Source organism: Pseudomonas sp. FP818, assembly GCF_030687335.1.
Lineage (GTDB): Bacteria > Pseudomonadota > Gammaproteobacteria > Pseudomonadales > Pseudomonadaceae > Aquipseudomonas > Aquipseudomonas shahriarae.
Genome location: NZ_CP117427.1, coordinates 691551 through 732500, shown reverse-complemented (window position 1 = coordinate 732500; position 40950 = coordinate 691551). Strand labels below are relative to the sequence as shown.

Here is a 40950-nt window from a genome sequence, read left to right as displayed (position 1 = left end):
AGGTTGAGCCCGGGGATTTCACATCCAACTTAACTAACCACCTACGCGCGCTTTACGCCCAGTAATTCCGATTAACGCTTGCACCCTCTGTATTACCGCGGCTGCTGGCACAGAGTTAGCCGGTGCTTATTCTGTCGGTAACGTCAAAATTGCAGAGTATTAATCTACAACCCTTCCTCCCAACTTAAAGTGCTTTACAATCCGAAGACCTTCTTCACACACGCGGCATGGCTGGATCAGGCTTTCGCCCATTGTCCAATATTCCCCACTGCTGCCTCCCGTAGGAGTCTGGACCGTGTCTCAGTTCCAGTGTGACTGATCATCCTCTCAGACCAGTTACGGATCGTCGCCTTGGTGAGCCATTACCCCACCAACTAGCTAATCCGACCTAGGCTCATCTGATAGCGCAAGGCCCGAAGGTCCCCTGCTTTCTCCCGTAGGACGTATGCGGTATTAGCGTCCGTTTCCGAACGTTATCCCCCACTACCAGGCAGATTCCTAGGCATTACTCACCCGTCCGCCGCTCTCAAGAGAAGCAAGCTTCTCTCTACCGCTCGACTTGCATGTGTTAGGCCTGCCGCCAGCGTTCAATCTGAGCCATGATCAAACTCTTCAGTTCAAACATCTTTGGGTTTTTAAGAAACCCTAAACTTGGCTCAGCAATCGTTGGTTACATCTTTGATTTCTCGCGGAGTAACTTGTGATGCTGATAATCTTGTTGACTATCAGTCTGACTCCACAAGCACCCACACGAATTGCTTGATTCAGTTGTTAAAGAGCGGTTGGTTAAGATCTTTCGTCTCAACCGAGGCGCGCATTCTACAGCAGCCTCATTTGCTGTCAAGTGATTATTTTCAGAAGTTTTCGAGGATTTCCTCAACAACTTCAACCACTTGCGCTTCCGATCTCTCGTTAGCGGGAGGCGAATTCTACAGCGTTACACGCTGCTGTCAACACCTCTTTTTCTCCGCTTTCGACCGAGAGGATCGAAACGTTAATAGAGCCAAACAACACTGCTCTACCAACTCCTTCTGGGCTTCGATGAACTGAAGCAACTCGCTGTCGAATTCTGCGTAACTCTTTGTTTACCAAGGAGTTTTCCGTTTCGACTGCGCCGGAAGTGGGGCGAATTATAGACTTCCAGAATCTGCCGTCAACCCCTATTTTCACAATTCTGTCATATCGGTCAAAAAAGCCCCGAAAACGCGAAAGCCGGCCCCCAAGGGCCGGCTTTCTATTAATGCAACCTTACAAACTAGGGAACGCGAACTGCGACGCTTCATGGCTAGCACGCTGCGGCCAACGCTGAGTGATCGCCTTGCGACGGGTATAGAACCGCACCCCATCCGGCCCGTAAGCGTGCAAGTCGCCAAACAGCGAACGCTTCCAGCCACCAAAGCTGTGATACGCCACCGGCACCGGCAATGGAACGTTGACCCCCACCATGCCCACTTCAATCTCGTCACAGAACAACCGCGCCGCTTCACCGTCACGGGTAAAGATGCAGGTGCCGTTGCCATATTCATGGTCATTGATCAGTTGCATCGCCGCTTCCAGGCTATTCACCCGGACGATGCACAGCACTGGGCCAAATATCGATCTCTTCTTTATAGATGCGCATTTCAGGCGTCACGCGATCAAACAGGCAGCCACCGAGGAAGAAACCGTCCTCATGACCACTGACGCTCAGGCCACGCCCATCGACCACCAGCTCAGCACCCGAAGACACACCGTCTTCTATATAGCCACTGACCTTGTCCCGCGCCTGCGCAGAAACCAGCGGCCCCATGTCCAGGCCACAGGAAGTACCCGCACCAATTTTCAGCGCCTTGACCTGCGGCACCAGCTTGGCGATCAGAGCATCCGCCACCTGGTCACCCACACACACTGCCACCGAGATCGCCATGCAACGCTCGCCGCAGGAACCGTAGGCTGCGCCCATCAAGGCACTGACCGCGTTATCCAGATCCGCATCCGGCATCAGCACCGCATGGTTCTTCGCCCCGCCCAGCGCCTGTACACGCTTGCCGCGCTTAGTCGCTTCGGAATAGATGTACTCGGCAATCGGTGTCGAACCGACAAAACTCAAGGCCTTGACCTCTGGCGCCTCGATCAGCGCATCCACCGCACCCTTGTCACCATGCACCACGCTCAGTACGCCTTTGGGCAAACCGGCTTCCTGCAGCAACTGGGCAATCAGCAACGTCGAGCTTGGGTCGCGCTCTGATGGCTTGAGGATGAAGCAGTTACCGCAGACGATGGCCAGCGGATACATCCACAGCGGCACCATGGCCGGGAAGTTGAACGGCGTAATACCTGCCACCACGCCCAACGGCTGGAAATCGGACCAGGCATCAATGTTCGGGCCGACGTTGCGGCTGTATTCGCCCTTGAGGATTTCCGGTGCCGAGCACGCGTACTCGACGTTCTCAATCCCGCGCTTCAGTTCGCCGGCAGCGTCTTCCAGGGTCTTGCCATGCTCTTCGCTGATCAACTGGGAGATGCGTGCTTCGTTCTGCTCCAGCAATTGCTTGAAACGAAACATCACCTGGGCACGCTTGGCCGGTGGTGTGTTGCGCCAGGCCGGGAACGCCGCCTTGGCCGAGTCGATGGCTTGTTGAATGGTTTCACGGCTGGCCAATGGCACCTGGTGAATCACCTGGCCGGTGGACGGGTTGTACACATCGGCACTACGACCGCTGTCGTTGACCAATTCGCCGTTGATCAAATGCTGGATAAGGCTCATGCAAGGCTCCTGAAAAGTTGTCCACAGGCGCGACACGTGTCGCGCCCGACAGTTGTTCTATATAGAAGAAGAAATCAGTCGATCTTGTTCAGCACTTCGCCGACCGCATCGAACAAGCGATCCAGGTCCTGCGGCTTGCTGTTGAAGGTTGGGCCGAACTGCAGGGTGTCGCCGCCAAAGCGCACATAGAACCCCGCCTTCCACAACGCCATGCCCGCCTCGAATGGACGCACGATGGCATCCCCATCACGCGGTGCAATCTGGATCGCACCGGCCAGGCCGTAGTTACGGATGTCGATCACGTTCTTGCTGCCCTTGAGGCCATGCAGCGCATTCTCAAAGTGCGGCGCGACTTCAGCCACGCTCTGCACCAGGTTTTCCTTCTGCAACAGATCCAATGCCGCCAGCCCCGCTGCGCACGCTACCGGGTGCGCCGAGTAGGTATAGCCGTGTGGGAATTCCACCGCATACTCAGGCGTCGCCTGGTTCATGAAGGTCTGATAAATCTCGCTGCTGGCAATCACTGCCCCCATCGGGATCGCACCGTTGGTGACTTGCTTGGCGATGCACATCAGGTCTGGGGTCACGCCGAAGCTGTCTGCGCCGAACATCGAGCCGGTACGACCAAAGCCGGTAATCACTTCGTCGAACACCAGCAGGATATTGTGCTGATCACAAATTTCACGCAGGCGCTTGAGATAACCCTGCGGCGGCACGAGCACGCCAGCGGAGCCCGCCATCGGCTCAACGAACACCGCAGCGATATTCGACGCATCATGCAACTCGATCAGCTTGAGCAACTCGTCAGCCAAGGCAATACCGCCCTGCTCCGGCATACCGCGGGAGAAGGCATTGCTCGCCAGCAGGGTGTGCGGCAGGTGATCGACATCCATCATCGCCTGGCCAAAAATCTTGCGGTTACCGTTGACGCCGCCCAGGCTGGTGCCGGCGATGTTTACCCCGTGATACCCACGGGCACGACCAATCATCTTGGTCTTGGTCGCCTGGCCCTTTAGGCGCCAGTACGCACGCACCATCTTCACCGCCGTATCGGCGCACTCGGAGCCGGAGTCGGTGAAGAACACGTGATTCAGGTTACCTGGGGTCAGGTCGGTAATCTTTTCTGCCAACTGGAAGGACAAAGGATGACCGTATTGGAAGCCCGGCGAGTAGTCCAGGGTGCCCAATTGCTTGGCGACCGCTTCCTGGATTTCCTTGCGCGTGTGCCCTGCGCCGCAGGTCCACAGGCCCGACAACGAGTCATAGACCCGGCGCCCCTTGTCATCGATCAACCAACTGCCTTCGGCCCCCACGATCAGGCGCGGGTCGCGCTGGAAGTTACGGTTGGCGGTGTAAGGCATCCAGTGGGCATCCAGTTTCAATTGGCTGGCCAGGGTGGATGGGGCGTTTTCGGGCATGTTCATCAGCAAAACCTCGCAGGGCAAAAGGCAGCGTCGGGATTGAAAAGCGTTGTTGCAGCTAAATTGCCACGGAGATAAAGTCTAAGAAATGCAACTCTTCTAACCTTCAGTCAGGCCTTTACTAAACTATGAGCAGCCGCCGACCCGATCCACTGGCACAAGTCAGCGACTTCGATATCCGTTTGCTGCGCATCTTCCGCAGCGTGGTGGAGTGCGGCGGCTTCTCGGCGGCAGAAACCGTGCTGGGCATCGGCCGTTCCGCCATCAGCCAGCAAATGAGCGACCTGGAACAACGCCTGGGCCTGCGCCTGTGCCAACGCGGGCGCGCCGGCTTCTCCCTGACGGAAGAAGGCCGCGAGGTCTACCAATCAGCACTGCAACTATTAAGCGCGCTGGAAAGTTTCCGCACCGAGGTCAACGGCCTGCACCAACACCTGCGCGGCGAACTGACCATCGGCCTGACCGATAACCTGGTGACCCTGCCCCATATGCGCATCACCCATGCATTGGCGCAGTTGAAAGAGCGCGGTCCCGACGTGCAGATCCAGATCCGCATGATCGCCCCCAACGAAGTGGAACAAGGCGTGCTCGACGGGCGCCTGCATGTCGGCGTGGTGCCCCAGGCCAGCGCGCTGTCGGGCCTGGAATACCAACCGCTGTATAGCGAGCGCTCGCTGCTCTACTGCGCGGTGGGTCATCCGCTGTTCTACGCCGAAAACAAACAACTGGACGACCTGCGCATCAATAGCCAGGACGCCATCGCGCCGACCTTCCGCCTGCCCGCCGATATCCAGGCCCACTATCAAGCGCTCAACTGCACCGCCAGCGCTTCCGACCGCGAAGGCATGGCCTTCCTGATCCTCACCGGGCGCTTCATCGGCTACCTGCCCGACCACTACGCCAGCCTATGGGTGCAACAAGGCCGACTACGCGCGCTGAAACCGGCTACACGCTTTTACGATTTAAGCCTGGCTTCGGTCACGCGCAAAGGCCGTCGCCCTCATTTGGTGCTGGAAAGCTTCCTCGAAAGCCTGGCAGCGACCCGCTGATACGGGCCCCATACAAAACCTGAGCAAGTGGACAGCTTTTTGCAAGGCACAGGGACCATGAACCGTCAGCCCTGAGTCCACATGCCATGCCACCAGAATCCTCCAGCGCCAGCGACCTGATCTACGGCCTCAACGACCGCCCCAAACCATTGCCCGCCCTGCTTGCCGCCCTGCAACATGTACTCGCCAGCTTCGTCGGCATCATCACCCCGCCGCTGATCATCGGTTCGACCCTGGGCCTGGCCGCCCACTTGCCCTACTTGATCAGCATGGCGCTGATGGTTTCCGGTGTCGGTACCTTCATCCAGGCCCGTAGGCCATTTGGGATTGGCGCAGGGATGATCTGCCTGCAAGGCACCAGCTTTGCCTTTCTCGGCGCGGTGTTGTCGGCGGGCTTCCTGGTCAAGCAGCGTGGCGGCAGCCCGGAAGACATTCTGGCAATGATCTTCGGCGTGTGTTTTTTCGGCGCGTTGGTGCAGGTCGTGTTGAGCCGGTTTATCGGCCAGTTACGCCGGGTCATCACGCCGCTGGTAACCGGGATTGTCATTACCCTGATTGGCATCAGCCTGATCAAGGTAGGTATCACCGACCTGGGCGGCGGCTTCAATGCGCCGGACTTTGGCGCGCCGACCAACCTGGCCCTGGGCCTGTTCGTGGTGCTGACGATTATCCTGCTCAACCGCTCGAACACGCCGTGGGTACGCCTGAGCGCGATCATCATCGGCCTGCTGCTGGGCAGCGTCGCCGCCTGGTTCAGCGGCAAGCTGGTGCCCCAGCCCCTGCCCGACCTGCCCTTGATCAGCCTGCCGACGCCATTCCATTTTGGTTTCAGTTTCGATTGGAGCGCCTTCCTACCGGTAGCGCTGATTTATCTGATCAGCAGTATCGAAACCGTAGGCGACCTCACTGCCAACTGCATGATCGCCCGCCAGCCCATCAGCGGCCCTTCCTATATAAGCCGGCTCAAGGGCGGCGTGCTCGGAGATGGCGTCAGTTGCATGATCGCTGCCACCTTCAGTGCCTTCCCCAACACCACCTTTGCCCAGAACAACGGGGTGATCCAGTTGACCGGCGTTGCCAGCCGCTATGTGGGCCTGTACATCGGCGTGGTGCTGTTCTGTCTCGGGTTGTTTCCACTGATTGGCGCAGTCTTGCAGCAAATCCCCAAACCCGTGCTGGGTGGCGCGACCCTGGTAATGTTCGGCAGTGTTGCCGCCGCCGGCGTGCGCATCCTGGCCCAGGCCCCGCTGGATCGGCGCAGCATGCTGATCATCGCCACCTCGTTCGGGGTCGGCCTGGGCATCGCGGCGCAACCGAACCTGTTGCACCTGATGCCAACCCTGGTGCAGAACCTGTTCGATTCGGCCATCACCAGCGGCGGGCTGACGGCAATCGTGTTGTGCCTGCTCCTGCCGGAATCCAAGGCCGCAACACCTGCCGCAAATCCAGCCCTGGAAAGCGATACGCTGGAACCGCTTTGACGCTTTTATCGTATCGGGACTTGTCTGAGGCTTGAGGGTGGGTTATCTGTGCAGCAATCGCATTCATCGATCTGCACGGAAACCTCCATGAGCCTCGAAGTTCCTGCCCACAACAGCCACGCCGGAAAACCCGCCAGCCGCATTCGGCAAAAGAATGAACAAGCGATCATCCAGGCCGCCGAAGACGAATTCGCCCGGCATGGCTACAAAGGCACCAGCATGAACACCATCGCCGCGAGCGCCGGGCTGCCGAAGGCCAACCTGCATTACTACTTCACCAATAAGCTGGGGCTGTATATCGCGGTACTGAGCAATATCCTCGAGCTGTGGGACAGCACCTTCAACACCCTGACCGCCGAGGATGATCCCGCCGAAGCACTGACCCGCTACATCCGCACCAAGATGGAATACTCGCGACGCCAGCCACAGGCCTCGCGGATCTTCGCCATGGAGATCATCAGCGGCGGCGAATGCCTTACCGAATATTTCAGCCAGGACTACCGCACCTGGTTCAGCGGCCGCGCCGCCGTGTTCCAGGCCTGGATAGATGCCGGCAAGATGGACCCTGTCGATCCGGTACACTTGATCTTCCTGCTGTGGGGCAGCACTCAGCATTACGCTGACTTTGCCACCCAGATCTGCCGCGTGACCGGCCGTACCAAGCTGACCAAGCAGGATATGGAAGACGCGGGTAACAACCTTATCCACATTATTCTCAAAGGCTGTGGCATCAAGCCGGCCCTCTGAACGAAGCGACTCAATGCCTTTCACCCTTACGGGCTTTTGCGAATTTCGCGAAGAAATCCGCAAAAGCCGCTTCATCACCTATGCCGCGCCGATTAGCAGCCCGCAAGACGCCCAGGGGTTTATCGAGCAGCACAGCGACCTCAACGCCACACATAACTGCTGGGCCTGGAAACTCGGTGGGCAATACCGCAGCAACGACGACGGCGAACCCGGCGGCACTGCTGGGCGACCGATCCTGGCTGCCATCGAGGCCCAGGGGTTCGATCAGGTCGTGTGGTGCTGGTGGTCCGCTGGTACGGCGGCATCCAACTGGGTACCGGCGGCCTGGCCCGGGCGTATGGCGGTGGCGCGAATAAATGCCTGCAAAACGCCGAGCGTATCGAGCTGATCAGCCGTGTGCCGTTGAGCTGCGCCTGCGGCTTTGCTGAACTGCCCCTGGTCAAGCTGCGTGTCGCCGAACTGGGCGGCCTGGTGGTAGAAGAAACCTTCACCGCCAATGGCGTGGAGCTACAACTGGCCCTCGGCGAAGCCCATATCGACACCTTGCAAACCCAGTTGGCCGACCTGAGCCGCGGACGAATCCTGCTGCAACGCTGAACCTGATAAGGTTGTTCACTGAACCTCGATGCCATAGGAAGCCTTCATGTCTACGCCAAAAACCGCATTGATCATCGGTGCCTCGCGCGGGCTGGGCCTTGGCCCTGGTCAAGCAATTGCTGGCTGACGGCTGGCAAGTCACCGCCACCGTGCGCAACCCGCAAAAAGCCGACGCCCTCAAAGCCCTCGGCCCGGTACAGATCGAGCAACTGGACATGGACGACCAACAGGCCGTCATCGCCTTGAACCAGCGCCTGAAAGCCCAGACCTTCGACCTGCTGTTCGTCAACGCCGGCGTCAAGGGCCCGGCCAACCAGACCCCGGGCCATGCCACCCAGGCCGAAGTCGGCCAACTGTTTTTCACCAATGCTGTGGCACCGATCAACCTGGCCCAGCGCTTTGCCCCGCAGATTCGCCAGGGCAGCGGCGTGCTGGCGTTCATGAGTTCGGTACTGGGCAGTGTGACCATGCCCGACGCGCCGGACCTTGCGCTGTACAAGGCCAGCAAGGCCGCGCTGAACTCCATGACCAACAGCTTCGTGACGCAACTGGGCGAGCAGAAGCTGACCGTATTGTCGCTGCATCCGGGCTGGGTCAAGACCGATATGGGCGGCGAAGGGGCCGACCTGGACGTGGAAACCAGCGTGCGCGGCCTGATCGCCCAAGTGAACGCCTACACCGGCAAGGGCGGCCATCACTTCGTCAACTACAAGGGCCAGACCATTCCCTGGTAAGCCAGCAGATAAGCGGTGGATAGACCCCACCGCTCACTCCACGTAAACTTCCCACCTCGCCCTTACCGGCGACCCTGGATCAGCAGACAGGGCAACACTGAGCTGGCAAACCTGAACCCATCATTCAGAGGAGCCGGCCAATGCCTGCGACCCGTATCTGGTTAAAAAAACCTCTCGCGATTTTCACTGCCAACACCCTGGACGCCCGTGGCGGCCTGGTGCTGCAAGACGGTGTGATCGTCGAAGTGCTCGCCCTCGGCCAGCAACCGAGCATCGCCTGCGAACAAACCTTCGACGCCCGCGAGCACGTGGTGCTTCCCGGCCTGATCAACACCCATCATCACTTCTACCAAACCCTGACCCGCGCCTGGGCGCCGGTGGTCAACCAGCCGTTGTTCCCCTGGCTGAAAACCCTGTACCCGGTGTGGGCGCGCCTGACCCCGGAAAAACTCGCGCTGGCCAGTAAAGTCGCCCTCGCCGAGCTGCTGCTCTCCGGCTGCACCACCGCGGCCGATCACCACTACCTGTTTCCCGATGGCCTGGAACAGGCGATCGACGTGCAAGTCGACAGCGTGCGCGAACTGGGCATGCGCGCCATGCTCACCCGCGGTTCCATGAGCCTGGGCGAAGCCGACGGCGGGCTGCCACCGCAGCAGACCGTGCAGCAGGGCGAAGTGATCCTTGAAGACAGCCAACGCCTGATCCAGCGCTACCACGAGCGCGGCGACGGTGCGCAGATCCAGATTGCCCTGGCGCCTTGCTCGCCATTTTCGGTCACCCCCGAAATCATGAGCGCCAGCGCCGAACTGGCCAACCAACTCGATGTGCGCCTGCACACCCACCTGGCCGAAACCCTCGACGAAGAAGACTTCTGCCTGCAGCGCTTCGGCCTGCGCACCGTGGACTACCTCGACAGCGTCGGCTGGCTCGGCCCCCGCACCTGGCTGGCCCATGGCATTCACTTCAACCCGGATGAAATCGCCCGCCTGGGCGCGGCCGGCACCGGTATCTGCCATTGCCCAAGCTCCAATATGCGCCTGGCCTCCGGCATCTGTCCGACCCTGGACCTGATCGCCGCCGGCGCGCCGATTGGCCTGGGCGTGGACGGTTCGGCCTCCAACGATGCGTCCAACATGATTCTCGAAGCGCGCCAGGCTTTGTACATCCAACGCCTGCGTTATGGCGCGGAAAAAATCACCCCTGAAGGCGTACTCGGCTGGGCCACCAAAGGCTCGGCCAAACTGCTGGGCCGCAGCGACATTGGCGAGCTGGCGGTGGGCAAACAGGCCGACCTGGCACTGTTCAAGCTCGATGAGCTGCGTTTCTCCGGCAGCCACGACCCACTGTCGGCCCTGCTGCTATGCGGCGCGGACCGGGCAGACCGGGTGATGGTGGGCGGCAAGTGGCGGGTGATCGACGGGCAAATCGAGGGCATGGACCTCAAGGCCTTGATCGCCGATCACAGCCAGGCGGCGCGGCAGTTGATCAACGCGTCCTAAGACGGGCCCGAGCTCGAATGCCAAAGCAGCGACCTGGGTCGCTGCTTTGGCACTTGCACAAAACGCAGGGAAAACAGCGCTCTGGTTACAGGTCTTTATGTTTAAGTTTGTCCGGCAACATAAACATCAGGATCAGGCACGCCAACAAGCTGGTGGCGCTGATCACATACAACGCGGGCGTCGCACTCCCCGTAAACTCGATGATCTGACTGACCATCAATGGGCTGACGATTCCACCGAACTGCCCCAACGTGTTGATCAATGCGATACCTCCCGCCGCGGCCGCTCCCGATAGAATCATCGGCGGCAATGCCCAGAATGCGGGGATGGAGGCAATCACGCCACCGCCCAATACGCCCAGGGCAATCACCAGCAACGTCGTATCGTCATCGAAAAAGCCCGCTAACAGAAATCCGATAGACGCCAGCAACAACAGGCCTGCCACGAATTTTCGGCGCTCGCCTGAACGGTCTGACAGGCGTCCAACGGTAATCATCGCAATTGCCCCACAGACGTAAGGCACCGCAGTCAAAAGCCCCAATGTGCCTGACGACTCCACCCCAGTGGAACGAATCAAATGCGGCGCCCAGAAATTAAGGCCATGGGACCCAAGCTGAATGAGAAAATAGAGAAACCCCAACAACAGAAGAATCGGCGATTTCAATGCGCTTCGAAAGGAGTGCTCTACAGAAGACGATTGGTTCTTTTCCGATATTTTTTGCGCCAGCCATGATTTTTCGGCCCGCGTCAGCCATTTAGCGTCCTCCACACGATCACAGAGTACATTCAAGACAACGATCCCCAGCACAACGCAGGGAACACCTCCGAATAGAAACAGCCAATGCCACCCGGGAAGACCAAGCACGTTATCCATATGCTCTAACAGGAGCCCCGCCAAGGGTGCGCCTATCAGTCCTGAAAATGCCGAAGCGAGGAACAAGTGCGACGTCGCTCGACCTCGAAATGCAGAAGGAAACCAAAGCGTCAGGTAAAATACGACCCCCGGCCCAAAACCCGCTTCCATTGCGCCGATCAGGAAGCGCAGCACATAAAACTGCCATTCGGTCTGGACAAAGACCATGGCACAAGTAGCAATCCCCCAGGACATCATGATCCTGGCAATCCACCTGCGCGCCCCCACCTTGTAGAGCATCAAGTTACTGGGCACTTCGAAAATCACATACCCGACAACAAATAAACTGGCCCCCAGCCCATACACCGAATTACCGAACCCTAACTCGCTTTCCAGCTGAAACTTTACAAAACTGATATTGATCCGATCAAAAAATGCAAAAAAAAAGCAAATTATAATTAATGGCATCAAGCGCCAGGTTATTTTTCTTATCAGTGCCTGGCCCTGAACATCATCCGAGACACTGTCTTGCGCCAACTCTGCCTTTGCAGCCTGCATACTTCCCCCCATTGAGAGATGTAAACCCTCTCAAATTATTATTTTTATTATTCAACGTTTCAAGCAAGACTAACCAGCCACTCATCAATCATTCCGGCCACTTGATTGCTGTTAGCATCCATCATCAACATATGACTGTTACCCGACACTCCGACCGTCGGCAACTCCAAGACCCGGGAATCTACCGATTTATTTTGCAGTTGCTCAAAGTACGCCTCACATCTGTGAAGGTAGCTCTCCCACATGACACTTTTATCGCGAATGAAATCCCCCCAAATGGCTAGATGCGGAGGAAGCGTCAGTACACTTTTGGATAGTTCGGGAACTGCCGATGGCTCGATAGCAACCACCCCTTTCACCGTTCCTGCAAACTCCTGCGCCAGTTGCAGGGCGTAGTAAGCGCCCTGGCTATGCCCGATCAATACACAAGGTCCAATTTTTTCCAGCAAGGCTCTATAGCCGGCAAGTGCCCGGTGATCGGTACCTGCCCAGCGAGGCACGAACTGTTGGCCAAAAACATCCAGGTGCTCCACCGGGAACTGCTGCCCAGGGTAAGCCTGCTCTCCACGGGCATCAGCGCAGTAACTGGACGCCGGACCGAAGCGAAAATGATGCCATACCGCATCCAGCGTCCGGTGTTCAGGCTTGCCTGCGAGGATCTCGGGATAGGCAGGCCAGGATGCACGTCCACGCTCAAACGCATCGCATAAGCAGGCGTCGTATCGGGCCTTCAGAAAAAACGTCAACCACCCCGGCCGGCCATCCGGTGTGTTTTCCCAACAGGCGCCCGTCAGGCCGCCGCCATGCAGGAAAACCAGTGGATAGGGGGAGCGCGGGTTGCTTTGTGTATACCGCTGGCAATACATCTGGCCAACCATGTGATGCCCATTCATGGACACCCGGATAGGCGCGGCGCCGGGAACCTTGGTCATCAGTTGTTCCGGAAAGCCGTCCATATACACGCGCTCTCCGCCAACATGAAAACCCTCGATAGACTTCAATGCAATGTCCTGGATCGTCATTGTGATTACCTCTGCTTTTTTTAATACACAGCTTGTTTAATCACTTGAGATTGATCCTACTCAGGCTATATTGGAAATACCGTTTTTTGATTGACCCATATATAAGATATATACCCCATGACAGGCTAACCCATGAAAAATGCCCGAAAGCTCGATATAGGCAGGCTCATTGCATTTGTGACTGTATGCGAAGAAGGCAGTGTGACGGCCGCATCGCGCAAACTGGGCATTGCACAACCTGCTCTTACTGTAACGTTGACCAAACTCGAACAAGCTATTGGTGTGCAATTGTTAACGAGAGATGCCAAAGGGGCTTCGCCGACTGCATTGGGCCAACGTTTTTTAAGCAGCGCTTATGAACTACTGGGCATGGCCGAAATGGCCTACAAAAAAATACATGAAGATTCTGATTTTCCCGAAGGAGAAGTCGTCATAGGCGTGCCCTACTCTTGCGCCAATGTATTGGTCGTCCCACTCCTGACCCGACTGGCAGCCGCCTACCCGGGAATCCGCTTGCGCGTCGTAGAGTCCCCGTCCGCTTATCTTTGGGATTGGCTGAGCGACGGGAAACTGGACATCGCGCTGCTGTTCGACCGCAAATCCTCCACCGAGGTGGTCTGCGAAGACTTCGCCCAGGAAGATCTCTACTTGGTGGGCAGTCACAGCCTGCTCAATCTGCAGGAGATCAACGTCAAAAGACTCTCGGAGTTTCCGCTGGTCATGGCCTCGCGCCTCAACCGTATTCGCACCCTGTTGGACAATCATTTGGCGGGCCACGACCTCACCCTCAATGTGAGCATTGAAATAGATTCCGGCGAATTCCAGGTGCGCTTGATAGAAACCGGCAACTGGTTCGGTATCCAGGCCGCCAGTTCCGTTGCGGAAAAACTACGCACCCGGCAATTGCAGGCCGCGCTGATAGTCCCTCGGGTTACTCGCACCATCTGCATCGCCCGCCACCGGGGAAAGTTGACGGACCCTTGCGTCGCACGTGTGATTACCGAGTTGAAACAGGAAAGCGAGAGGATGTTTGAAAACGGGCTCTGGCCCGCGCGCAAAATCACCTAGCCAGGCCTATACCCCCAGCAGCGACAGCATGATAAAGGTCGCAAACAATACAAAATGGGTCATCCCTTCGATGGCGTTGGTTTCGCCATCGTTGAGGTTGATCGCACTGACAATCAGCGTGATAAACACCATCACCGTTTGCACCGGGGTCATCGCCATCTGAAACGGCTGGCCGGTGTACAGCGCCATGGCTTCCATCACCGGCACCGTCAGAATCACCGTCGACAACGAAGCCCCCAGCGCGATATTGACCACCGACTGCATCCGGTTGGCCAAGGCTGCGCGCAAGGCGGTCAGAATCTCCGGGGCGGCGGAAATCGCCGCCACCAGGATCGCCGTGATCACCGGCGGCGCCCCCGTGCCCTCCAGGCCAAGGTCCAGGGTCTTGGACATCACCTCGGCCAATGCGCCAATCACCACCACACCAAACACCAGGGTCGCGATGGAGAACGTCAGGTTGACCGGCGAGGCGTGCTCTTGCGGCGATGGCTTGCGACGTTTTTCCGGATAGCTGTAGCTGAAGAAGTAGCTGTGTGGCCCCACCTGCATACGCAGGAACAAGGCATACAACACCACCATCGCACCGATGGTGAAGGCCGAGTAGATTTTCCAGTCGGCCTCGGGGATAAATTCCGGCACCACCATGGACACGCCCATGGCAGTCAAGATCATCACGCTGTAGGTCCGCGCCGAATCATCGTTGTAGGACTGCTCCCCATGCTTGATGCCGCCCATCAACGCAGCCAGGCCAAGGATGCCGTTGATATCCAGCATTACGGCTGAGTAGATCGTGTCACGCACCAGGGTCGGCGATGCCTCGTTGCTCATCATGATCGCCAGGATCACCACTTCCACCAGCACCGCCGCCAGGGTCAGGATCATGGTGCCGTAGGGGTCGCCGACCTTTTCGGCGAGCAGCTCGGCATGGTGGGCCACGCGCATCGAGGCCATGACAATAAAACCGATCAGCACCAGGCCGCCGAACAGGGCCGTCATCTGTCCGCTGTGCAACAGCCAGTGCTCCAGAGGGTAGGCTGCGAGGGCGGCGATCAGCGCCAGCCACATGTACTTTTCTTGCTTGAGGGATGTGAGCATTACGGGCCTTTTCGAGCGGCAAATCAGTCATTGATGGGGTACAGACTGCGGCGTATCGCTAACGTTTCGTTACACCTTAGTTCATTCGCCCATTGCCGCAGGCACGAACAATGCTTACCGCTCGGTCAGGTTTTACCGATTATTTGCGCCCTGGCCTGTAGAATGCCGCCATTGCACCTGATGAGAACGCCCCCATGTACGACTGGCTCAATGCCCTGCCCAAGGCCGAACTGCACCTGCACCTGGAGGGCTCGCTGGAGCCCGAGTTGCTGTTCGCCCTGGCCGAACGCAACAAAATCGCGCTGCCGTGGAACGACGTCGAAACCCTGCGCAAGGCCTACGCCTTCAATAACCTGCAGGAGTTTCTCGACCTCTACTACAAGGGCGCCGATGTATTGCGCACCTCCCAGGATTTCTACGACCTGACCTGGGCCTACCTGCTGCGTTGCAAGGCGCAGAACGTGATCCATACCGAACCGTTCTTCGACCCACAGACCCACACCGACCGGGGGATCCCGTTTGAAGTGGTGCTCAACGGCATCGCCAGCGCGCTCAAAGATGGCGAGCAGCAACTGGGCATCACCAGCGGCCTGATCCTCAGCTTCCTGCGCCACCTGAGCGAAGAGCAAGCGCAAAAAACCCTCGACCAGGCGCTGCCGTTCCGGGACGCGTTTGTCGCCGTAGGCCTGGACAGCTCGGAAATGGGCCACCCGCCAAGCAAGTTCCAGCGCGTATTCGATCGCGCCCGTGGCGAAGGTTTCCTGACCGTCGCCCATGCCGGTGAGGAAGGCCCGCCGGAGTACATCTGGGAAGCCCTCGACCTGCTGAAGATCCAGCGTATCGACCATGGTGTGCGCGCCATTGAAGACGAGCGCCTGATGCAGCGGATCATCGACGAGCAGATCCCGCTGACCGTGTGCCCGCTGTCCAACACCAAGCTGTGCGTGTTCGACGACATGGCCCAGCACAACATCCTCGACATGCTCGAGCGTGGGGTGAAGGTCACGGTGAACTCGGATGACCCGGCGTACTTCGGCGGTTATGTCACCGAGAACTTCCACGCGCTGCACACCTCGCTGGGCATGACCCAGGACCAGGCCCGCCGCCTGGCGCAAAACAGCCTGGATGCACGCCTGGTCAAGCCCTGACCAAACCCTGTAGGGGCCGGTTTTCCGGCTCCTACAAGGCCGCCATCCGGGCAATTTCAAGGCGCCCGGTCTCGGTGACCTGCAGTACGCTCGACTCATTGAGCACCGTCAGCCAGCGTGACTGCATGAACAACTGCAACAATCCCGCCCCCAATGCCCCGCCCAGGTGCGGTTGCTGCTCGCTCCAGTCAAAACAATCACAAGCCATCGTCGAGTAACTGTGTTGCGCCAGGGCCTGGGTGTAAATGCCACGCTCGGCCAATTGGCGTGCGCCCAACGGCGTCACGTGAAGCCGCTGTTCGAAGCGTTCAACCCACTTCGCCAGCACCATGCGTTGATAGAGTGCTGCCGCCATTTCACCCCCCAGATGGTCATGACAAAGCCGCGCCTGACGCAACGACGACGGTGCCAGCAAGGCCGCCACCGGCAGGCCGACTGCACTGCGCGCCACACTGGCCATGGTGGTACTGGCCAGCGCATCGACTGCCGCGCTCACATCGGCCGCCGCCATGCGAAAGAAGCGTTTGCGCCCCCGGGCTTCAATGCGCAGCAATCCACCCGCCGCCAATCGCGCCAGATGCGCATTGGCCGATGACGCGGATAACCCCGCCAGCATCGCCAGTTCTTCGGACGGCTTGGCCGAGCCGTCCATCAACGCCCAGATCATCGCGGCGCGTTTGGGGTCGGCCAGCAAGGTGGCGATCTGGCTGATGCAAGGTGCCTGTTCCATGTATTCACTCCCTGTAGATTCGTTGGTCTGCTCCATTTCGCGGAAAAGTATAAGTGTGTAAGCAGCAGATTCCGTGGCGTCTTACAGCCAAATCAGCGACAGCATTTGCCTGAAGTTTCCTGAATTCCCTGGGGTTATTACGTAGTCCCTTGCTGTTCAGGCAACTGCGCGCTCAACTTCCCACAACGTGCCACGAGCATTTCACGCAGGAGGTTGATCGGCTTACTCAACTGCGCGCGATGGGCGCACAGCAGATTGAGCGGTGTGCGCTCACCCTGCAGCTCCGGCAAGAGCAACCGCAGGCGGCCTGCCAGTACGTCGGCGCTGACATCCAGCCAGGACTTATAGGCAATCCCCACCCCGGCCACGGCCCAGCGCCGCACCACGTCGGCATCGTCACTGAAGCGGTCACCGGTAACCGTCAGACTGATTTCCCGTTTGCCATCCTGAAAGCGCCAATGGTCATGCACTCGGCTACCGAGCATGTACAGCAGGCAGTTGTGCTGGGCCAGTTCCTCCAGGTGGCGCGGCTCGCCATGCCGGGCCAGGTAGCTGGGCGCGGCGCACAGCACCCGGCGATTGTCCGGCGCGACCGGCAAGGCCACCAGGCTCGAATCCTCGGGTTCGCCATAGCGCAAGGCGATATCCACCGGCTGGCGGAACAGGTCGGCAATCCGGTCGCCCAGTAGCAGGCGCACACTTAATTGCGGGTGCTCGCGCTGAAATTCGTCCAGCCACGGCAACAGCAGGTTGCGGCCGAAGTCCGAAGGCGCCGACAGTTGCAAAACACCACTGACATGGTCCTGGCTGCTGGCCAGCAGGCGCCGGCCTTCATCCAGTTGGCTCAAGGCACCGCGGGCGTATTGCAAGAAACCCTCGCCCTCGGCAGTCAGGCGCAGGCTGCGAGTGGAGCGTGCCAGCAAGCGCGCGCCCAATTGTTGCTCAATGCGTTTCAACGCTGCGCTGGCCACCGCCGCCGACATATCCATGACCCGTGCGGCGGCCGACAAACTCCCCAAATCCGCCGCACGTACGAACAACTGCAAATCATCAAAACGCAGCATGACCACCGCCCCGAGGGATTATCAAAAAACCATTGAAAGAGACTGCTCTTTTAGCGGGTTTTATCTGCAAGAGAAATAGCTAATGATCTAACCATCCCATTCCGCCCTTCCTGGAACTTGCCATGAAAGCCATCGCCTACTACGCCGCATTGCCAATCAACGACCCCAAGTCCCTGCAGGATATCCAGTTGCCTGAGCCGGTGGCCGGTCCGCGCGACCTGCTGGTAGAAGTCAAAGCCATCTCGGTCAACCCGGTGGATACCAAGATCCGCCAGAACGTCACCCCGGAAAACGGCGCGGCCAAAGTGCTGGGCTGGGACGTGGCCGGTGTGGTCAAGGCCGTGGGCAGTGAAGTGACGCTCTTCAAGGCCGGCGACAAAGTGTTTTATGCGGGCTCCCTGACCCGCCCGGGTGGCAACAGCGAACTGCACACCGTCGATGAGCGCATCGTCGGCCATATGCCCAAGAGCCTGGGGTTTGCCGAAGCTGCCGCCCTGCCGCTGACTGCCATCACCGCCTGGGAACTGCTGTTCGAGCGCTTGCAAGTGCCTGAAGGCAAGACCGATCAAGGCCAGAGCCTGCTGATTGTCGGCGCTGCCGGTGGCGTAGGTTCGATCCTCACCCAATTGGCGGCGCAACTCACCGCACTCAAGGTGATCGGCAGCGCCTCGCGCCCGCAAACCCAGGCCTGGGCCAAGGACCTGGGCGCTGACCTGGTAGTCGACCACAGCCAGCCACTGAGCGAAGAGCTCAAGCGCGTAGGCCACCCACAGGTGACCCACGTCGCCAGCCTGACCCAGACCGACCAGCACCTGGACCAGTTGGTCGAAGCGCTCGCGCCCCAGGGCAAACTGGCACTGATTGATGACCCCAAGTCGCTGGATGTGCTCAAGCTCAAGCGCAAGAGCCTGTCGCTGCACTGGGAATTCATGTACACCCGCTCGATGTTCGAGACTGCCGACATGATCGAGCAACACAACCTGCTCAATCGAGTGGCCGAGCTGATCGATGCCGGCACCCTGAAAACCACGGTGGGCGAGCACTTCGGCGTGATCAACGCAGAGAACCTGCGCCGCGCCCATGCTTTGCTGGAAAGCGGCAAGGCCAAGGGCAAGATCGTGCTGGAAGGCTTCTAAGACGCGGGCTCTGTCAGTGTCGTCCGTTCCACCTGTGGGCAACGGACGGCACCGCTAGTCAGACACTTGATCCTTGTCATATTTTTGAGCGTCTTCGGGTTTATATTGGCCGCCTTTGCCACGCAATCTTTTACGTGAGGAAGTCAGCAATGAAGATCCTGATAAAAGCGTTAGCAAAATCCCAAGGCAACAAATGGCAGGTCCGCCTGGACCAGGACGCCTTTACCTTCCGCAGTGAAGCCGAGGCCCGCGCCTTCGCCAACACCCTGCAAAACCGGATCCAGGCGCCCCACCGGTTTCCCGAAAACCAGCAGCGCGCTACGGGCTGAAAAGACTGTCAGACCTGCGCTTGCAAGGCTCGCTGCCGCTGCAGGCGCTGGGTCCACATGGCCACCACTACCGCCAACACTCCGCACAGGCTGATGACGATCGACATCGGCATGGCCGTGCCGTCGTGCAATGCGCCGACCAACGATGCCGCACCCGCTGCCACACCAAACTGGATGCAGCCCAGCAGTGCCGAGGCGCTGCCGGCCCGCGCGCCCTGGCCGTTCATGGCGCACGCCGAGGTATTGGGCATGATGCAGCCCAGGCTGGCGATACACAGGAACAGCGGCACCAGCAGCGGCCACAGTGCTTCGGTATGCAAGGCACTGACGGCCAACAACGCCAGCGCTGCCGCGAGGTAAACCCATACCGTACGGGTCAGGAGAAAGGCCGGCCCGCGCTTGGACAGCAGCCGCGCATTGACCTGCGCCACCAGGATAAAGCCCGCGGCATTGGTGCCGAACAGCCAGCCATAATGCTCAGCCGGCACGCCGTACAGCTTGATAAAGACGAAAGGCGAACCGGCAATGTAGGCAAACATCCCGCCAATCGCGATGCCGCCGGTCACGGCATACCCCAGGTATACGCGGTCGGCCAGCAGGCGCCCGTACTGGCGCAACGCTCCGGACAGCGGCTGCCGAGGTTGATGGGCCGGAAAACTCTCCGGCAGACCGACAGCCACTGCCACACCCGCACCGACGCTGAACAGGGTCAACGCCAGGAAGATCGACTGCCAGCCCCACAGGCTGACCATCACCCCACCGAGCATCGGCGCCAGGATCGGCGCCAGCCCGACCACCAGCATCAACTGCGAAAAGACCTTGGCCGAACCCACCGCGTCGCACTTGTCGCTGACCACCGCTCGGGAAATCACCATGCCCGCACACCCGCCCAGAGCCTGGACGAAGCGCGCACCGATCAGCCACTCCAGGGACGGCGCATAGGCGCACGCCAGGGAGGCCAAGGTGAACAGGGTGACACCACTCAATAGCGGGATGCGCCGGCCAAAACGATCCGCCAGCGGCCCATAGATCAATTGACCGACCGCAAGCCCGGTGAAGTACACCGCCAGGGTCAACTGGATATGTTTTTCGTCGGTGCCGAACGCCACCGCCATGGCCGGGAAGCCCGGCAGATAAAAGTCGATGGCCAGCGGCGCAAATGCGCTCAAGGCCCCCAAAATGAGGAGTATGCGAAGGTTCATCAGGCACCCAAAAGAGTCGGCAGCCCGACAGTCTAGCCGCGCTTGGGTGCCTTGAACATTACGATAGCTCGCTAACTATTAAATAATCAGGCGAGCTTGGCGCTGTAGCCTTCATCGGTAATCACGCGGATCACTTCTTCCGGTAACAAACGACTTTCCACCCCCACTTCCTTGGCGCCCAGATCGACCTTCACACTGGCTGCCGGGTCCAGGGCCTGAACGGCTTGGGTGACGGCACGAACGCAGTGGCCGCAGGTCATTCCTTCAACGCTGAATATTTGCATGACATGACTCCTTAAGTGAGGTTGCACCCAGTTTCATCCTTGCCACGATGGCAAGGTCAAGCGCCGAAAACAACAGCCGGGCTGGTATTCCCTGGCGGCGTCGGCCAAGCTGCAACCATCCACGATTTGAAACCCGGAGAATTCACCATGCGCTGGTCGCTTTTTGGCCTTGTGAGCCTGTTGAGCCTGTTCGCCGCCGCCCCCCAGGCCAGCGCGGCCGAGGATTATGCGGTGCTGATCATTTCCAGGGAGCGCCTGGAAGTCCCCACCAATTGCGAGATTGGCCTGTACGTCAATGACCAGTTGGCCGGGCGGCTGTTCCAGGAGCAATCCACCTCGTTCAACTTCCCCGCAGGCCCGGTCTCACTGCGCCTCAAGCTACTGCCAGGCCAAGCCCCAGGCTGCCTGCCAGGATTGCTGGCGCCCAAGGCACAACACATCGAGTTGAAGGCAGGCGATGTGCGCAAACTGCGCATTGCCCAGGGTGCGGACGGCATGTACCTCAAGGCGGCAAAGCTGGGCTATTAATCTACGGCAGGCAAACAATGGAGCTTGACCTTCCCCTAAGGTCAAGGTTGATCCTACCGCTAACATTTCCCGGAAGACTGCCGCAAAGCGCAACCGCCGGCCGCGAGATCTGCGCAAAATTGGGCAGCATCCATTCGGGGCTGTTGTGTCCAACTGGTTCGGCCTGCTCGACCCGCTACGGCCCCTGTCCAGCGCGGGCGTGGTGAGCAATGCGCTGCTGTTGAAACCTGGAAACCCAAGGATATGGAGGATCACCGCCCATGAACATCGGTCTGGCAGCCCGGCAAAGCGGCTTGAGCGCCAAGATGATTCGCTATTACGAATCCATCAACCTGCTTAAACCGGCCAATCGCAGCGACAGCGGCTATCGCCTATATGGCCACGACGACCTGCACACCCTGGCATTCATCAAGCGTTCGAGGGATCTGGGGTTTTCCCTGGAGGAGGTCGGCAAGTTGCTGGAACTGTGGCAGGACCGGCAACGGGCCAGTGCCGACGTCAAGGCGTTGGCTCGCCAGCATATCGAAGAGTTGAACCACAAGATCCGCGAGTTGGGGCAGCTGCGCGATACATTGCAGGACCTGATGGAGCACTGCCAGGGCGATCACCGGCCGGACTGCCCGATTCTCAAGGAGTTGGCAGCGGGCGGTTGTTGCAAGTGACGGGGTATCACTGACCGCCCACAAAACCCAATGTGGGAGCCAGCTTGTATGGTTAGACTTGTAGGGGTGGTGGGACTAAAAGCCAGCATCTGACTCTAGCCAGTACAGACCGTGGGAGACTTCGTCCCACCCCTTCACCAAAGCGCCGATAAGGAATGCATCGGCCATGACCGACGATAGAAGCAAGCCAGCGCAACGGTGAAGCCCCGACAAGCCCGTAAACCCTAACCCGGAGCTTTTCTCATGGCAATGACTGTCTCGCAATCAATCATTGGAGTGGATGTCGCTAAAGCCGAAGTAGTTGTTTATCAAAGTGAAACTGCTGAAACAAAGATCGTATCGAACAAGAAAAGCGAGCTGAAGGCATGGCTGAAGTCTTTGCCTGCGGGCAGCGCCATCGCAATTGAAGCCACCAATATCTATCACGTGGATACCGTCAACTTGGCTCATTCGATGGGCCATATCGTTTACGTGATTGATGGATATCGCCTTAGCCATTACCGCAAAGGCACAGGTGGTCGCGCTAAAACAGACTTCAGTGATGCGCAGTTGCTGGCTCGCTACTTGAAGAATGAACAGGCTGATTTACGCGCCTGGAATCCGCCGCCGAAGATTTATACCAAGCTTCAAAGCTTGCTGCGTCGACGCGCAGCGCTGGTGAAAATGCGTGTTGCACTGAATCAGAGCTGGGCGGGCGAGCCATCACTCAAGGCCTCGTCCAAGAGCATTTCAGCGTGTCTTGATAGGCATGAGGGGCTCATTGAGAAAAGGATATTAGATGCTGTTACTGAGGCGGGGCTTTTGCATCAGGTCAAGCGCTGCCAAGCCGTCGAGGGCATTGGGTTTCTGACAGCAGTTGCCCTGGTAATGGCGTTTCAGCGAGGAGAATTTGAAAGTGCTGACGCTTACATCGCGTTCTTGGGAATGGACTTGAGAGTATCCGATTCTGGGCAAATGAGCGGACGCCGCTCATTGAGCAAGAAGGGAGATTCAGAGATACGCAGATTGCTGCATAACGCGGCGTCAGCAGGTATCAGGTCAGAAGCCTGGAAACCTTTATACGAGGGTTATCTGGCCAGGGGCCTGAAAACGACTCAAGCCCTGGTCATCATTGGCCGCAAGCTGGCGCGCATCGCCTTTTCGCTCATGAAAAACCTGAGCGAATACCAGTCAAAAGCGGTTTGGGGGGCTTCCCCAAAACCATAGAATCTCCCACATTTACATTGCCAGTGACCTGAAGATCACTGCATCCAAGGCGGTGGCGGTTCTTCCGCCGGTTTGCCCGGTGGCGCATCATCCGCCGCACGGATCGCCTGGCGCCGCTCTTCGTCGAGCCGTGCCGCTTCGATCTCGCGCATCACGCCGCCCACATCCGCCAACTCTTCCGGCTCGTCGAACTCGCCGGTCAGCACGCTGGCCGGGTGCAAGGTGCCGGCTTCGTACAGCGCCCACATTTCCTTGGCGTACTTGGTGGTCTTCAATTCCGGGGCAAAGCGCCCGAAATACGAAGCCATGTTGCCCACGTCCCGCTCCAGCATGGTGAATGCGTGGTTGTTACCCGCCGCATCCACCGCTTGCGGCAGGTCGATAATGACGGGGCCGGTCGGCGTCAACAGCACGTTGAACTCCGAAAGGTCACCGTGCACCAGGCCGGTACACAGCATCAGCACGATCTGCGAGATCAGGAAGGCGTGATATTCACGGGCCTGATCCGGTTCCAGGACCACGTCGTTCAGACGTGGCGCCGCGTCACCGTATTCATCGGCCACCAGCTCCATCAGCAACACGCCTTCGAGGAAGTCGTAGGGCTGGGGCACACGAACGCCCGCACCGGCCAGGCGAAACAGCGCCGCTACTTCGGCGTTCTGCCACGCGTCTTCGGTTTCTTTCTTGCCGAACTTGGAGCCCTTGGCCATGGCCCGGGCCTGTCGGCTGTTGCGGACCTTGCGGCCTTCCTGGTATTCGGCCGCCTGACGAAAACTTCGTTTATTCGCCTCCTTGTAAACCTTGGCGCAACGTAACTCGTTGCCGCAGCGCACCACATAAACAGCTGCTTCTTTACCACTCATAAGTGGGCGCAGCACTTCGTCGACCAGACCGTCCTCGATCAGGGGTTCAATGCGTTTAGGAGTCTTCATCAGCTTTTATTGTGGGTCCTTTATTACCAAACACGCGTATGGCACTCGTTATACGGCAATCCTCGCACAGCGGGGAGAGGGTAACGAGCTTTGATCTGCTAAAGAATGCATCCAATATGCCAGATTAATCCGACAAAGCCGTTATTGCCCAAGGCGTTCGGATGATAGCCGAGATCAGCGCTCAATGATCGCTGTCACACCCTGCCCGCCCGCCGCGCAGATCGAGATCAGCCCGCGCCCCTTGCCCGCCGCATCCAGCAGCTTGGCCAAGTTGGCGACGATACGCCCACCGGTGGCGGCAAACGGGTGCCCGGCCGCCAGGGAGCTGCCCTTGACGTTAAGGCGGCTGCGGTCGATGGCGCCCAACGGCGCGTCCAGGCCCAGGAGGGTCTTGCAGTAATCGGCATCTTCCCAGGCCTTGAGTGTGCACAACACCTGGGCGGCGAAGGCCTCGTGAATTTCGTAGTAATCAAAATCCTGCAGTGTCAGGCCATTTCTCGCCAGCAGGCGTGGCACGGCATACACCGGCGCCATCAACAGCCCTTCGGCGCCGTTGACGAAATCCACCGCCGCCGCCTCGCCATCGCGCAGGTAGGCGAGGATCGGTAGGCCACGCTCCTTGGCCCAGGCTTCGCTGCCCAACAACACCAGGGACGCGCCATCGGTCAGGGGGGTGGAGTTGCCGGCGGTGAGGGTACCCTTTTCGCTGCGTTCAAAAGCCGGTTTGAGGCTGGCGAGTTTTTCCAGGGTCAGGTCCGGGCGCAGGTTATTGTCGCGGGTCAGGCCGAGAAACGGTGTGAGCAAATCGTTGTGCCAGCCCTCGGCGTAGGACGCGGCCATCTTCTGGTGGCTTTCCAGGGCCAGTTGGTCCTGTTCGGCGCGGGGAATCTGCCAGGTCTGCGCCATCAACTCGCAGTGCTGGCCCATGGACAGGCCGGTACGCGGCTCGCCATTGCGCGGCAGTTCCGGCTTGAGGTGTTGCGGACGAAGTTGTAACAGGACTTTTAATTTATCCGCCATGGATTTGCTGCGGTTGGCTTGCAGCAGGATCTTGCGCAACCCCTCATTGACGCCAATGGGCGCGTCGGAGGTGGTGTCGACGCCGCCGGCAATCCCGCATTCGATCTGCCCCAGGGCAATCTTGTTGGCCACCAGCAGCGCCGCTTCCAGCCCGGTGCCACAGGCCTGTTGAATGTCATAGGCCGGGGTTTGTGGCGACAGGCGCGAGCCCAGCACGCATTCGCGGGTCAGGTTGAAATCCCGCGAGTGCTTGAGCACTGCACCTGCGGCTACCTCGCCCATGCGCAGGCCGTGCAGGTTGTAGCGCTCGATCAAACCTTCCAGGGCGGCGGTCAACATGGCCTGGTTGCTCGCTGTGGCGTAGGGGCCATTGGAACGAGCGAAGGGGATACGATTACCGCCAATGATCGCGACGCGGCGCAACTGAGTCATGTAAAGCTCCCTGAAGGTGGTAGGTGCAATCCTGAGCCTAGACTAGGAACGACTGTCACCGATTGATGGTCCACCCTTTGAACCCCAGCAGCCGGAGAGCGTTCCATGTCTGACCGTTATATCGACTTCGCCAACTCAAGCCTCGGCCACCGCCTGGTCTCGGCCATTGGCCTGCCGTCCCCGGTACGCCTGGAGCGCTGGCAAGCCGGGCGCCTGCGCCCGGTGGACGGCGCCCTGCTGTTGGGCGGCGGCCCGCTCGCGGCCCAGGTACACGGGTTTGCCAATAAACTCACCGAGGCCATCTACAGCTACGGCCCCGAACCGCTGCAGGCCACGCCGTGGATTCCCGGGCATGGTCCCAAGCTCAAGGCGGTGCTGTTCGACGCCAGCCACTTGCAGCACACCGACCAACTCAAGCAACTGCGCGAATTCTTTCAGCCGCTGCTGAAAAATCTCGACCACAGCGCACACCTGGTGATTCTCGGCCGCGCCCCGGAAAGCCTCGACGAGCCGTTTGCCGCCAGCGCCCAGCGCGCCCTCGAAGGCTTCAGCCGGTCCCTGGCCAAGGAGCTGCGCAACGGCGGCACCCTGCAACTGCTGTATGTCGCAGAAGGCGCCGAGGATCAGTTGGAAGGTGCGCTGCGGTTTTTCCTCTCGCCGAAAAGTGCCTATATCAGCGGCCAAGTGCTACGCCTCAGCGCCTGCCCGACCCAGGTGCACGACTGGACGCGCCCGCTGGCCGGGCGCAAGGCCCTGGTGACCGGAGCTGCCCGTGGCATCGGCGCGTCGATTGCCGAAACCCTGGCGCGCGACGGTGCCGAAATTGTGTTGCTGGATGTGCCGCAAGCCAAGGCCGATCTCGACGCCCTCGCCGCACGGTTGGGCGGGCGTGGCATTGCCCTGGATATCTGCGCCGATGACGCGGCCACGCAATTGATCGAGCAATTGCCGGACGGCATCGACATTGTGGTGCACAACGCTGGCATCACCCGCGACAAGACCCTAGCCAATATGACCCCGGAATACTGGGACGCGGTGCTGGCGGTCAATCTCAACGCCCCGCAAGTGTTGACCAAGGCCCTGCTCGACAGCGGCACCCTGCACGACAATGGCCGCGTGGTATTGCTCGCGTCCATCAGCGGCATCGCTGGCAATCGCGGGCAAACCAACTACGCCGCGAGCAAGGCCGGGCTGATCGGCCTGGCCCAAGCCTGGGCGCCGTTGCTGGCGCAACGCGGCATCAGCATCAACGCGGTGGCACCGGGCTTTATCGAGACCCAGATGACTGCGCATATTCCCTTCGCCTTGCGTGAAGCCGGGCGACGCATGAGCTCCCTGGGCCAGGGCGGCCTGCCGCAGGACGTTGCAGAAGCAGTGGCCTGGCTAGGCCAGCCAGGCTCGGGGGCGGTCAGTGGTCAGGCGTTGCGGGTGTGCGGGCAAAGCCTGCTGGGAGCATAACGATGCTGTGGCACACATTACCCAGCAGCCCGGCGCTGCCACCGTTGTACTGGCGCGCCGCACTCAAGCGCAAAATCACCGGCACCACCCTGCCCGACTTTGGGCTGCACTGCCGGGTGCAGGTCAATCCCGAGGCAGTGGCGGCCTATCGCAAGGTCTGCGGGTTTGCCGACAGCCCAATGCTGCCGGCGACCTATCCGCACATCCTGGCGTTCGGCCTGCAGTTGCAGTTGCTGACAGCCCGGGAATTTCCTTTCCCACTGTTGGGGCTGGTGCATCTGAGCAACCGTATCCGCGTATTCCGCCCCATGGGCGGGGTCAGCGAGGTGCGGGTCAGTGTGCATACGCGCAACCTGCAACCCCATGCCAAGGGTGCGACCTTTGACTTGATCACCACCGTCGAGGATTCCCTGGGATTGCTGTGGGAAGGCGAAAGTCGAATGCTCTGTCGTGGGGTGAAACTCGAGGGGGAGACGCCGGAGCAATCCCTGCCAACACCCAATACCGTCAGCGAACTGACCCGCTGGCAGGCGCCGTCCGACATCGGTCGGCGGTACGCCCGGGTATCCGGCGACTACAACCCGATCCACTTGAGCGCCCTCACTGCCAAGCTGTTCGGCTTCCCCCAGGCGATCGCCCACGGGCTGTGGAACAAGGCACGCACCGTCGCCGCCCTGCATGAACATCTGCCGGCGGCGAATATCGAGATCTACGTTGAGTTCAAGAAACCTGTGCGGCTGCCTGGACAGGTCATCTTGTTAAGCAGTGCCTCTGGCTCCAGCGGCGAGTTGCAACTCAAGGGCAATGGCGACATCGAACATATGCTCGGGAAGTGGCAGCCGATTGCCTGAAAGCGGGGTAATTTGCTGATTAATTGTATATATACACCCTAAGTTATAGCGGGCCATTGGTAGCCCGCTAACTTATTTAACTTATTGATCTAGAACACATAACCACAAATAAAAAACCGCCTTATATACCTTTGGCATTAATCATCAGGACGAGTAAGTCTGCCTGTATATAAATCGTTAATACCAAGTTGAGCATTGCGATAAAGAGTACCGAGGACTGTTATAGCCACAACGGACGCATGTATTGCTCGCTGAAGAACGGGCGAACTAGCGAAACCAACAAAGGCTGTACCAGGTGCTAAGGAACTCATCATGAAAACTCAAGTCGTGTTGTGGAAGGCAAGTACTGCATTGGCCCTTATTCTGGCGATGAGCCTGGGAGGCTGCAGCAGTGGTGGTGGCGGCCATAAGAGCAGCGTCGCATCCTCCTCCCCGGATGCCGGTACCGACGGTGGTACAGGTGGTGGTGACGGTGGCGGCACTGGTGGCGGTACCGGCGGCGGCACTGGTGGCGGTACCGGCGGCGGCACTGGTGGCGGTACCGGCGGTGGCACTGGTGGCGGTACCGGCGGTGGCACTGGCGGCGGCACTGGCGGCGGCACTGGCGGCGGTACCGGCGGTGGCACTGGCGGCGGCACAGGCTCGACCACCAGCCCCTTGGTCACTGGGCAGATTGCAGCCAACCTGGGCGACACGCTCGGCAATGTCGGCACAGCCATTGGTGGCATCGGCACAACCGTTGGCGGTGTTCCAGTAGTCGGCACTACGGCAGGTGGCCTGGTGACCAGCGTGGGCACCGCGGTCGGCAGCATCGGCACTGGCGTCGGCGATGGCCTGGGTTCCCTGGGCACTAACAGCAACTCCCTGGGCGTTACCGTGGCCGGCGTGGCCAACGGCGTCGCCGACCTGGGCACCGGGGTTTCGAACACCGGTAAAACCCTGTCGACCACCTTGGGCGGTATCCCAGTAGTCGGCGGCCTTACTGGCGGCGTCGGTGGGGCCGCCGGTGGCCTGGTGGATAAAGTCGGCCAGGCGGTCACCATGCTCGGCGATACCTTGAGCACTGCCAGCACCACCGGTCCCCTGGGATCGGTCACCAACACCCTGGGCGGCAAAGTGCTGGTGCCTGTGGTCTCGCTGGTGGAAAACACCACGGGCAATCTGGGCAAAGCCACTGGCCTGGGCAACCCGGTCAACGGCCTGCTGGATAAAGTCGGCTCTACCGCCACCGGCCTCGGCACCCAGGTGGCAGGCGCAGGTGGCACAGGCAACCCGGTGACCGGTGCCCTGGGCACGGTACTCGGCGGTGTCGGTGCGGTAGCAGGCACTGCAGGTGGTTATGTCGCACCGTCTGCCGGAACCGGCAGTGGCAGCGCCCCAGCCTCCGGTCTGCCTGAACTGGTGGGCGGCCTGGTGGCCAACGTCGGTAACGGCCTGAATGCGGGCAACACCAACGGTACCGTCAGTGCGGGCGGTGTGGCAGGTGGCGCATTGGGCAACACGGTGGCTTCGCTCGGCACAGTGATCGGTGGCAACGGCGTCGCCAACACGGCGGCAACCGCACCGGTCGCAGGTCTTGCGAACAATGTGGGCGCGGCGCTGAACCCTGTGACTTCGGGGGTCAGCAGCCTGACCCAAAACATCGGCACCTCTACCGGCATCGGTGCACCGGTTAATGGCCTGGTGACTCAAGTAGGCGGCGCAGTCAGCGGCCTCGGTGGCAACATCACCGCAGCCAATGCCAACCCGATCACCAACACCGTGGGCCAGACCGTCAACGCAGTCGGTGGAGCGGTCTCCTCAGTGGGTGGTCTGGTCACCGGCGGCACCAGCGGCAGTGGCGGTGGCCTGCTCGGCGGCCTGAACATCAACGCCAACGCCACGGCGTCTGGATCGGCCACTGCAAACACCGGCGTAGGCGGCCTGCTCAAGGGCCTGACCGGTCAATAGAAAAATTGCACCTGGCCCATTAGACGGCCTCCCCTACAGCGCCTACGCTTGGTTGAGACGAGAGATTCCAATGGGTCTCTCGTCTTTTTTATTGGACTCCCAACCGCGTCCAAGAGCCCGGTGGGAACCTGCGAAATGCCGCTGCAGTTTTGACCATGGAGTGTCCTATGCGCGCCTTGACCCCGTTGTTATTGCTCACCCTCAGCGCCTACGTCCACGCCGAGACCCTACCCAGCTTCCTCAACAGCAACGACACCATTCGCAATCTCCCGGTCCCCAACCTGCCGGCCGACGCCTACCGCCCGGTGACGCCGCAGACCCAGCTACCCGAGACCCCGGCCGCACAAGCGCAACCGCTGCTGATGGACACCAAAGTCACCATCCGCAAGCTGCAGATCGAAGGCGGCACGGTGTACCCGCTCAAGGACGTTGCACAGGTGTTCGAGCCGTTGATTGGCCGTGAAACCAACCTCGCGCAACTGATCGAAGCGACCCGCAGCATCACTCGCCGCTACCAGCAGGATGGCTACTTGTTGTCCTACGCCTTTCTGCCCGACCAGCGCTTCGAACAGGGCCTGGTGCGCGTGGTGCTGGTCGAGGGCTATATCAAGGACTACCAGGTACAAGGCGACATTGGTTCGGTCTCGGCCTACGTCGACAAACTGGCGCAAAAACTCCAGGCCGAACGCCCGCTGACCCGCAAGACCTTTGAGCGCTATACCACCTTGATGGGGCGCATTCCGGGCGTCACGCTGCAAGCGCAAGTACCGCCACCGGGCACCACCGATGGTGCCGCGCACATGAACATCCAGGCCAGCCGCAAACCCTTTACCAGCAGCATGAACATGACCGACGACAGCCGTGGCGGCCTACAAGCCTTGATCGCCGGCACCAGCAATTCCCACACGGCAATGGGCGAACAAGTGAGCCTCAGCGGCCTGTTCCCGCCGGGTGAAGACAAAGAGCATTACTACCGGCTCGACTACAGCCAATTCATCAACGCCGAAGGCACACAACTGAGCTTGTATGGCGCGCGCTATCGCAGCGATCCGAGCACCCATATCCGCCTGAACGGCGGCTTCTCGCTCAAGCCACACCGCGAGAACGACCGCTTCTCCATCGGCCTGAGCCACCCATTGATCGCCTCGCCCAGCGAGTCCCTGACCCTCGGCACCCGCTTCTACGGGGTGAACGACAGGACTCGCTATCAACTGGTGGGTTACCCGCAACGCTTTGACGTAGAAACCGACTTGCGTGCGCTGGCCTTTGAAGGGGATTGGCGCAAGGCCGACAATCGCCAACTGCGCATCCTAAGCGCCGGCCTGTACCAGGGCATCGACGGACTGGGAGCCCACACGCGCAGTGACCTTGAGGGGATAAAGTCGGACCTGGACTTCTTCCGCCTGCGCCTGTCCGGGGTGCAGAGCGACAAGTTCTTCGACAACTGGCAAGGCGTGCTCTCGGCAGCGCTGTACTGGAGCGACGACACCTTGCCCGACAGCGAACGTGCGGTGTTCGGTGGGCAAAATTTCGGCCGAGGCTACCCGGATGACCAGGGCTCGGGCGACAAGGGTTGGGGGGTGGCCTACGAGGTGAACTACAGCTACAACCGCGCCGGCGACTGGGTAAGAATCGTGCAGCCCTACGTCGTGCTCGACCGCGCCAAGGCCTGGTTCAACAACCTGCCGGTCAAGGACAGCGACATGTCATCCGCCGCCGTTGGCGTGCGCTTTGGCGATGCCAAGTACTACAACATCGCGCTGGAGGCGGCCAAGCCGATGTCCGATATGGCAATGGATAGCTTTAACCGGCGGCCGCGCTATACATTGAGTTTTAGCTATCAGCTATAGGAACCGGCTTGCCGGCGATGCGGCGACCCGACAAGCCAGCTCCCACAGGGAACACAGCTTCGCCCTCTGACTCTGCGGTTGCCGTGCTCTGCTTTTGATCTGGCTGTTGCTGTGGCTCTGCTTTTGATCTGGCTTTTGATCTTGATCTCAGGCGCCCCGTTAAACCACGATGGCCGCAGGCAGGTATTGCGCAGTGGGCACCCCGGCATGGATGCCGGGGTAGCCGCGACACGGCCATGGATGGCCGATCGCGGCGGGCCCACGGAGCAATGCCTGACTGCGGGCATGCCGAGCCTAGGCGAGGCACCGAGTGGTGGGGCATGTACGGGACAACCACATAGGTTACAAAAAAGTGCATTCACATAGGTGACACTTTGATTGAAACATACCCGTTCTTTGCGTCTCTAGCATCGACACGGCCTAGGATCACAGGCCCGAAGATCACCTCCCAGACATCATCTCGAATTAGCTCCATTCCAATGGTCTGATGCTTGAGCAGATTGCCTATGTAGATCCTAAGACCTGCTCGATTGATGATTCCATTACTATCAGCCAGGTAACACTCCACGTGGCTCGCATACCCCATTTCAGGCAGCTTTTCCGGGTAAGCGCGGGGTGAGGGCAAATAACATGAGGCTGGTGTTTTCTGGCCAAGCGCCTCGTGCCCTCGCTCATGATTATAGTGCTGCATAAAGCGATCAAAGTGTTTCTGCTGAGCTTCCCAAGCAATCGCCGCTGGTTGGGGCAAAGTGCTTTTCAGGGTTCGGTGCATCCTTTCATGGCGCCCATTCTGATCTGGGCGGCCGGGCTCAATTCGCTCAGGGATAATCCCCAACCGCAGCCACCAGATCGACAGCTGTGATAACCCTGCACGGCCCGTGCTGGCAAACGGTATGCCGTTGTCGGTCCGAATACGTTCAGGCAAGCCATACTCGCGAAAAACACGCTCGAAGGTTTGTTGGGTTTCTTTGAAGTTGGTATTGCGCATGCCCTGGCAGGCCAGTAGAAAGCGGCTGGCATGGTCCATGATCGTCAGCGGATAACACCACACTCCGGCCCCTGTCAGAAACTGCCCCTTGTAGTCAGCGCTAAAGAGCTGATTTGGGGTCTCTGCCTTGCACAGGGGCTTTGGATAGACAGCCACGCGCTGACGCACACGTCGAGGTGCAATCAGATCAGCGGCCTTGAGGATGTTGTAAATGGTTGTTTTCGAGGGTGGATCCTGCCCGGGAAAACGCTGGCGCAAGTCGTTCTGAATCTTCTTCGGCCCGGGAATAGTCTCCCCGATAGAACGAAGCTCGATAATTGCTTGCCTGATAGCAAGCACAACATAGGTTTGATTGTGCCGGCACCGGCTACGTTCTTCGAGCCCTCTGGGTCCTTCAGCCTCGTACCGTTCGACCCATTTGTAGCCAGTCTTTCGACTGACCTGGTAGTCGCGGCACAGCTGGCTAAAGGTATCTCTTTCAGCCAAATAGGCGGCGATGAACATCACTTTGAGGTCCATAGGTTTCAGCTCTTCCCAGGGCATGGTCAGATCCTCACAAAATCGACCCTGCCAGTTAATAACTGTTACCTATGTGCGTGAACTGATTTGTAACCCATGTGGGTGAGTCATACCGGCAAGAGCGTTTTGCTTACTTTGGCGCTTCTCCAAAGTGAGCCGCCGTAAGGGCGGAACCCTAAGTGGCCGTGACCGCAGCAACGGATATGTACACAAACCCAGTGTAGATACCTATGGCCATCGCACTCAGGTCAACGCATCCCCCACCTTGCCAAAAAACGCCTCAATCTGCGGCCCCAGCAACCTCCCAGCCGCCAACACCACCAACGCAATCACCACAATCAAAATCACATACTCGATAGCCGTCGCACCGTCCCGCCGGCGCCAGAACAGCATCGACCACGCATACATCCTCAGCAGCAGGGCAAGCAACATAGGGCATCTCCTCAGCTGGGCGCTACGGACAGGCCAACTGTTCCCTACGCCCGGGGAAACAGATTGTTCAGAGTGTCGATCAACCGAACCAGATAGATCGGTTTGCGAAACAGGTCCAGGACCTGCAACCGCAACATGTCACTGACATCATCCATTTCGGCATGACCGGACATGACAATCACGGGCAAGTGCTGGCGTGAGGTGTGCTCACGCAAGCGCTTGATCAGGGAAATGCCGCTTTCTTCAGGCATGCGCAGGTCGGTAATGACCAGCGCAATATCAGGATGCAGTGTCAGTTCCTGCAATGCGTCCGTGACGGAGTTGGCGCAGAAACAAACGAAGCCCTCGTCTCCCAGCGATTCCGCCAGTTCAACGAGGGCATCTTCTTCGTCATCCACCAACAGGATCTGCTGGCGGTTCGCAACAACAGCGTTCATGAGCAATACCTTCCAAGACAATCACTGATGGGCTTGCTCAAGGCTCTATTGCCAATCAGGTCAAGGCATCCCCGATTCTTTCGAACATGTCCGCGATCTGAGGCCCAAGCAGTTGCCCGGCCGCCAGCACGACCAGCGCAATAACCGCGACAAGAATCACGTACTCAATCGCCGTCGCCCCCTCTTTGCGATGAAAGAACAGTTGGAGTTGAACGTAGAGTTTCATCATGAAGGTAAGGAACATATGACTTCTCCTTTGCGCTTGCTTGCGCTGATATCGCAGTGCTGCACGGTGATTGCCGCGTGCCACTAGAGCATTGTCAACAAAACCCACCTCAACAACTGTAAGAACGGATTAATCACAAAGTATTAGCCGCCATTCTGGCGCCATAACCCTGTGCGTTTAAGGCAATGCGCGAGGGTTCCAAAATAAATCGTGGTGGCTAATGGCATTTTGTCTTAGCTCGGCTACCGTCAAATAGCGAAATCGTTAGATGTTCATAGCTGCCTGGTTGCGAAATCAACTCGTTAGGAAAAACGGGCCCATAGTGCAACAGGATAGGGAGAGCCTTCATGAACAGTCGTGTCAGCATGATCCTGGCCGGGTTGTTATTAATCGGTGCGCTGTTTGCAGGCTATTGGGGGCTGGTACTTAGCCGTCCGCCTGAGCCAACTGCAGAGCCATCGCCCTCTGGTGTTTCCATAGAAAAAACCGTCGCCGCCGTTGAAGACCAGACCCGCCAATCGGTGGTGGTGCTGGCCCATGATGTGCCGCCCTATGTGGCGCTCACCGCCACCGACCTGACCCTGGAAAAGCTGCGCACCGCACCGGCCGGCAGCTTGACCAGCCTCGACCAGGCCATCGGCCGCACGCCCTTGAGAGCCCTGAGCGCTGGCACTTGGCTGGACGATTCCAGCTTCAATGCCGGTGGCCCACTGGCCCGCATGATCCGCCCTGACGAACGCGCCCTGGCGGTGGCCGTCGATGAAGTCATCGGTGCCGCAGGCCAGTTGAGCCCTGGGGATTATGTGGATGTGCTGCTGTTCCTGCGCCCGGAAGGCACTAATCCGGAGCCCACCTCGCAGATCATCGTGCCGGCCCTGCGCCTGCTCAGTGTGGGCGATAACCTGGGCCCCACCAACGATGGCAAGCCCGCCGTTGCGCCGCCCACCACCGATGAAGAAAAAGCCCGCCAGGCACAACGTCAGGCAAGTCCACCGCGGACGGTGGTGCTGGCGGTGCCGCAACAGTTGATGAGCCGCTTGATGCTGGCCACCAGCGTCGGCGCCTTGCGCCTGGCGGTGCGCAGTGCCGATGAACAATTGCTGAGCCAGTACTGGGCCGGGGACAACGAGGCCTTCGCCAAACTGCAAAGCGCCAATCGCGAGCTGTACCAGTTCACTCAACTGGCCATGCTCGGCGCGCCGAAAAGACTCGCCCAGGCCGGGGGTGCCAGCGAATTCCGGCGCTCCGGCATTGAGGTCATACGCGGTAACCAAGCGACCCAACACAATCCCTGATTGAACAAGGATGCCTTGCATGCGCCAACATCTCGCACCTGCGCTCACACAAATGGCCTGGGCCCTGATGCTGTCCAGCCTGCCTGTGGGCCTGGCGTTCGCCGCCGCTGACAGCTGCAGCAACCTGGGCGCCTTGCCGGCCGTGGTCGAGGTCGGTGAAGGCCTGCAACAAACCCTGCAATCGCCCATGCCTATTACCCGCCTGGCCATCGGCGACCCGAAAATCGCCGACGTACACCTCAACGGCGATCGTGCGTTCCTGCTCACCGGCGTGGCCTCTGGCGCCACCAGCCTGATGGTCTGGACCCGTTGCTCCAACGCGCCGCGCCAGAGCATGGTGTTCGTCAAGGGCAAGGCCACCTCGACCCTGACCAGCCTGGCCCTGTCGCCCTCCGACGACCCGTTCCTGCCGAGCCAGGTGCAGACCGATATCCGCTTTGTCGAAGTCAGCCGCACCAAGCTCAAGGAGGCCAGTACGTCGATCTTTGGCGGCACCCGCAACTTCCTGTTCGGCAGCCCGCGCACAGCCGGGGGGGGCCTGCCGCTGGACAACGAGAGCTTTAACATCGGCATCGGCGGCGGGCGCTTTTCGGCGATGATCAACGCCCTGGAGCGCAGCGGTTTTGCCTATACCCTGGCACGCCCGAGCCTGGTTGCCATGAGCGGGCACAGCGCGACCTTTCTTGCCGGCGGTGAAGTGCCGATCCCGGTGCCAAGTGCCGGCAGCGACACGATCTCTATCGAGTACAAAGAGTTCGGTATCCGCCTGACCCTGACCCCCACCGTGATCGACCGCACGCGGATTTCCCTCAAGGTCGCACCGGAAGTCAGCGAGCTGGATTACGCCAACGCCTTGGAGTTAGAAGGCATCCAGGTGCCGGCCCTGACCGTGCGCCGCACCGACACCACGGTCTCCCTGGCCGATGGCGAAAGTTTTGTGATCAGCGGCCTGATCAGCAATAACAACCGCTCCACCGTCAGCAAGTTTCCTGGCCTGGGCGATATCCCGATCCTTGGCGCGTTTTTCCGTGACAGCAACGTCAGCCGCGAGGAAAAAGAACTGCTGATGATCGTCACCCCGCACCTGGTCCAACCCCTGGCCGCCAACGCCCGCCTGCCGTCCCTGCCCGGTGAAAAGCTGCGCAACTACGACCCCAACTGGTATCGCCTGTACTTCCTGGAAAATGGCAACTTCGACCGACGCACAGGACTTTCCCAATGAGCGATAGCCTGAGCCAGACGTTCCTCGCAATTACCCGCAACACCACCGACCTGGAATGGCTGCAAGGGGCCCTGGCGCCCCTGGGCCAAGTGGTCAGTGCCGGTGGCGGCAGCCTCGACGAGCTGCTGGCCCTGGTGGACGTAACCTTCGCCAACCTGGTATTCGTCGGCCTGGACCGCGAGCATGTGGTCGCCCAGAGCGCCTTGATCGAGGGTGCCCTGGAAGCCAAGCCGATGCTGGCCATCGTCGCCCTCGGCGACGGCATGGACAATCAACTGGTGCTCAACGCGATGCGCGCCGGGGCGCGGGATTTTGTCGCCTACGGCTCACGTTCCAGTGAGGTCGCCGGCCTGGTGCGGCGCTTGAATAAACGCTTGCCGCCAGTCGCCCACAATGCGCACCTGGGTGGCCTGACGGTACTGTATGGCACCCAGGGCAATGCCGACGGCGCGCTGCTGGCCAGCCACCTGGCGATGGTGGTGCAGAAGAGCGGGCAAGAGACCCTGCTGCTGGACCTGGGCCTGCCCCGTGGCGACAGCCTGGCACTGCTGGGCCTGGAAAGTTCGTTCAACTTTGGCGATGCCCTGCGCCATTTGCGCCGCCTGGACACCACCTTGATCAACAGCGCCGTCACCGCCACCGAAGGCGGCCTGCGCATCCTCGCCTACACCGAAAACGACGAACCGCTGGAAATGACCAGCGCCGCCGAGCTGTACATGCTGCTCAGTGCCTTGCGCCAACACTTCCAGCACATCGTGGTGAACCTCACTGGCCAGCGCGACAGCGAAGCCCTGCGCACCTTCGTCAGCCACTGCGACAAGCTTTTGTGGTGTACCGACCAGAACGTCCTCGACTGCCGGCGCAACCTGGCGGTGCTGAATCAGTGGCGGGAAAAAGGCATGAAACTGGAGCATGCACGGCTGCTGATCGACCGCTATCTCAAGGGCGCCGCCCCCGACACCGAAACCCTGGAAAAGAGCTTCGGCCTGGACGTCATTGCCGTGCTGCCATTGAGCCCCGAGGTGCGCCTGAACGCCAAGAACCAGGGGCAGACCCTGTTCAGCCTGGCCCCCCGGGAGCCCCTGACGCAGAACCTGAAAGCGCTTGGCGAACGCCTGGCCAAACGCACCGAGGGCATGGAGAAACCCTCCACCCGTTGGTTTGAACGGCTGCTGGGGACAACCAAATGAGCAGCGAAAATCTCTTCGGCACCCCCGCTCGCGGGCTTAACAGCGCGGTGGATCACGACGGCCTGAAACTGGTGCTGCACCGCTACATCATCGACGCCATCGAAGAGTCGGGGAAAAACCTGCTGGAAGGTTCGCGCCAATCCCTGGCGCAATTTGTCATCGACAAGGTGTCCGAATACATCACCCGCATGCACCTGGCGATTTCCCGTTATGAGATGGAGCGCCTGGCCGAAGAAATCGTCGATGAGCTGACCGGTTTCGGCCCGCTGGAAGTGCTGTTGCGTGACCCGTCGGTGACCGAGATTCTGGTCAACGGCCCGCACCGGGTGTTTATCGAGCGGGACGGCCTGCTGCACCAGAGCGATCTGCGTTTTATCGACGCCCACCATGTGGAGCGGGTCATGCAACGCATCCTCGCCCCCCTGGGCCGGCGCCTGGATGAGTCATCGCCGATGGTCGATGCCCGGCTGCCCGACGGCAGCCGGGTCAACGCGATCATCCCGCCGATTGCCCTGGACGGGCCGTGCCTGTCGATTCGAAAGTTTCGCAAAGACATGCTCAAGAGCAGCGACCTGGTGGCGATGCAGACCATCGACCAGTCGATCTTCGAGTTTTTCCAGGAGGCGGTGGGCAAGCGCTGCAATATCCTGATCAGCGGCGGTACCGGCACCGGCAAGACCACCTTGCTCAATATTCTCAGCCAGTTGATCAACCCCCACGAACGCCTGGTGACCATCGAAGACGTCGCCGAACTGCAACTGGGCCACCCCCACGTGGTGCGTCTGGAAACCCGCCCGCCGAATGCCGAAGGGCACGGCGAGGTGAAGGCCAGCGACCTGATCCGCAACGCCCTGCGGATGCGCCCGGACCGCATCATCCTCGGCGAAATCCGTGGCGTGGAGGTGCTGGATGTGATGACCGCAATGAACACCGGCCACGACGGCTCCATGAGCACCGTGCACGCCAACAATGCCCAGGACGCCCTGTTGCGCCTGGAAACCCTGGTGGGCCTGACCGGTCGCGTGGTTGCCGAAAAAACCCTGCGCCAGATGATCTGCGCGGCCCTGGATGTGGTGATCCAACTGACCCGCCTGCCCGATGGCCGGCGTTGCGTCAGCGAAGTGGTGGAAGTGGTGGGTGTGCGCGATGACGTGTATGTCACCAACACCCTGTTCCGCCATGACCGGCGCACCGGCTTTGGCTTCCTGCGCGAGGCCCTCAACCCGGCGGGTGACAAGCTGCGCCGCGAATCCGCCCTGCCGCTATAGGAGCGTCACCATGACCGGCGCCATCCTGATGTTCAGTTGCGTGATTTTGATTGGCGTGTCGCTGCACCTGTTCCTCAGTGGCCTGCGCCAGGCGGAAACCGACCGCGTGCTGGAACGGCTCGCCGCAGGCCAGCCACTGCTGGCCGAAGAACGCGGGCGCTGGGTCGGCCTGGAGCGCATGTTCCAGCGTGCGGGCCTGGGCAAACCCACCGACAGCCTGGGCCTGTGGCTGACCTGTTGGGTGTTGGGCGCAGTCCTCGGGTTTCTGGTATGGAGCTGGGTCGGCCTGCTCGCCATGCTGCTGTTGCCGCCGCTGATACTGCGGCTGTACATCGCCTGGCGCTATCGGCGGCGGGTGAAGCGGATGATCGAACAACTGCCGCAGGTGCTCGACCATACCGTGCGCAGCCTGAAGTCCGGGCGCACCCTGGCCGATGCCTTGCTGGGAGCCATAGACAGTACCGAAGAACCCTTGAAGCCCGCCATGGGGCGCATTCAGCGCAACGTGCAACTGGGGGTCAGCCTGCCCGAGGCCGCCAGTGATTTCGCCGAATTCTACGAACAGGACGAGTTCCGCATGCTCGCCCTGGGACTCAAGGTCAACCATCGCTATGGCGGCAACGCCAGCGACTTGCTGGAGAACCTGATCAAGGTCATTCGCGAGCGGGAACAAGGCGCCCGGCAATTGCGCGCCATGACCGGCGAAACACGCGTCACCGCGTTCGTGCTGGCCGGCATGCCGATAGCGATGGTGGGCTATTTCATGCTGATCAACCCCGGCTACCTGATGACCATGTGGAATGACGACAGCGGCCGCTACATGCTGCTGGCCGCGCTGAGCATGCAGGTGCTGGGCTGCCTGACGATGTGGCGCATGTTGCGGAGTATTTGAGATGGTCCTGCTGATCAGTGCCTTATTATTTCTGGCTGCGCTCGTGCTGATCGCCGGCCAGTTGCTGAACCAGCGCCGCCGCGAGCGCCTGGTCAACCAACGCCTGCAAGGCCAACTGGTGCGCGGTGACCGTCTCGGCACCCTGCTCAGCCAGTTTGGCAGCAGCCAGTTGGCCCAACGCTCGGTGAGCATGGATAACGAAACCCAGCTCCTGCTCAACCGCGTGGGCTGGCGCACAGCCAATCAGCGCTCGATCTTCGCTGCCTGCCAGATTGGCGTGCCGCTGGTGCTGGCCGGGGTGATGCTGGTGGCACAAAGCCTGATCTTTCCCAATGCCGACTCCCCGTGGATCGCCCCCCTGCTCGGCCTGGGCGTGGGCTATCTGATCCCCAAGCGCATCCTCGCCAGTGCCGCCAAGGCCCGGCAGCAGCAAATCTCCCGCGAGGTGTCGACCTTTATCCCGCTGCTGCGCATTCTGTTCGAGTCGGGCATGGCGGTTGAGCAGTCGCTGCGTGTGTTGAGCGTTGAAGCGCAGCGCCTGCTGCCCGCCCTGACCCAGGAATTGCGCTTGATCCTGGCACGGGTCGACTCGGGCCTGGAACTGGGCGAGGAACTGGGCAAGACCGCCAGGCTCTTGGCCGTGGATGAGTTCACCGACACCTGCATCATTCTGCAGCAACTGATCCAGCAGGGTGGCGGTGCCATGAAGTCGCTGCTGGCCCTCAAGCAACTGCTCGATGATCGCCGCTTGACCCGTTTGCAGGAATTCATCTCGAAGATGTCGGCCAAGATGTCGGTGGTGATGATGGTCTTCCTGTTTCCCGCTTTA

35 protein-coding genes, 1 rRNA gene and 3 pseudogenes (2 of these 39 running past the window's edge) are annotated in these 40950 nt (G+C 60.0%); 23 read left to right on the top strand and 16 right to left on the bottom strand.

Annotation, left to right across the window (positions count from 1 at the left end; all coding sequences use genetic code 11):
- The 3 genes and pseudogenes from PSH80_RS03165 to PSH80_RS03155 all read right to left on the bottom strand — a co-directional run.
- Positions 1 to 619, bottom strand: a 16S ribosomal RNA gene (locus tag PSH80_RS03165) (it extends 918 nt beyond the left edge of the window).
- Positions 620 to 1248: 629 nt separating this feature from the next.
- Positions 1249 to 2746 (bottom strand): annotated as a pseudogene (locus PSH80_RS03160) (CoA-acylating methylmalonate-semialdehyde dehydrogenase).
- 74 nt (positions 2747 to 2820) lie between these two features.
- Entirely contained in the window at positions 2821 to 4170 is a 1350-nt protein-coding gene (locus PSH80_RS03155; protein WP_128593780.1) for an aspartate aminotransferase family protein, read from the bottom strand.
- 125 nt (positions 4171 to 4295) lie between these two features.
- Here PSH80_RS03155 and PSH80_RS03150 point away from each other — a divergent pair, with 125 nt between their 5' ends.
- The 6 genes and pseudogenes from PSH80_RS03150 (at position 4296) to PSH80_RS03125 (ending at position 10274) form a co-directional block, all read left to right on the top strand.
- Entirely contained in the window at positions 4296 to 5216 is a 921-nt protein-coding gene (locus PSH80_RS03150; protein WP_057437664.1) for a LysR family transcriptional regulator, read from the top strand.
- Between the two features lie 86 nt (positions 5217 to 5302).
- On the top strand, positions 5303 to 6697 hold the full coding sequence (locus tag PSH80_RS03145; RefSeq protein WP_057958251.1) for a uracil-xanthine permease family protein: 1395 nt from the start codon (positions 5303 to 5305) through the stop codon (positions 6695 to 6697).
- Between the two features lie 87 nt (positions 6698 to 6784).
- Positions 6785 to 7444, top strand: a complete 660-nt coding sequence (locus tag PSH80_RS03140) for a TetR/AcrR family transcriptional regulator (RefSeq protein ID WP_057437660.1) — start codon at positions 6785 to 6787, stop codon at positions 7442 to 7444.
- Positions 7445 to 7457: 13 nt separating this feature from the next.
- Positions 7458 to 8041 (top strand): annotated as a pseudogene (locus tag PSH80_RS03135) (YigZ family protein).
- A gap of 46 nt (positions 8042 to 8087) precedes the next feature.
- Positions 8088 to 8775: pseudogene (locus PSH80_RS03130) on the top strand (SDR family oxidoreductase).
- Positions 8776 to 8915: 140 nt separating this feature from the next.
- Entirely contained in the window at positions 8916 to 10274 is a 1359-nt protein-coding gene (locus PSH80_RS03125; protein ID WP_289142105.1) for an 8-oxoguanine deaminase, read from the top strand.
- A gap of 85 nt (positions 10275 to 10359) precedes the next feature.
- Here the strand turns inward: PSH80_RS03125 and PSH80_RS03120 are convergent, their stop codons facing one another.
- Together PSH80_RS03120 and PSH80_RS03115 are read right to left on the bottom strand one after the other, a co-directional pair.
- Positions 10360 to 11685 carry an MFS transporter gene (locus PSH80_RS03120; protein WP_305419156.1) on the bottom strand — a complete coding sequence of 442 codons (1326 nt, stop codon included), beginning with the start codon at positions 11683 to 11685 and terminating at the stop codon, positions 10360 to 10362.
- 59 nt (positions 11686 to 11744) lie between these two features.
- Positions 11745 to 12707 (bottom strand): alpha/beta fold hydrolase, encoded by a 963-nt coding sequence (locus tag PSH80_RS03115; RefSeq protein ID WP_057437654.1) that lies wholly within the window; start codon positions 12705 to 12707, stop codon positions 11745 to 11747.
- A gap of 132 nt (positions 12708 to 12839) precedes the next feature.
- On the opposite strand from PSH80_RS03115, the gene PSH80_RS03110 reads away from it, so the two are divergent.
- Positions 12840 to 13775 carry a LysR family transcriptional regulator gene (locus PSH80_RS03110; RefSeq protein WP_081044171.1) on the top strand — a complete coding sequence of 312 codons (936 nt, stop codon included), beginning with the start codon at positions 12840 to 12842 and terminating at the stop codon, positions 13773 to 13775.
- 6 nt (positions 13776 to 13781) lie between these two features.
- Here PSH80_RS03110 and PSH80_RS03105 read toward each other — a convergent pair whose 3' ends face one another.
- The gene (locus tag PSH80_RS03105) at positions 13782 to 14870 is read right to left on the bottom strand and encodes a calcium:proton antiporter (protein ID WP_115127318.1); all 1089 of its coding nucleotides are present in this window, start codon (positions 14868 to 14870) and stop codon (positions 13782 to 13784) included.
- Between the two features lie 194 nt (positions 14871 to 15064).
- On the opposite strand from PSH80_RS03105, the gene PSH80_RS03100 reads away from it, so the two are divergent.
- Positions 15065 to 16018, top strand: coding sequence for an adenosine deaminase (locus tag PSH80_RS03100; RefSeq protein ID WP_032859755.1), 954 nt, complete (start codon positions 15065 to 15067; stop codon positions 16016 to 16018).
- A gap of 31 nt (positions 16019 to 16049) precedes the next feature.
- Here PSH80_RS03100 and PSH80_RS03095 read toward each other — a convergent pair whose 3' ends face one another.
- Both PSH80_RS03095 and PSH80_RS03090 read right to left on the bottom strand, forming a co-directional pair.
- Positions 16050 to 16748 (bottom strand): helix-turn-helix transcriptional regulator, encoded by a 699-nt coding sequence (locus PSH80_RS03095; protein ID WP_170060016.1) that lies wholly within the window; start codon positions 16746 to 16748, stop codon positions 16050 to 16052.
- 137 nt (positions 16749 to 16885) lie between these two features.
- Complete coding sequence (locus tag PSH80_RS03090; protein WP_169959856.1) at positions 16886 to 17812, bottom strand: LysR family transcriptional regulator; 927 nt, start codon at positions 17810 to 17812, stop codon at positions 16886 to 16888.
- Positions 17813 to 17934: 122 nt separating this feature from the next.
- Here PSH80_RS03090 and PSH80_RS03085 point away from each other — a divergent pair, with 122 nt between their 5' ends.
- Positions 17935 to 18948 (top strand): zinc-binding alcohol dehydrogenase family protein, encoded by a 1014-nt coding sequence (locus PSH80_RS03085; protein ID WP_057437646.1) that lies wholly within the window; start codon positions 17935 to 17937, stop codon positions 18946 to 18948.
- Between the two features lie 149 nt (positions 18949 to 19097).
- A complete protein-coding gene (locus PSH80_RS03080; protein WP_057437642.1) occupies positions 19098 to 19277 on the top strand; it encodes a hypothetical protein in 180 nt (59 codons plus the stop codon).
- Positions 19278 to 19285: 8 nt separating this feature from the next.
- Here PSH80_RS03080 and PSH80_RS03075 read toward each other — a convergent pair whose 3' ends face one another.
- Entirely contained in the window at positions 19286 to 20479 is a 1194-nt protein-coding gene (locus tag PSH80_RS03075) for a multidrug effflux MFS transporter (protein WP_057958242.1), read from the bottom strand.
- Positions 20480 to 20565: 86 nt separating this feature from the next.
- Entirely contained in the window at positions 20566 to 20763 is a 198-nt protein-coding gene (locus tag PSH80_RS03070) for a heavy-metal-associated domain-containing protein (RefSeq protein WP_057437639.1), read from the bottom strand.
- Between the two features lie 147 nt (positions 20764 to 20910).
- Between PSH80_RS03070 and PSH80_RS03065 the strand changes: the two genes are divergently transcribed.
- The 3 genes from PSH80_RS03065 (at position 20911) to PSH80_RS03055 (ending at position 23159) form a co-directional block, all read left to right on the top strand.
- Positions 20911 to 21291 (top strand): hypothetical protein, encoded by a 381-nt coding sequence (locus tag PSH80_RS03065; protein WP_057437637.1) that lies wholly within the window; start codon positions 20911 to 20913, stop codon positions 21289 to 21291.
- A gap of 260 nt (positions 21292 to 21551) precedes the next feature.
- Positions 21552 to 21953: a Cu(I)-responsive transcriptional regulator gene (gene cueR, locus PSH80_RS03060; RefSeq protein WP_057437636.1), complete on the top strand. Its 402-nt coding sequence runs from the start codon at positions 21552 to 21554 to the stop codon at positions 21951 to 21953.
- A 243-nt stretch (positions 21954 to 22196) separates the two neighbouring features.
- Positions 22197 to 23159 (top strand): IS110 family transposase, encoded by a 963-nt coding sequence (locus PSH80_RS03055; protein ID WP_217883916.1) that lies wholly within the window; start codon positions 22197 to 22199, stop codon positions 23157 to 23159.
- Positions 23160 to 23194: 35 nt separating this feature from the next.
- Here the strand turns inward: PSH80_RS03055 and PSH80_RS03050 are convergent, their stop codons facing one another.
- Together PSH80_RS03050 and PSH80_RS03045 are read right to left on the bottom strand one after the other, a co-directional pair.
- Entirely contained in the window at positions 23195 to 24091 is an 897-nt protein-coding gene (locus PSH80_RS03050; RefSeq protein WP_029297573.1) for a PA4780 family RIO1-like protein kinase, read from the bottom strand.
- Positions 24092 to 24265: 174 nt separating this feature from the next.
- Positions 24266 to 25543: an acetyl-CoA C-acetyltransferase gene (locus tag PSH80_RS03045; protein ID WP_186626260.1), complete on the bottom strand. Its 1278-nt coding sequence runs from the start codon at positions 25541 to 25543 to the stop codon at positions 24266 to 24268.
- A 105-nt stretch (positions 25544 to 25648) separates the two neighbouring features.
- Here PSH80_RS03045 and PSH80_RS03040 point away from each other — a divergent pair, with 105 nt between their 5' ends.
- The 4 genes from PSH80_RS03040 to PSH80_RS03025 all read left to right on the top strand — a co-directional run bounded on the left by PSH80_RS03040 (position 25649) and on the right by PSH80_RS03025 (position 31652).
- Positions 25649 to 27001, top strand: coding sequence for a 3-oxoacyl-ACP reductase (locus tag PSH80_RS03040; RefSeq protein WP_186626261.1), 1353 nt, complete (start codon positions 25649 to 25651; stop codon positions 26999 to 27001).
- 2 nt (positions 27002 to 27003) lie between these two features.
- Positions 27004 to 27852 carry a MaoC family dehydratase gene (locus PSH80_RS03035; RefSeq protein ID WP_057958238.1) on the top strand — a complete coding sequence of 283 codons (849 nt, stop codon included), beginning with the start codon at positions 27004 to 27006 and terminating at the stop codon, positions 27850 to 27852.
- Between the two features lie 312 nt (positions 27853 to 28164).
- Complete coding sequence (locus tag PSH80_RS03030) at positions 28165 to 29802, top strand: collagen-like triple helix repeat-containing protein (protein ID WP_220172676.1); 1638 nt, start codon at positions 28165 to 28167, stop codon at positions 29800 to 29802.
- A gap of 167 nt (positions 29803 to 29969) precedes the next feature.
- Complete coding sequence (locus tag PSH80_RS03025) at positions 29970 to 31652, top strand: ShlB/FhaC/HecB family hemolysin secretion/activation protein (RefSeq protein ID WP_057958237.1); 1683 nt, start codon at positions 29970 to 29972, stop codon at positions 31650 to 31652.
- 358 nt (positions 31653 to 32010) lie between these two features.
- Here the strand turns inward: PSH80_RS03025 and PSH80_RS03020 are convergent, their stop codons facing one another.
- The 4 genes from PSH80_RS03020 to PSH80_RS03005 form a co-directional block, all read right to left on the bottom strand.
- Positions 32011 to 33183, bottom strand: coding sequence for an integrase core domain-containing protein (locus PSH80_RS03020; protein ID WP_305419140.1), 1173 nt, complete (start codon positions 33181 to 33183; stop codon positions 32011 to 32013).
- A 219-nt stretch (positions 33184 to 33402) separates the two neighbouring features.
- Positions 33403 to 33591: a Flp family type IVb pilin gene (locus tag PSH80_RS03015; protein ID WP_128593916.1), complete on the bottom strand. Its 189-nt coding sequence runs from the start codon at positions 33589 to 33591 to the stop codon at positions 33403 to 33405.
- A 44-nt stretch (positions 33592 to 33635) separates the two neighbouring features.
- On the bottom strand, positions 33636 to 34028 hold the full coding sequence (locus tag PSH80_RS03010; protein WP_057958235.1) for a response regulator: 393 nt from the start codon (positions 34026 to 34028) through the stop codon (positions 33636 to 33638).
- Positions 34029 to 34083: 55 nt separating this feature from the next.
- Positions 34084 to 34272 carry a Flp family type IVb pilin gene (locus tag PSH80_RS03005; protein WP_057958234.1) on the bottom strand — a complete coding sequence of 63 codons (189 nt, stop codon included), beginning with the start codon at positions 34270 to 34272 and terminating at the stop codon, positions 34084 to 34086.
- A gap of 329 nt (positions 34273 to 34601) precedes the next feature.
- On the opposite strand from PSH80_RS03005, the gene cpaB reads away from it, so the two are divergent.
- The 6 genes in view from cpaB to PSH80_RS02975 are tightly spaced (at most 19 nt apart) and all read left to right on the top strand, a layout consistent with a single transcriptional unit that may run on beyond the window.
- The gene (gene cpaB, locus PSH80_RS03000) at positions 34602 to 35549 is read left to right on the top strand and encodes a Flp pilus assembly protein CpaB (RefSeq protein ID WP_057958233.1); all 948 of its coding nucleotides are present in this window, start codon (positions 34602 to 34604) and stop codon (positions 35547 to 35549) included.
- Between the two features lie 19 nt (positions 35550 to 35568).
- Entirely contained in the window at positions 35569 to 36771 is a 1203-nt protein-coding gene (locus PSH80_RS02995) for a type II and III secretion system protein family protein (protein WP_057958232.1), read from the top strand.
- Positions 36768 to 37961, top strand: a complete 1194-nt coding sequence (locus PSH80_RS02990; RefSeq protein WP_057958231.1) for a pilus assembly protein — start codon at positions 36768 to 36770, stop codon at positions 37959 to 37961. Before PSH80_RS02995 ends, PSH80_RS02990 begins: the two co-directional genes overlap by 4 nt.
- On the top strand, positions 37958 to 39229 hold the full coding sequence (locus PSH80_RS02985; protein WP_057958230.1) for a CpaF family protein: 1272 nt from the start codon (positions 37958 to 37960) through the stop codon (positions 39227 to 39229). The genes PSH80_RS02990 and PSH80_RS02985 overlap by 4 nt, the downstream gene beginning before the upstream one ends.
- A 10-nt stretch (positions 39230 to 39239) precedes the next feature.
- Positions 39240 to 40121 carry a type II secretion system F family protein gene (locus PSH80_RS02980; protein ID WP_057958229.1) on the top strand — a complete coding sequence of 294 codons (882 nt, stop codon included), beginning with the start codon at positions 39240 to 39242 and terminating at the stop codon, positions 40119 to 40121.
- A gap of 1 nt (position 40122) precedes the next feature.
- On the top strand, positions 40123 to 40950 hold the 5' portion of the coding sequence (locus tag PSH80_RS02975) for a type II secretion system F family protein (RefSeq protein WP_057958228.1). Its footprint extends 60 nt past the window's final position; the window shows 828 of its 888 coding nt (coding positions 1–828); its start codon is at positions 40123 to 40125; its stop codon lies off the right edge, out of view.

What these genes read in the sequence shown, in the direction of transcription:
- PSH80_RS03155 (WP_128593780.1), bottom strand. Translation starts at nt 4,170, where the DNA reads ATGAACATGCCCGAAAACGCCCCATCCACCCTGGCCAGCCAATTGAAA.
- PSH80_RS03150 (WP_057437664.1), top strand. Translation starts at nt 4,296, where the DNA reads ATGAGCAGCCGCCGACCCGATCCACTGGCACAAGTCAGCGACTTCGAT.
- PSH80_RS03145 (WP_057958251.1), top strand. Translation starts at nt 5,303, where the DNA reads ATGCCACCAGAATCCTCCAGCGCCAGCGACCTGATCTACGGCCTCAAC.
- PSH80_RS03140 (WP_057437660.1), top strand. Translation starts at nt 6,785, where the DNA reads ATGAGCCTCGAAGTTCCTGCCCACAACAGCCACGCCGGAAAACCCGCC.
- PSH80_RS03125 (WP_289142105.1), top strand. Translation starts at nt 8,916, where the DNA reads ATGCCTGCGACCCGTATCTGGTTAAAAAAACCTCTCGCGATTTTCACT.
- PSH80_RS03120 (WP_305419156.1), bottom strand. Translation starts at nt 11,685, where the DNA reads ATGCAGGCTGCAAAGGCAGAGTTGGCGCAAGACAGTGTCTCGGATGAT.
- PSH80_RS03115 (WP_057437654.1), bottom strand. Translation starts at nt 12,707, where the DNA reads ATGACGATCCAGGACATTGCATTGAAGTCTATCGAGGGTTTTCATGTT.
- PSH80_RS03110 (WP_081044171.1), top strand. Translation starts at nt 12,840, where the DNA reads ATGAAAAATGCCCGAAAGCTCGATATAGGCAGGCTCATTGCATTTGTG.
- PSH80_RS03105 (WP_115127318.1), bottom strand. Translation starts at nt 14,870, where the DNA reads ATGCTCACATCCCTCAAGCAAGAAAAGTACATGTGGCTGGCGCTGATC.
- PSH80_RS03100 (WP_032859755.1), top strand. Translation starts at nt 15,065, where the DNA reads ATGTACGACTGGCTCAATGCCCTGCCCAAGGCCGAACTGCACCTGCAC.
- PSH80_RS03095 (WP_170060016.1), bottom strand. Translation starts at nt 16,748, where the DNA reads ATGGAACAGGCACCTTGCATCAGCCAGATCGCCACCTTGCTGGCCGAC.
- PSH80_RS03090 (WP_169959856.1), bottom strand. Translation starts at nt 17,812, where the DNA reads ATGCTGCGTTTTGATGATTTGCAGTTGTTCGTACGTGCGGCGGATTTG.
- PSH80_RS03085 (WP_057437646.1), top strand. Translation starts at nt 17,935, where the DNA reads ATGAAAGCCATCGCCTACTACGCCGCATTGCCAATCAACGACCCCAAG.
- PSH80_RS03080 (WP_057437642.1), top strand. Translation starts at nt 19,098, where the DNA reads ATGAAGATCCTGATAAAAGCGTTAGCAAAATCCCAAGGCAACAAATGG.
- PSH80_RS03075 (WP_057958242.1), bottom strand. Translation starts at nt 20,479, where the DNA reads ATGAACCTTCGCATACTCCTCATTTTGGGGGCCTTGAGCGCATTTGCG.
- PSH80_RS03070 (WP_057437639.1), bottom strand. Translation starts at nt 20,763, where the DNA reads ATGCAAATATTCAGCGTTGAAGGAATGACCTGCGGCCACTGCGTTCGT.
- PSH80_RS03065 (WP_057437637.1), top strand. Translation starts at nt 20,911, where the DNA reads ATGCGCTGGTCGCTTTTTGGCCTTGTGAGCCTGTTGAGCCTGTTCGCC.
- cueR (WP_057437636.1), top strand. Translation starts at nt 21,552, where the DNA reads ATGAACATCGGTCTGGCAGCCCGGCAAAGCGGCTTGAGCGCCAAGATG.
- PSH80_RS03055 (WP_217883916.1), top strand. Translation starts at nt 22,197, where the DNA reads ATGGCAATGACTGTCTCGCAATCAATCATTGGAGTGGATGTCGCTAAA.
- PSH80_RS03050 (WP_029297573.1), bottom strand. Translation starts at nt 24,091, where the DNA reads ATGAAGACTCCTAAACGCATTGAACCCCTGATCGAGGACGGTCTGGTC.
- PSH80_RS03045 (WP_186626260.1), bottom strand. Translation starts at nt 25,543, where the DNA reads ATGACTCAGTTGCGCCGCGTCGCGATCATTGGCGGTAATCGTATCCCC.
- PSH80_RS03040 (WP_186626261.1), top strand. Translation starts at nt 25,649, where the DNA reads ATGTCTGACCGTTATATCGACTTCGCCAACTCAAGCCTCGGCCACCGC.
- PSH80_RS03035 (WP_057958238.1), top strand. Translation starts at nt 27,004, where the DNA reads ATGCTGTGGCACACATTACCCAGCAGCCCGGCGCTGCCACCGTTGTAC.
- PSH80_RS03030 (WP_220172676.1), top strand. Translation starts at nt 28,165, where the DNA reads ATGAAAACTCAAGTCGTGTTGTGGAAGGCAAGTACTGCATTGGCCCTT.
- PSH80_RS03025 (WP_057958237.1), top strand. Translation starts at nt 29,970, where the DNA reads ATGCGCGCCTTGACCCCGTTGTTATTGCTCACCCTCAGCGCCTACGTC.
- PSH80_RS03020 (WP_305419140.1), bottom strand. Translation starts at nt 33,183, where the DNA reads ATGCCCTGGGAAGAGCTGAAACCTATGGACCTCAAAGTGATGTTCATC.
- PSH80_RS03015 (WP_128593916.1), bottom strand. Translation starts at nt 33,591, where the DNA reads ATGTTGCTTGCCCTGCTGCTGAGGATGTATGCGTGGTCGATGCTGTTC.
- PSH80_RS03010 (WP_057958235.1), bottom strand. Translation starts at nt 34,028, where the DNA reads ATGAACGCTGTTGTTGCGAACCGCCAGCAGATCCTGTTGGTGGATGAC.
- PSH80_RS03005 (WP_057958234.1), bottom strand. Translation starts at nt 34,272, where the DNA reads ATGTTCCTTACCTTCATGATGAAACTCTACGTTCAACTCCAACTGTTC.
- cpaB (WP_057958233.1), top strand. Translation starts at nt 34,602, where the DNA reads ATGAACAGTCGTGTCAGCATGATCCTGGCCGGGTTGTTATTAATCGGT.
- PSH80_RS02995 (WP_057958232.1), top strand. Translation starts at nt 35,569, where the DNA reads ATGCGCCAACATCTCGCACCTGCGCTCACACAAATGGCCTGGGCCCTG.
- PSH80_RS02990 (WP_057958231.1), top strand. Translation starts at nt 36,768, where the DNA reads ATGAGCGATAGCCTGAGCCAGACGTTCCTCGCAATTACCCGCAACACC.
- PSH80_RS02985 (WP_057958230.1), top strand. Translation starts at nt 37,958, where the DNA reads ATGAGCAGCGAAAATCTCTTCGGCACCCCCGCTCGCGGGCTTAACAGC.
- PSH80_RS02980 (WP_057958229.1), top strand. Translation starts at nt 39,240, where the DNA reads ATGACCGGCGCCATCCTGATGTTCAGTTGCGTGATTTTGATTGGCGTG.